This window comes from Pseudoalteromonas sp. Ld19, from assembly GCF_045064135.1.
Lineage (GTDB): Bacteria > Pseudomonadota > Gammaproteobacteria > Enterobacterales > Alteromonadaceae > Pseudoalteromonas > Pseudoalteromonas aliena.
Genome location: NZ_JBISHA010000018.1, coordinates 1 through 57,671, shown reverse-complemented (window position 1 = coordinate 57,671; position 57,671 = coordinate 1). Strand labels below are relative to the sequence as shown.

Annotated in this window: 45 protein-coding genes (1 of these 45 running past the window's edge); 29 read left to right on the top strand and 16 right to left on the bottom strand. The window is 38.4% G+C overall.

Going from position 1 to position 57,671, the window contains the following annotated elements; all coding sequences use genetic code 11:
- Positions 1–381, top strand: partial view of a bifunctional tRNA (5-methylaminomethyl-2-thiouridine)(34)-methyltransferase MnmD/FAD-dependent 5-carboxymethylaminomethyl-2-thiouridine(34) oxidoreductase MnmC gene (mnmC, locus tag ACJJVZ_RS08025; protein ID WP_405599629.1) — the 3' portion only. 1,629 nt of this gene lie to the left of the window's left edge; only the last 381 of its 2,010 coding nucleotides appear in the window; its start codon lies off the left edge, out of view; the stop codon is at positions 379–381.
- 121 nt (positions 382–502) lie between these two features.
- On the opposite strand, the gene ACJJVZ_RS08020 is transcribed toward mnmC, so the two are convergent.
- Together ACJJVZ_RS08020 and ACJJVZ_RS08015 are read right to left on the bottom strand one after the other, a co-directional pair.
- The gene (locus ACJJVZ_RS08020; RefSeq protein WP_405599627.1) at positions 503–649 is read right to left on the bottom strand and encodes a hypothetical protein; all 147 of its coding nucleotides are present in this window, start codon (positions 647–649) and stop codon (positions 503–505) included.
- A gap of 97 nt (positions 650–746) precedes the next feature.
- Positions 747–1,667, bottom strand: coding sequence for a 2-hydroxyacid dehydrogenase (locus ACJJVZ_RS08015; protein WP_405599625.1), 921 nt, complete (start codon positions 1,665–1,667; stop codon positions 747–749).
- 162 nt (positions 1,668–1,829) lie between these two features.
- Here ACJJVZ_RS08015 and ACJJVZ_RS08010 point away from each other — a divergent pair, with 162 nt between their 5' ends.
- The gene (locus ACJJVZ_RS08010; protein WP_405599623.1) at positions 1,830–3,542 is read left to right on the top strand and encodes a GNAT family N-acyltransferase; all 1,713 of its coding nucleotides are present in this window, start codon (positions 1,830–1,832) and stop codon (positions 3,540–3,542) included.
- 154 nt (positions 3,543–3,696) lie between these two features.
- Here the strand turns inward: ACJJVZ_RS08010 and dapE are convergent, their stop codons facing one another.
- Complete coding sequence (gene dapE / locus ACJJVZ_RS08005) at positions 3,697–4,887, bottom strand: succinyl-diaminopimelate desuccinylase (protein WP_405599621.1); 1,191 nt, start codon at positions 4,885–4,887, stop codon at positions 3,697–3,699.
- A gap of 262 nt (positions 4,888–5,149) precedes the next feature.
- On the opposite strand from dapE, the gene ACJJVZ_RS08000 reads away from it, so the two are divergent.
- On the top strand, positions 5,150–5,803 hold the full coding sequence (locus tag ACJJVZ_RS08000) for an OmpW family protein (RefSeq protein ID WP_273046307.1): 654 nt from the start codon (positions 5,150–5,152) through the stop codon (positions 5,801–5,803).
- A gap of 69 nt (positions 5,804–5,872) precedes the next feature.
- Here ACJJVZ_RS08000 and ACJJVZ_RS07995 read toward each other — a convergent pair whose 3' ends face one another.
- The 5 genes from ACJJVZ_RS07995 to bcsE form a co-directional block, all read right to left on the bottom strand.
- Entirely contained in the window at positions 5,873–6,409 is a 537-nt protein-coding gene (locus tag ACJJVZ_RS07995; protein WP_077537373.1) for a thioesterase family protein, read from the bottom strand.
- A 95-nt stretch (positions 6,410–6,504) separates the two neighbouring features.
- Complete coding sequence (gene tyrR / locus ACJJVZ_RS07990; protein WP_077537372.1) at positions 6,505–8,061, bottom strand: transcriptional regulator TyrR; 1,557 nt, start codon at positions 8,059–8,061, stop codon at positions 6,505–6,507.
- Between the two features lie 139 nt (positions 8,062–8,200).
- Positions 8,201–9,781 carry a cellulose biosynthesis protein BcsG gene (gene bcsG / locus ACJJVZ_RS07985; protein WP_405599617.1) on the bottom strand — a complete coding sequence of 527 codons (1,581 nt, stop codon included), beginning with the start codon at positions 9,779–9,781 and terminating at the stop codon, positions 8,201–8,203.
- On the bottom strand, positions 9,778–9,954 hold the full coding sequence (locus ACJJVZ_RS07980; RefSeq protein ID WP_171037458.1) for a hypothetical protein: 177 nt from the start codon (positions 9,952–9,954) through the stop codon (positions 9,778–9,780). The genes bcsG and ACJJVZ_RS07980 overlap by 4 nt, the downstream gene beginning before the upstream one ends.
- A gap of 1 nt (position 9,955) precedes the next feature.
- Positions 9,956–11,572, bottom strand: a complete 1,617-nt coding sequence (gene bcsE / locus ACJJVZ_RS07975; protein WP_405599614.1) for a cellulose biosynthesis protein BcsE — start codon at positions 11,570–11,572, stop codon at positions 9,956–9,958.
- A 103-nt stretch (positions 11,573–11,675) separates the two neighbouring features.
- Here bcsE and bcsR point away from each other — a divergent pair, with 103 nt between their 5' ends.
- From bcsR to ACJJVZ_RS07915, 12 genes are all read left to right on the top strand, one after another.
- On the top strand, positions 11,676–11,873 hold the full coding sequence (gene bcsR / locus ACJJVZ_RS07970; RefSeq protein WP_077537369.1) for a BcsR/BcsP family cellulose biosynthesis protein: 198 nt from the start codon (positions 11,676–11,678) through the stop codon (positions 11,871–11,873).
- A 13-nt stretch (positions 11,874–11,886) separates the two neighbouring features.
- Positions 11,887–12,600, top strand: coding sequence for a cellulose biosynthesis protein BcsQ (bcsQ, locus tag ACJJVZ_RS07965; protein WP_405599612.1), 714 nt, complete (start codon positions 11,887–11,889; stop codon positions 12,598–12,600).
- The gene (gene bcsA / locus ACJJVZ_RS07960) at positions 12,600–15,266 is read left to right on the top strand and encodes a UDP-forming cellulose synthase catalytic subunit (RefSeq protein ID WP_405599610.1); all 2,667 of its coding nucleotides are present in this window, start codon (positions 12,600–12,602) and stop codon (positions 15,264–15,266) included. The genes bcsQ and bcsA overlap by 1 nt, the downstream gene beginning before the upstream one ends.
- Positions 15,259–17,505, top strand: a complete 2,247-nt coding sequence (gene bcsB / locus ACJJVZ_RS07955) for a cellulose biosynthesis cyclic di-GMP-binding regulatory protein BcsB (RefSeq protein ID WP_405599609.1) — start codon at positions 15,259–15,261, stop codon at positions 17,503–17,505. Before bcsA ends, bcsB begins: the two co-directional genes overlap by 8 nt.
- Positions 17,505–18,635, top strand: a complete 1,131-nt coding sequence (gene bcsZ / locus ACJJVZ_RS07950) for a cellulose synthase complex periplasmic endoglucanase BcsZ (RefSeq protein ID WP_405599607.1) — start codon at positions 17,505–17,507, stop codon at positions 18,633–18,635. The genes bcsB and bcsZ overlap by 1 nt, the downstream gene beginning before the upstream one ends.
- Positions 18,626–22,444, top strand: a complete 3,819-nt coding sequence (locus tag ACJJVZ_RS07945) for a cellulose synthase subunit BcsC-related outer membrane protein (protein WP_405599605.1) — start codon at positions 18,626–18,628, stop codon at positions 22,442–22,444. Before bcsZ ends, ACJJVZ_RS07945 begins: the two co-directional genes overlap by 10 nt.
- Before the next feature lie 257 nt (positions 22,445–22,701).
- On the top strand, positions 22,702–24,132 hold the full coding sequence (locus ACJJVZ_RS07940) for a peptide MFS transporter (RefSeq protein ID WP_077537363.1): 1,431 nt from the start codon (positions 22,702–22,704) through the stop codon (positions 24,130–24,132).
- Between the two features lie 114 nt (positions 24,133–24,246).
- A complete protein-coding gene (locus tag ACJJVZ_RS07935) occupies positions 24,247–26,988 on the top strand; it encodes a metallophosphoesterase (RefSeq protein ID WP_405599603.1) in 2,742 nt (913 codons plus the stop codon).
- Between the two features lie 304 nt (positions 26,989–27,292).
- Positions 27,293–28,339: a 4-hydroxyphenylpyruvate dioxygenase gene (gene hppD, locus ACJJVZ_RS07930; protein WP_405599601.1), complete on the top strand. Its 1,047-nt coding sequence runs from the start codon at positions 27,293–27,295 to the stop codon at positions 28,337–28,339.
- 136 nt (positions 28,340–28,475) lie between these two features.
- Positions 28,476–29,789 (top strand): fumarylacetoacetase, encoded by a 1,314-nt coding sequence (gene fahA / locus ACJJVZ_RS07925; RefSeq protein ID WP_405599598.1) that lies wholly within the window; start codon positions 28,476–28,478, stop codon positions 29,787–29,789.
- Positions 29,790–30,006: 217 nt separating this feature from the next.
- On the top strand, positions 30,007–31,173 hold the full coding sequence (locus ACJJVZ_RS07920) for a M23 family metallopeptidase (RefSeq protein ID WP_193155975.1): 1,167 nt from the start codon (positions 30,007–30,009) through the stop codon (positions 31,171–31,173).
- Positions 31,163–31,645, top strand: coding sequence for a polymer-forming cytoskeletal protein (locus tag ACJJVZ_RS07915; RefSeq protein ID WP_077537359.1), 483 nt, complete (start codon positions 31,163–31,165; stop codon positions 31,643–31,645). The genes ACJJVZ_RS07920 and ACJJVZ_RS07915 overlap by 11 nt, the downstream gene beginning before the upstream one ends.
- Position 31,646: 1 nt before the next feature.
- Here ACJJVZ_RS07915 and ACJJVZ_RS07910 read toward each other — a convergent pair whose 3' ends face one another.
- Entirely contained in the window at positions 31,647–32,120 is a 474-nt protein-coding gene (locus tag ACJJVZ_RS07910) for a hotdog fold domain-containing protein (RefSeq protein ID WP_077537358.1), read from the bottom strand.
- A 182-nt stretch (positions 32,121–32,302) separates the two neighbouring features.
- On the opposite strand from ACJJVZ_RS07910, the gene ACJJVZ_RS07905 reads away from it, so the two are divergent.
- Genes ACJJVZ_RS07905 through ACJJVZ_RS07895 form a run of 3 tightly spaced genes read left to right on the top strand, consistent with a single transcriptional unit; the run spans position 32,303 to position 34,646 of the window.
- Positions 32,303–33,499, top strand: a complete 1,197-nt coding sequence (locus ACJJVZ_RS07905) for a multidrug effflux MFS transporter (RefSeq protein WP_405599595.1) — start codon at positions 32,303–32,305, stop codon at positions 33,497–33,499.
- The gene (locus ACJJVZ_RS07900; protein WP_405599890.1) at positions 33,499–34,143 is read left to right on the top strand and encodes a LysE family translocator; all 645 of its coding nucleotides are present in this window, start codon (positions 33,499–33,501) and stop codon (positions 34,141–34,143) included. Before ACJJVZ_RS07905 ends, ACJJVZ_RS07900 begins: the two co-directional genes overlap by 1 nt.
- Before the next feature lie 38 nt (positions 34,144–34,181).
- Entirely contained in the window at positions 34,182–34,646 is a 465-nt protein-coding gene (locus ACJJVZ_RS07895) for a methylglyoxal synthase (RefSeq protein WP_077537355.1), read from the top strand.
- 9 nt (positions 34,647–34,655) lie between these two features.
- Here the strand turns inward: ACJJVZ_RS07895 and yegD are convergent, their stop codons facing one another.
- The 6 genes from yegD to ACJJVZ_RS07865 form a co-directional block, all read right to left on the bottom strand.
- On the bottom strand, positions 34,656–36,020 hold the full coding sequence (gene yegD / locus ACJJVZ_RS07890) for a molecular chaperone (protein WP_405599593.1): 1,365 nt from the start codon (positions 36,018–36,020) through the stop codon (positions 34,656–34,658).
- 62 nt (positions 36,021–36,082) lie between these two features.
- The gene (locus ACJJVZ_RS07885) at positions 36,083–36,925 is read right to left on the bottom strand and encodes a DNA ligase (protein ID WP_193156149.1); all 843 of its coding nucleotides are present in this window, start codon (positions 36,923–36,925) and stop codon (positions 36,083–36,085) included.
- Positions 36,926–36,957: 32 nt separating this feature from the next.
- A complete protein-coding gene (locus ACJJVZ_RS07880; protein ID WP_273046301.1) occupies positions 36,958–37,614 on the bottom strand; it encodes an HAD family phosphatase in 657 nt (218 codons plus the stop codon).
- A gap of 434 nt (positions 37,615–38,048) precedes the next feature.
- A complete protein-coding gene (locus ACJJVZ_RS07875) occupies positions 38,049–38,348 on the bottom strand; it encodes a hypothetical protein (RefSeq protein WP_193155977.1) in 300 nt (99 codons plus the stop codon).
- Positions 38,349–38,453: 105 nt separating this feature from the next.
- Positions 38,454–40,736 carry a TonB-dependent receptor gene (locus tag ACJJVZ_RS07870; RefSeq protein ID WP_405599590.1) on the bottom strand — a complete coding sequence of 761 codons (2,283 nt, stop codon included), beginning with the start codon at positions 40,734–40,736 and terminating at the stop codon, positions 38,454–38,456.
- A gap of 564 nt (positions 40,737–41,300) precedes the next feature.
- Positions 41,301–42,161, bottom strand: a complete 861-nt coding sequence (locus ACJJVZ_RS07865) for a mechanosensitive ion channel family protein (protein ID WP_077537350.1) — start codon at positions 42,159–42,161, stop codon at positions 41,301–41,303.
- Between the two features lie 381 nt (positions 42,162–42,542).
- Between ACJJVZ_RS07865 and ACJJVZ_RS07860 the strand changes: the two genes are divergently transcribed.
- From ACJJVZ_RS07860 to ACJJVZ_RS07840, 5 genes are all read left to right on the top strand, one after another.
- A complete protein-coding gene (locus ACJJVZ_RS07860) occupies positions 42,543–44,678 on the top strand; it encodes a M3 family metallopeptidase (RefSeq protein WP_405599588.1) in 2,136 nt (711 codons plus the stop codon).
- A gap of 109 nt (positions 44,679–44,787) precedes the next feature.
- Entirely contained in the window at positions 44,788–45,633 is an 846-nt protein-coding gene (locus ACJJVZ_RS07855) for a carboxylate/amino acid/amine transporter (protein WP_405599586.1), read from the top strand.
- A gap of 317 nt (positions 45,634–45,950) precedes the next feature.
- The gene (locus ACJJVZ_RS07850; protein WP_405599584.1) at positions 45,951–46,988 is read left to right on the top strand and encodes an IS110 family transposase; all 1,038 of its coding nucleotides are present in this window, start codon (positions 45,951–45,953) and stop codon (positions 46,986–46,988) included.
- A 303-nt stretch (positions 46,989–47,291) separates the two neighbouring features.
- Positions 47,292–48,587, top strand: coding sequence for a glycerophosphodiester phosphodiesterase family protein (locus tag ACJJVZ_RS07845; RefSeq protein ID WP_193155982.1), 1,296 nt, complete (start codon positions 47,292–47,294; stop codon positions 48,585–48,587).
- Positions 48,588–48,659: 72 nt separating this feature from the next.
- Positions 48,660–49,394 carry a dienelactone hydrolase family protein gene (locus ACJJVZ_RS07840; protein ID WP_193155983.1) on the top strand — a complete coding sequence of 245 codons (735 nt, stop codon included), beginning with the start codon at positions 48,660–48,662 and terminating at the stop codon, positions 49,392–49,394.
- A 21-nt stretch (positions 49,395–49,415) separates the two neighbouring features.
- Here the strand turns inward: ACJJVZ_RS07840 and ACJJVZ_RS07835 are convergent, their stop codons facing one another.
- Complete coding sequence (locus ACJJVZ_RS07835; RefSeq protein WP_282131224.1) at positions 49,416–50,339, bottom strand: LysR family transcriptional regulator; 924 nt, start codon at positions 50,337–50,339, stop codon at positions 49,416–49,418.
- Positions 50,340–50,495: 156 nt separating this feature from the next.
- Here ACJJVZ_RS07835 and ACJJVZ_RS07830 point away from each other — a divergent pair, with 156 nt between their 5' ends.
- The 6 genes from ACJJVZ_RS07830 to ACJJVZ_RS07805 form a co-directional block, all read left to right on the top strand.
- Complete coding sequence (locus ACJJVZ_RS07830; RefSeq protein WP_405599582.1) at positions 50,496–51,179, top strand: type 1 glutamine amidotransferase domain-containing protein; 684 nt, start codon at positions 50,496–50,498, stop codon at positions 51,177–51,179.
- Between the two features lie 114 nt (positions 51,180–51,293).
- Positions 51,294–51,875, top strand: a complete 582-nt coding sequence (locus ACJJVZ_RS07825) for a rhomboid family intramembrane serine protease (RefSeq protein ID WP_405599579.1) — start codon at positions 51,294–51,296, stop codon at positions 51,873–51,875.
- Positions 51,876–51,923: 48 nt separating this feature from the next.
- The gene (gene yghU, locus ACJJVZ_RS07820; protein WP_405599577.1) at positions 51,924–52,766 is read left to right on the top strand and encodes a glutathione-dependent disulfide-bond oxidoreductase; all 843 of its coding nucleotides are present in this window, start codon (positions 51,924–51,926) and stop codon (positions 52,764–52,766) included.
- Between the two features lie 189 nt (positions 52,767–52,955).
- Positions 52,956–54,170, top strand: a complete 1,215-nt coding sequence (locus ACJJVZ_RS07815; protein WP_405599575.1) for an ABC transporter substrate-binding protein — start codon at positions 52,956–52,958, stop codon at positions 54,168–54,170.
- A gap of 20 nt (positions 54,171–54,190) precedes the next feature.
- A complete protein-coding gene (locus tag ACJJVZ_RS07810; RefSeq protein WP_405599573.1) occupies positions 54,191–57,490 on the top strand; it encodes a PAS domain S-box protein in 3,300 nt (1,099 codons plus the stop codon).
- Positions 57,491–57,545: 55 nt separating this feature from the next.
- A partial coding sequence (locus tag ACJJVZ_RS07805; protein ID WP_405621627.1) for a transposase occupies positions 57,546–57,671 on the top strand: 126 nt, incomplete at its 3' end.

Sequence of the window (57,671 nt, the reverse complement as noted above, 5' to 3'; positions counted from 1 at the left end):
GAGCAACTTCTTAATTTTTATAAGCAAAGTGAATTTGCAACAACACTCGGTAATATCACCTCAGCTAAAGCTGCCGTACGCTGCACATTTATCGACCACCTACCAATGGCAGGGCAATGGTGCGAGCAAAACGATTACACACAGGCTTTTGCTAATTTACGCTTGGGCAAACGTTATCAATATGAACCACTAAAAAAGCCACAGCAGGGTTTGCATATTTTTACAGGGTTTGGGGCACGTGCTTTATGCAGCGCACCGTTAAGTGCCGAACATCTTATCAGTTGCTTAAATAATGAGCCTCGCCCATTAAGCGAACGTGTCAGCCAGGCAATTCATCCAGCTCGGTTTATAGTACGTGATTTAATTCGTAATAAAATTTAATTATTGTATGCAAACAACAATACCCGCTTGCGCGTTATACTATTTTTACAGGTTTATATGATGAAGGTGGGTAAGAAGAATTACTTTAAAATAACTCTTCTGGCAACACATGTTTTGGGGATTAATTATACGCAGCTAATGCGATGCTATCATTTATATCTGCAGAAATTTCTTGTGCATTTGCCTGATTGAACCACGCTGAAACACCTAAAATAATGATAGAGATTATAATTAAGCTTAATTTAACACCGCTTTGTTTTGATTTCATAATACCCCATTTATAATTTTTATTAGTAAGAATAGCTTTCAACACTAATGAAAATTACATGTGTTAACAAGCTGTTTTTTAACTATTTGGTTATAACTTAATAACCCTTCTTTCTATTTACTTGGTTATTAAGCTTAGCTCCCTTTATGAATAGTTCAATATTATCGGCTATTTGCTCTGTAACACTGTTTAAATCTGACAATGCTGCACAATGTGGTGTTAACGTGATTTTAGGATGCTGCCAAAATGGATGCTCATCATTTAGCGGTTCTTGGTCAAAAACATCAAGCGTAGCCGCACGTAACATTTCATTATCTAATGCACTTAATAAGTCTTGTTCAACAACGTGTTGTCCTCGCGCTACATTTATTACAACAGCATGCGCTGGCAGCTTAGCTATTAATTCATGATTAATAATACCTGAGGTCATCTTTGTAAGTGGCAGTAAACATACTAGGTAATCGGTATTTTTAAGCATTTCATCAAGTCCGTGCTGGGTACAATGTATATTTACATCAGCATCCTCCTTGTGACTTTGTGCCCATGCACTTACATCAAACCCATTTTTAATTAGTTTTTTAGCGCATGCTTTGCCAAGCTCCCCGTAGCCGAGTATACCAACGTGTTTATAATTATAGGCACGCTTTGGTTTCCAACTTTGCTGGCTTTGCTTAATAAAATAGTCTTTTAAACGTAATTTTTGCGCTAGTACATGGGTAAGTACATATTCGGCCATATCCTCAGCGAGTTGTTCATCAACAATGCGTACAACATTAATATGCTCTGGCAACTGCGTTAAATCAATGCTATCAACTCCAGCACCAAATGATGAAACAACTTTTAAATTTGGTAATTGCGCCCACATTGTCTGAGGTGCTTTCCAAGCAAGTACAAAATCTACGTCATTCAAATTTTGGCATTCTGGCCATTGCTCAATACGCAATGTTGGTAAACAAGCTTGCAACTGCGCCATTAATTTTGTGTTATCCCGCCCTGTAATCGCAATTAATACCGACATGCATCCCCCAATAAAATTGTTGATCAAATGAATATGCGCCTAATTATGCCTTTGCTTTGTCTTATTCGCACTTCAAAAAGTCACACAATTGCAAAGTAATTGTCACACCCTTTTTTTACTCTATCTCAAAGGCAAATATACCAATGCGTTTTAGAGGTTAATATGATCAGTATTGATAAAGTAATAGCAGCAAATTTACCGCAACTAAAAAACTCACCAAAAGTAACCGGTTTAGTAAAAAAAGGACTTGGATACTTATTACACGAGCAAGAATTTGTTGCATTTGGTGATGCCTATCCCCACTTACAAGGATTAGAGTTTGTAGAGCAGGTCCTTGACGAACTTGATTTTGACACCCGCTACAAACCAAAACAGATTGAGCATATACCTAATGAGGGTAAATTGGTTATTGTTGCAAATCATCCAATTGGATCGCTAGATGCATTGGCGTTAATTAAGGTCCTTTCAACGGTGAGGCAAGACTTAAAGGTCGTAGCGAACCGTATGTTAATGTCAGTCACTCCCATGCATGAACTCTTATTACCCGTTGATAACTTATCCGGAATGAGTAAAAAAATTGAGCTGCATAATATTCATCAACACCTAAAGAGTGAAGGAGCATTATTAATATTCCCTGCAGGCGAAGTGTCGCGTTTGAGCCCGACCGGAATAAAAGACTGCAAATGGAACAGCGGCTTTTTACGTATGGCGAAAAAAGCTAACTGCCCTATTTTACCTGTATTTATTAAAGCTAAAAATAGCCCTCTATTTTATGGCACTTCAATGATCTACAAACCTCTAGCAAGCCTATTGTTAGTCAAAGAAATGTTTAAGCAACGTCAAAAATCTTTAGAGTTTGAAATTGGTGCTTCTATTCCTCCTGAGTCTTATTTAATAGAAAATCTAAAAGACAAAGAAGTAGTAAACCTTATCCGAAAACAACTTTACAGGCTTACCAGTAAAAAACCTCTGCCGCTAAAAACACAAATGCCCATTGCAGTTCCTGAGTGCAGAAAAGAGCTTAAAAAAGCGATTGATCAATGCCAACTACTTGGTAAAACACAAGACGGTATGCATATACACCTTTATCAATATACAGGTAGTTCGCCGGTTTTTAGAGAGTTGGGTCGCCTTAGAGAAATTGCGTTTAGAGCGGTAGGTGAAGGCAGCGGAAAGCGCCGTGATATAGATAAGTTTGATATGGACTATCAACACCTTGTTCTATGGGATCCTTCCCAGCTAGAGTTAGTCGGTGCCTACCGTTTAGCTTGCGCAGCAGACATAATCAAAAAGTACGGACGAGAAGGCCTCTATACCGCTAGCTTATTTACTTATACCGATGCAATGGCGCCCTATTTGCAACAAGGAATTGAATTAGGTCGCAGTTTTGTCCAACCTAAATATTGGGGACGTAAAAGCCTTGATTACTTATGGTATGGGATTGGTGCTTTTGTAAAAAACTACCCACAATACCGTTATTTATTTGGCGCGGTGACCGTCTCTAACGCCTTACCCGAACAAGCTAAAGCGATGTTGGTTTATTACTATCAGCATTATTATAAGAGTAACCAGATACTTGCTACGCCAAATAACGAATTTAAACTAAGTGATCAACAACTAACACAATGCCAAACCGTATTTACGGACAGCGATATAAAAGAAGACTTTGTAGAACTTAAACATGTACTTGCCAACATGGGCGCGCAAGTTCCTACGCTATTTAAACAATATACAGAGCTCTGTACGCCTGGCGGGGTGCAATTTTTAAGCTTTAGTATCGACCCTGATTTTAATAATTGCATTGATGGTTTAGTGTTAGTCGATCTTGAAAATGTAAAAGAAAATAAAGCAAAACGCTATCTCGGGAAAGAATAAACACTGGCGCCTTTAATATCAATTCGCTTAATTAAATACTCTATTTTGAGGGAATAAAACCATGTAGCTAACAAGAAAAAATTTGTTATTTAGTTATTCTCAGCAATTGCTCCAGCATTGCTCTGCAGACATTTTAACGCCGTTAGCATCCGGTTTAATCCCTCAAATTGATAAACATACTTTTAAGTAGCGAAGTATAAATAGCGTCTATCTTCAATAAATCCTCAATAGGCACGTTTTCATTTACTTGGTGAATTGTATGATTACGCACACCACACTCAATTACTTGAGTGTGGTTATTTGCAAAAAATCGGCCGTCAGAAGTCCCGCCACTTGTACTTAATAAAGGGTAACTTCCCGTTTGTTGATAAATAGTGTGTTCTATATGTGAGAGTAAACTCCAATCCTTAGCTGCACTGGTATAATAAGGTTCACAAGGGCGTTGCCACTCAATACTGTAATAAGCCGCAAACTTATTCAGAGCCTCAGTAACACGCGATTTAACTGCATCGCTATTGTAACCATGGCTATAACGCACGTTAAATGTAATTTCGCAGTTACTCGGCACTAAGTTATCAACCACATTTTTGATATTAATTCCGGTTACTTGCAAAGTCGTTTTTGAACTTGTCTCATCAAGATCCCACGTTTGTGTACTTAATAGATTAACTATTTTAGCCCCGATGTGCGCCGCATTAACTGTGTGTTCTGGATAGGCAACATGCCCTGCTTTACCATTAACAACAATACGCGCAGATAATGCTCCACGTCGACCATTTTTAATCGTATCACCCACATGCAAATGGCTTGTCGGCTCTCCAACTATACAACCATCCAAAATAACTCCTCGCTTAGTAAGCCTATAGGCTATTTCCTGAGAGCCAAATTCAGCCTCCCCCTCCTCATCAGAGGTAACAAGCCAATAAAGCGAACCGATTTTCTTTTTATTACTATTTATTAAGCTTTTTGTTGCACTGAGCATAGCGGCAACACCGCCTTTCATGTCCGCAGCGCCCCTACCATAAACGGCACCGTTTAAAATACGTCCTGCAAAAGGCGGACTTAACCAATTGCCCGTTGCAGCCGGTACTACATCAATATGCCCAGAAAATGCAACGCAAGGGCCAGGTGCGAAATCAATATGTGCAATCAAATTGGTCACGCCTTTTACTTTAAACTGCTCACAACTAAATCCTAGCTCAGCTAAGTGATCATTTAGCCAATCAATTGCACCAGCTTGGTTAGGTGTCACTGATTCGAACTGAATAAGTGTTTGTAAATACGCAACGACCTGTGCATGCAAGACATTGTTATTTTTTGTTTTTTCAATCGTGGCTAAAGACATATTAAACACTCTTAATAGCTTAAAGAGCCTTAATTAAAGCGCTAGATTATGACTAATCGATGTCAACACTGATACATTCTTGTGACCATTCACAATCTACCTATGTCAATCATTGCTTTAAAAAATTGACGCTAACATTAATCTAAATCAAGAAACCATTTCACAACATTCAAACATATTTGAAACTTTGATCTAGAACAATTTTTTATTTTTTTTGGCTGCAATAATAGCGTCAATCAAAAAGTAGTTCTTGGAGAACAACATGAAAACCACAATGAGCATTGCATTACTAACTTCTTTACTTGCACTATCTCCAGCTGCACACGCTAACTTTAGCGTAAATGTTGGCGCTATTAACGTAAACCCTGATAACAGTAGCTCTACAATCAATGAAGCGCCGACTCTAGGCCTAAAAGGTGATTCAGATACTCAGCTTGGTATTACTATAGATTACGCATTTAACGATCAGTGGGTATTAGAACTTATTGCAGCAACTCCTTTCTCACATGACGTAAATGGCACTGGCGGCTTAGCTGGCAATAAAATTGCCGATATAAAACAATTACCACCTTCACTTATCGCCCAGTACCATTTTTTAGATACAAGCTACGCGTTAAGACCGTTTGTAGGTGTTGGCATAAACTATACAATGTTTTTTGATGAGCAACCGTCACAAGCGCTTAAAACAACACTTGGTACTGACAACGTAGAAGTAAAACTAGATGATTCATTTGGTTTTGTAGCACAAATAGGTGCTAACTATAAAATTGACGAAAACTGGGGATTACATGCAATGGTGTCTATTATGGATATTGATACTGACGCGACGGTCTATGCTAATGGTGCTAAAGCATTAACCTCAACAGTAGAGCTTGACCCAGTTGTTGCTATGTTTGGTGTTAAATATAACTTTTAAAGTATATGGTATAGCTAAGCAATGCTTAGCTATACTTACTATGTGTGTTGAAGGCCGAAAGGCCTTTTTTTATTTAGGTAGGTTATTCACTTTTTTCTGTTCTAGCATTTCTTTCCAATGCATTACTTCTGTTGGTAAAATTGGAGTTTTACCTTCAAAGCCCGCCACTTCAAGCATTTCTTCTACACTTATAACGCCTTTTTTGCTTTTAAACACACCTCGTACATAGGCGATAGCATGTAAACCTCGTGCGGAATGAAACTTTTGCTCGATATAAAAGTATTTATGATCCCAGCCTACAAGCTTAGTGCTAATGGTGTATCGCTGCATTGGTTTAATATCACGGATATAAGTAATCGCCGTTGCGTTAACGATAGGGAACCAACGGCGCTTCAAAATTTGCTTTAGCAAACCAACACGCTCAGTCATCCACGTGCGTGATAAATCCATCATAGCTAAATAACGAGAGTTAGTTAGATGCAAATTTATATCGCAATCTGTTGGTAATGCTTTGTAATCAATATCTACTGTATCAAGTAAACCTTGATACTGATGATTACGCTTAATTTTAAAAAACAATAAAAGCAGTCGAATATATAAGTTCACAGGAGAGGTCTTACCAGTTTGTTGTTAATTTTGAGTGTATCACAAGTTTTTGAAAAAAATATCATTCATCATTATCAAGTGATACGTTAATTTTACTAAACTTTTACTGTTTTACGGTTAATACCGTAGTCACGTAATTTGTTTGCAACTGCGGTATGGCTAAGCCCTAAACGCTTTGCTAATTGGCGGGAGCTCGGATAAGCCGGATAGAGCTTGCGAAGCAATGTTGCCTCAAACCGTTTTACCGCTTGATCAAGCGAGCCCTCAAAATCTGACTCTAAATACCCTAACTCGTGCGTAAATGTAGGTAACTGTAAATGCTCTACACGTAACTCACTATCATCGAGTAATGACACAGCGCGGTAAATTGCGTTTTCTAATTGACGAACATTACCAGGCCACGGGTATTCTTGTAAAAAGCTTAAGCATTCTTGAGATAAAAGTGGTACGGGATGGCCATTTTGCTGTGCATATTTTTGTATAAAGTGCTCTGCAAGTGGCCCCACGTCAGCTTTGCGATCTCTAAGCGGAGCAATTTCTAACGTTAGAACATTTATTCTGTAATATAAATCTTCTCTAAATACACCCTCTTGTACCATTGCCGGTAAATCTTTTTGCGTAGCTGCAATAATGCGTACGTTTACTTTAACCTCGTTCTCATCTCCTACTTTTCTAAAGGTACCGTCTTGTAAAAAGCGCAGTAGCTTAGTTTGTAGTTGAGTTGACATTTCACCCACTTCATCCAAAAACACAGTGCCACCATCAGCCTGCTCTAAAACACCTCGTTTTGGTGCTGCGTTTTCTTCATAACCTGCATAACCAAATAATTCAGATTCAGCGACATCATCCGGTAACGATGCACACGACAAAGCAATAAAAGGTTTGACAGATCGGTTGGAAGCATAATGGCAAGCTCGAGCAAGCAGCTCTTTGCCTGTTCCTGTTTCACCTGTAATTAATATTGGGGCTTCTAATTGTGACATTTTGCGTGCTTCACGGACAACTCGACGCATAGCGGTACTAAAGTTATGAATAGTGGCGAAACTTTCTTGTCCATAACGTCGAAAGGCACTCACTTGCTGACCTAAACGGCTCTGTGATTTAATATTAATTACCGCACCAGCAAGCACATCACCTTCATTACCTTGAGGAACTGCAATTGGTAAAATATCAGCAATAAAATCTTCACCAGCCACTTCTACACGCGTAGTTTGGCCTAGTACTTCTTTACTCTCTAACCAACGAGTAAAATTAAACCCTTTGAGCAAATTATTAATATTTGCACCAATAACGTCTTTTTCATGCAACTGTAAATCTTTACACGCTGCATCGTTACACAAGCGTACCCACCCTTTGGCATCTATCGAAATAACTCCATCAGGCAATGCGCGCAGTAATGTATTTAGCTCATTATGTTCACGCTCAGAAGGTAAAAAAGCAGTTGTACGTACATCATGCACACCGTCGATTAAACGAATAGATGGCATGATTTTTTGAAATTGCTCAAATTCAATCTCGGGAAAACTTACATACATACGACAGTTAACTGAATCGACTTCAATACCTTTTAAATCAACACCATAGTTAACTAAAATATTAAGGATTTCTTGAGCAATACCAATTCTGTCAGCACAGTGAATATCTAGACGCATACATCCCCAAAGTAGGAAAAACCATATTGGCAGAATAATACGCTAAGTCGCTTTGAGAAGGTAGCTTATTGTAAACATTTTTGGACAAAGCTGAGCGTTAAAATACATAACCCGCTGCACTCAATATCCCTATAAAAAATCAATTACTTTGTGGGTATACTGACCAATCACCGCCATCTAACTGTATATAAGGTCGCTTGTTAACATACATCATAATAGTATCTGCGTTTTCAGCCACTTTTGGGGCTTTCGGCAGGTTCTCAACTAAGTTAGCGGTGCTATTATTTCCACCAAAAATGTCTGTTTGAAGCGTTTTGCTTACCAGCTCCGAAAGAGCAAAATAACTCGTTGAGTCATCGATTACTATCTGCGAGTAAGGTTGAACATTAGGGCCAATAAACTTAATGGCCACTGGTACAGACACAATGGCAGGGCTTGGTATTTCGCGCAAACCTGCAAACTGCACCTTATCACCTTTTAACGCAGCACCATGTTCAGGTACTACCATTAGCATTACATTTCGACCGCGCTTTTCTAAATTTTTAATAAAACTATTAATATCAGCAAATAAATTAGCGTGCCTCTGTGGGTAACTTTGCTGACTATTCATGCGAGCGCTATTAGCAAACTGATTCCCATCATGTAAGCTTGTTGTGTTGTAGTACATAGCACAAGGCTTGCAATCTTTTGCATCATTATCCAGCCAACCATTCAACACTGCCCCATCAGAATAAATAGGGCTATTATCAAAGCCATATTGAGCAATAGGCATAGCATCGATATTAAACGGTTTACTAGTCAAACCGCCGTATTTATTTATTAAACCTTTAAATTCATCAAAATGACCATCATGATTCATTACTACATTATGTTGGTAGCCAAGTTTTTCTAAGTTTTTAAATAAGTAGCATTGCTCAGGTGTGTCGTTAAATAAGGCTTCTTGACTTGTTTGCCCACAACTAGCCCTCAAAAGTCTTATCGCTGCAGGACCACTGTATGACGTTGCAGAATTAAAATCTGAAAAAACAATATCAAAATCTTTATACATAGTGGCTAAGCTAACATCGATTGTATTCAAATCATCGACAGCCATAGAGCAAATATTTAAAACAATAACATCAAATAAATCGCCTTCTACCTGTTGAGGAAACTGGCTCATGAGTAGACGTTGTTGTTGATAAAAATCACTTAATTGTTGATCGGGTGACTTTTTTTCTGTCGTTACAATTGCAGGGTCTGCGAGTATATTTTCACTCTTTTTTACAGCTAAACCCTGAGTTATTTCCGGTTGCTGAGCTGCTTTGTAATGACTCCACCCAATAAAGGTTAGACCAATAACCGTCACAGTCGTAAATCGGATCCATTGTGAGCTATACCAGAAAAAAACGATGATAATAAATAATCCTAGTAACATATCTACATTTATTACTCGCCCAACTAACTCTACAAAATAACTAGCATTAAAATCTTGGATGTTATCAGCCTGTTTAACAAGCCGATTTATTGGCGGTAGCCAAGAATCTTTATAAAGTAATATAACGCCGAGTATTACAGCGCTCAGATGCTTTAACTTTTCTATTCGTACATTTTTGAAATGTACTGCTAAAAAAGCAGCAAATGCAGTGTTACTTAAAAAATCAAAACTAATCGCCCCGTAATAAAACAATGCAAATTTTACTAAAAAATAAAGGTTCCACACCCCTAAGCCTGAGAGTTTCAATTGTTTTCCTTTTTATTTTTTGTTGGTGTATAGGGCTCTAAAACTTCGTGTTTAAATGTGACTTTATAAAAATATTTTTTTAATTTGTCTAAAACATAAGTGCTCATTAAGCATAATAAAACCCCCAGAATAAGCGCAATAAAACCGGTGATTAAAAATTGATTTAAGCTCACTTTATTGCTCCTTCATCTTCATAACAAAAGGTATTGCATCTGGGCGTGTTTCAGTCAGCAATTCAGGCGTTGAAATATCAATATTTAGGTTTTTTGTTACATCGGGCACAAATTTATAGTCTTCATTTTCTTTAAGCTGCTTTGTAAAATCATCTATCGGCTTATCTTTATAAAAACGACGTAACTGCTTACATTCTTGTTGTATATAAAAGTGATCTGAAATGATGTTTTGTCGAGAAAAAAAATCACTCGTTTGTAATTTAAATAAATGGTTAATTGCATTGGTTACATCATTTTCCCTACATGCATGCAAATAGAGATAAACCTTATTGTCTACTACGCTAAATACATCCCCTTCACGCTTAATATGAAATAAGTGAAGAGGATGAATAGGATCAATGCGAGGTAGTAACTCAAGTATGACTAACACACCACTAACACCTAAATTAACTGCAGAATCACTGTGTTTTTCTACCTGATTAGTAAAGTCGATAAACGGCAAGTAACCTTTCGAAAAGGTATTTTCTGTGTATTGCAAAACATCATCAACCGAAGGCGGCAATGGCCTTGAAAATTTAAAGCCTTGAATTGATTGAATTTGTGATAGCAACCGCGATGGTTCTGAAAAACTATATAAAATTAAGTTCACACCGAGTGTTAAAAATAAGCATTCATCTTGATGGCGAATAATTCCATCAACATTTTGGATAACAAGTTTCAACCAGCGACCACAGTTTTTTCTAAGCTCAAAACACTGCTTAGCCAATAATGCTAAATCTGTATATCGGGTTACAGAAAAAACTAATGTCGCCGCCTTAAGCCGAGGACCTCTATTAAATAAATCATTATTTTCTTTCACAGTACGATAATGAGCCGGCAATTTGGTGCCCTCAGGAACCGAGCTTTGGACTAGCCACACATCACTTTCATCATTAAAATGGTTGTTATTAAAGGTATTTTCTGCAATTTTATTTTCTTGCACAACATATTGATTATTTTGCAAAGTTAGCTGGTATTGCTTATCCGCAATTACGCCAGTGCTGTGGCTCCAATAATCGTATTCAAGTACACGCACTGCAGCATCATTATCAATAAAAACAATACCGCTAAATAACTTATTTAAACGTCGAACTAAAAACCTTAAGTTAACAACTTCTGGGCCAGATATTAAAAAGAGTAAACTCGTATTTACAGTGTTTAAAAATACATTGTATTTAGTAATGATCTGCGTCAGTTGGGCATCATCAAAGTCGCGTAATTGCTTTGTATTAAAATGAAGAAATACTAAGGCATTCTCTATGCTTTTATATGCGCCTAGCTCTTTAATTACTCCGCGACTGATACGCTTTATTCCCCAATCAGTCATTTCTTTAGTAAACGAAAAAGAATGCACCCGCCCTTGATCATAAACGTCAAAAAGTGCATCTGAAAAAGGCGATTCATAAAAGGACTCTATTTGAGAAGAAACAATAAACACATCATTTTTGCCACTAACATCAACAGACTGTAGCGCGAACTCTATTGCTAAGTTATCAAAGGGAGCCAAAATAGCATAACTGGCAGCTAATTTTATCTCACTAGCAGCAGCGTCCAACCCTGTTATGTTAAGTTTATGCACAGAAGACCTTTTATTTAAAATACTTTACTAGTTTAAGCAGCTATATTATATAGTACACATTGAAAACGTTAAAATCTCAAAATAAAACTAATGAATATAGGTAATGCGACATTTGTCTCTTAAGCCCCCAAAACTAACACCTAATGATATAGAAAATCTAGCTCGTCGCTTTGGTGGGAAAAAAGATGATTATATTGAAATTACAGATAAACAAAAAAACATTCACACTATTAATAAATATGCGCTTTTGAAAGAAATTAATGATGAACTTATGGCTACCACTAGCATACAAAAAGAATAGGTAAATTTATAACGTGCAAAGAGTTTTTTTAAAAGGGTTAAAAGGTGGCACCGGCTGCACTGCAATAGTGGCTAACCTTGCCTGCGTGTTAAAAAAATCAGCTGTTCACGTTATAGCTATAGATTTAGACTCAAAAAGTGACTTGTGTTTACATTTTGGTTTGCCTTGGAAAAATACCCAAGGGTGGAGTAACGCCAATAGTTTTGAAGACGTTCTTAAGCACTTTCATCAAGACAACGATGGTGTTATTTTTTTACCTCACGGAGACAACACGCCTTCTAATTTAGATCTAAATAAATTAGCTAATAATTGCAAAAAATTAGACACCCCAGATACAACATGGATGCTTTTTGATTGCCCAAGCCACGTAGGTATTAATAATTACACCTTAGATGAGGACGATATTGTCATTGAAATAGTGAACTGCGATTCAATATGTCATAGCCTTATCTACAAGCGTTTACAAAAATTGAAAAACACCACTAACGCATGGCATCACTTTTTTTTAGTCAACAAATACAACTCAGCGTCAGTGCTCGAATTTGATTTGTTCTCACTTTGGCAATCTACACTACCTCTAATGGCTCCTTTTTTTATAAACCATGATGAAGTAATTAAAGAATCGACAGCTTATCGTAACGTTGCACTAAATTGCGCACCGTATAGCGTTGCTAATGATGATTTTGAAACGCTAGCTGGATGGCTCGCTAGTAAAGCCGCACTCTAATGGCACAATTAATTTATAAACATTCTTTTGAAAAGGCTTTTCGCCTTTTACTTAGTCTGTTTTTTACGCAAAAATTAGTGCGTTTAATTATGTTTAAATTTTACGGTAATTTTAATCAGCATAAAATGAGCGCTATTGAGGCTATTTCAATGCCATTTATAGTCATTTTTTGTTCTCTTTTTTTTAAATTTGAGACCCGTAAAAAAAACATTAGTTATGTGTTAAAGCAGAACTATCCACATTTAAAGTCACCCTACAGAACTCACTTATACTCAAATACATTACGCTTTATTTTACAGAGTATTTTTCTTGTGTTTGTGAAAAATACAGCTAAAAAAAGTCGTGTTAAAGAAAAAGTTTCACATCACTTCTATCACTCTGTTAATTTCTTTTTCAGGCAACTTCGCTGGATTGATTTAAAATTAGGCAAGTTATTCAAACGTGTATTATCAAGAAATCAAAAAACGACTAGGCAAAGTGCTTTTCACTCTATAGCAGATGCGCGAGTATGGAAAAGCAAATCGGTCAGGTACGTCGTAATTACATTTGCACTATTTTTACTGGCGATTTTTGTAACTATTCCTTTTAGCTTAGAAGCACAAGCTATTTTTATAAGCTTTATTCTACTCGTAGCTTACTCTTTAAAAAAGATAAAAGGTCAAATGGCGACCATAGTGATGATCACTTTATCGGTAACAACATCTTCACGTTACTTATGGTGGCGCTACACCGAAACCTTAAATTGGGATGACCCTCTTGCGCTTGTTTTAGGCGCAGGCTTATTATTAGCAGAAACTTATGCGTGGCTTGTTCTAATACTTGGCTTTTTTCAAACGATTAATCCATTAGAGCGAAAACCAATTCCATTACCTAAAGACACCGATAAATGGCCCTCGGTCGATGTGTATATTCCAACTTATAACGAACCATTGAGTGTTGTAAAACCGACAACATTGGCAGCGCTAAGTATTGATTGGCCTATAGATAAACTTAACGTTTACATACTTGATGATGGCAAACGTCCTGAGTTTCGCGAGTTTGCCCAAGAAGTTGGAGTCGGTTATTTAACTCGTCCTGATAGTAAACACGCAAAAGCAGGCAATATGAATAGTGCAATGCGTTTTACTAACGGCGAATACATTGCAATTTTTGACTGCGATCATGTACCTGCCCGATCATTTTTACAAATGACTATGGGGCAATTTTTAAAAGACAGCAAAGTGTGTTTAGTACAAACCCCGCATCACTTTTTCTCTGCCGACCCGTTTGAGCGAAATTTAAATAACCATACCCAAATCCCCAACGAAAACATGCTGTTTTATGGCCTGATTCAAGATGGTAATGATATGTGGGATGCCACATTTTTCTGTGGTTCATGCGCGGTATTAAAACGTGAAGCACTTGATGATATTGGCGGTTTTGCATTTGAAACAGTAACCGAAGATGCTCATACTGCATTACGCATGCAACGTGCAGGTTATAAAACCGCGTATATTAATATTCCACAAGCAGCAGGTTTAGCAACCGACAGTTTGTCGGCCCATATTGGCCAACGAATTCGCTGGGCTCGCGGTATGGCACAAATTTTTAGACTCGATAACCCCCTACTTGGAAAGGGCCTCAGTCTTGCTCAACGTTTATGCTATATAAATGCGATGCTTCACTTTTTATCGGGCATCCCTCGAATCGTATTTTTAACCGCCCCCTTAGCACTTATATATTTTAACGCTTATATTATTTATGCGCCTTTTTTAGCTATCTTTATTTATGTAGTACCGACATTAATTCAAATAAAAGCGACTAACTCTCGTATCCAGGGTAAATATCGATATTCATTTTGGGGCGAAGTTTATGAATCAGTTTTGGCTTGGTATATATTAAAACCAACCACTGTTGCGCTATTTAATCCTAATAAAGGCAAGTTTAATGTAACAGAAAAAGGCGGGTTAAATGATGAAGAGCATTATGATTGGGGAATTTCTAAACCTTACCTTATACTCTTAGCTATTAATGTTGCAGGTATTATTTTTGGTATTTTACGCCTGATTTTTGGTGATCCTTCTCAAATAGGCGTATTAGTTATAAGTATGTGCTGGGCAATTTATAATATAATCATTTTAGGTGCTGCGGTTGCAGTTGCTGCTGAAGCTCGCCAAGTTAGGCAATCACATCGAATTAAAGCGCATTTTCCTGCTGGTATTCGCCTAGCGAATGGCCATACATTAAAGGTTAAAATTACCGATTACTCAGATAATGGTGTTGGTATTGAAATAGATCACGCGCACTCATGCCGAGTCAATGACAAGGTTGAGCTATTAATGAGCCGAGGAAATAAGCAGTTTTCATTTACAACTTATGTATGTAATACGCGTAAAATGCAAATTGGTTTAACACTTAAAGATTTATCATTAGAAAAACAAAAAGCATTTATACAATGTACTTTTTCAAGAGCTGATGCCTGGCTTGATTGGCAAAATAACTTTAAACATGATCGCCCATCATATAGCTTTAAAGAAGTGCAAAAAACAAGTTTAAGAGGCTTTAGTAATTTATTGTTTCATGCTCCTAGACCTTTACAGCCGACCATAAAACTATTAACTCGTTTGGTGGTTTATATACATTCATTTATTCCAAAAAAACCGGTAGTGCATAATAATTATGATTAAAAAGTTGCTCAATACATTTCTAACATTGTTGCTTATTAGCTGCGCGCAGCACGCACACGCTATTGAGCCAATGCAAAATAAATCTATGTTTATAAATGGCTACCCAGAAAGCGCTCAAATATCTAGCCTACGCTTGGATTTTGAAGCGCTGGGTTTCACAGGGTATAAGCTTGACGGAGTAAATAACAACTCTCGTGTCGATTTTACCAACCGAATTGATAAATTAAGTACAAACTTAAAACTTAACTTCTCATACACTAACTCACCGTCGTTAATCGCAAATGTGTCACATCTAAAAGTATATTTTAATGATAATTTAGTTACGGTGTTGCCCATTAATGAAAAATTAAGTGTGGTGAAAAATACGGTTAGTCACAATCTAGAACTAAATGCTAAATACATTCAGAATTACAATCAAATCCGCTTTGAATTGGTTGGTTACTACGATTTAAAGTGCCAAGACTATTTTAGCCGCTCTATTTGGACAGAAATAAACAAGTCGAGCAACATCACACTTGAGCAAAAGCAATTGGCAATCGACAGTCGCTTAGAATACCTACCCGAACCATTTTTTGACGCTAAAGACTACAACAAACTTAACCTCCCTTTTGTATTTTCAAAAGTACCAAACACACAAGCTATAGAAGCAGCCGCCACATTATCGAGTTGGTTTGGATCTCAAGCTGATTGGCGTGGGGCTAATTTCCCCGTAATAATAAATAAAGCACCTAAGCAACATAGCGTTGTATTTATTACTAATGACTCAAAACCTGATTTTTTAAAGGATTATCCAGATGTTGAAAAGCCAACAGTTGAGCTAATCTCAAGCCCTATTCACAGATATAATAAAATGCTGTTAATTATTGGCCGCGACGAAAAAGATTTAAAAACAGCGGTAACAGGGCTGGTATTTGGTCATAAAATTATGACTGGCAGAACAGCAAGCATTGAAGCGATTAACCAACTCCCCCTTCGAAAGGCTTACGACGCTCCTCGTTGGCTCAGAAGTGACCGCCCTGTTCATTTTGATGAGCTCATTGATTACCCAACGCAATTACAAACTCAAGGTCTTAATAATGGCCCTGTAAAGCTAAATATTCGCTTTGCACCTGATTTGTTCACATGGCGCGAAAAAGGCATCCCTATTACTCTGCAATACCGTAATACGCCAGAAAGCGAAACCTTAGATTCACGTTTAAATATGCTAATTAACCAAGAATTTATTAGCGGTTTTTTATTAGATAAAAAAGACACCCTGCTAAAAACCACACAAACATTACTGCCATTGATAGCGAATACTGATACGACTCAAAGTACTGAGGGATTTTCTCTAAATGGCATTAATTTAGCCAACCGCAATGAGCTAAATTTTGATTTTAGATTCGCTGTACTTAAAAAAGGCGAATGCAGTGTTGCTCCTGCTGGCGGAGAATATGGGGTGATTGATGGAAATTCGCATATTGATGTCAGTGGGTTTGATCACTATATGGCTTTACCCGATTTAAATGTATTTGCTAATAGCGGATTTCCATTTACAAAATATGCTGACTTACAGCAAACGTTAGTGTTAATAGATGAAACCCCATCAGCTAAAGCACTGTCTGTTTTATTTAATTTAACAGGCCACTTTGGGGCAATAACGGGTTATCCGGCACATAGAATAAGTGTTGCCCATTTAAACGAAGACGCTAACCTAAACGACAAAGATGTGTTAGTTATCGCAAAACCCAATAGCCTTGCTAACAACTTAGATGAAGGTTCACACACAAATGTTTTACTCAGCAACAATCAACGCGCTATAAAACAAGCTTTATACAATGGCGCGTATGATGAGAAAACAACACAAAAAGTACACGTTAGTATTAAAAGTAGTGGTGACATAGCCGTTATTACAGGTTTTCAATCACCGCTTGATTCTGAGCGCTCTATTGTATCATTAAGTGCAACATCTCAAAATGCATATACATTGCTCAATAATGCATTAATGAACTCAGCTCAACTTGCTCAAATTAAAGGCAGTGCCGCCGTTATAAACTCCCAAGGTATTAAAACAATCAAAACGGATGAGCAGTACTTTGTTGGTCATATTCCTGTACATACTTTAATTTGGTTCCATTTATCAGATCACCCATTTGTGCTGGCACTGCTGTCTGTTTTAATACTGCTACTCATCTCATTTATTCTGTGGCGATTACTCCAAGCACTCACTTACAAACGCTTAGCGGAAGGAGATAAGTAATGAAATCAATCATTAATGTATTTTTTGCTGTGATTGCACTATTTACTTTTAACGCAAAAGCGCAAGTAGAGCAGTGCCAACCTTGGCACGAATGGCAAGTCTTTAAAAATAGCTTTATAAGCCAAGATGGCCGTGTTATTGACTTAGGCAGCGAGCAAAACATTACAACCTCTGAAGGCCAATCTTATGCATTATTTTTTGCTGTAGTCGCAAACGACAGAGCAATGTTTGACTTAGTATTAGATTGGACACAAGAGCACTTATCTGAGGGTGACTTAAGTACTCGTTTACCTGCATGGCAATGGGGGGTTAATAAACAAAATGTGGGGGGAATATTAGACTCAAACCCTGCATCAGATTCTGATTTATGGATTGCCTATAGCTTGTCTCAAGCTGCCAGGCTTTGGAGCGATCGTCGCTACAGCATTTTAGCTGCCGTACTTGCACAGCGCATAATGCGAGAAGAAACGGCTTATATTTCTGGCCTAGGTTTGTCCTTGCTACCAGCACCCGCTGGCTTTGAGTTTGAAAACGCGCGCGTTAAACTCAACCCCAGCTATTCACCGTTGTTTATATACCAGCAATTTAAAAAGCTCTACCCACATTCACCTTGGCATCAGTTACACGAAGGCTCCGCAAAGCTTATTTTAGACACAGCTACTGAAGGTGTTAGCCCTGATTGGGTTATGTACGATGCTAATAACGGTTTTTACTATAATAGAAAAACCAGTGATATAGGCAGCTATAATGCTATTAGAGTATATTTATGGGCTAGCATGATGGCAAATGATGCACCGTATAAAAAAGAGCTACTAGCGCAATTTAATCCATTTATAAAAACGATTAATGAGCGTGGGTATGTACCTTTAAATACATTTGCTAAATCAGGTAAATCCGAAAAAACAGGTCCTTTGGGCTTCAACTCAGCGCTACTACCTCTATTGGCAGATCAGGGCAATGAATCATTAATTATGGCAATTAAACAAAAATTAATGGTCGATAAGTCATTCACCCAAACACGTTATTACGACAGTGTACTTAATTTATTTGGCACAAGTACGTTAAATAAGCGTTTTTCAATTACAGCAGACGGGACGCTACAACCAATGTGGAGCATTGAATGCCCTTAAGGTTTGTCCTCGTTTTCACTTTGGCACTTAGCTTTGGGGTAAGTGCCAAAACAGTCAATGATATAGATACACAATCTGTTGATTGGTTACTAAGTCAAATAAGTATTGGCGAAGCGCAGCAAAATAAAAAGCTGATTGAAAGCAGCTTACAAAAACTCGTAGCCATCGCACCTACTCGTATAGAAACGCAGTGCGCTCTAGTTCATTATGATTTTGCCAATGGCGCATCCGACAAAGCAAACCTGTTATTAAGTAAAATAGATAACGGCCTAATAAACCAAGCTCCCTGTATTGAAAAGCTACGAGTTATGTCTCGAATTCAGGGTAAAGATAAGTCTGCGATTCAAGATGCTAAATTACTAGCACGCGCTGGCAGATATGAACAAGCTCGGCAAATTTATAATAAGATATTTAATAACGTTTATCCCACACTCAATTATGAACTAGAACATTTAAGCTGGTACGCGCAAGACGCTTCCCAATGGCAAAACGTTACGCGCGGATATAATAAACTATTAAGAAGCTATTCTAATATAGGCCAAGTCGAAATAGCCTACGCAAGGCATTTACTGAGACGCGATTCGAGTGATAAAAAAGCAATTAGTATTTTGGGCAAGTACGGCTCAACCTCAAGTTTTAGTAATGAAGTAGAGGAGATTTGGCTCGGTTCACTAGCAAACATGCCAATTAATAGCGCTACCGATCGACAGTTCCAATATTACTTCACGCTTTACCCATTTAGCAGTAAAGGTGAGTTGCAATATCAAGATTTTAAAAAAAGCCTAAAAACACGCCAAACTTTACTTGCCGACCCTGCTTATCAATTGTGGGTTAAAGGTGATAAGTTACTTGAAAAAAATAATTTAAAAGCCGCTGAACCTCTACTTTTAAAGGCTGTAAATGGTCGCCCGCAAGACGGTGCAATAATGCGAAGCCTAGGCATACTTTATTTGCGTTTAGGTGATAATAAAAAATCATACAAGTATTTTACGCAAGCACAAAAATATACGGCAGACTTTGCACAAAGGGAAACGTTAAAGGACTTAGCTAAAACAGCCCAGTTTTGGCTTTATATCCGCCAAGCCAAAGATGCAATTAATAGCAGCGAATTCAAAGTCGCAAAGCTTAAATTAGATTTAGCTAATACATTAGAGCAAGACCCTAACGCTGTTTTATATAACAGCGGTTTATTACAATTTGCGCAAGGACAATACTCTCAAGCAGCACTTACATATAAATTTGTTTTAAAAAATGATCTACTCAATATCGGCGCTTTATCGGGCTTACTTGAAATAGCTGAACTTGAACAAAATGAACTCGCATTAAGCTCTTTTTACAACAGCTTAACCTATACTCAAAAAGAGCTAATTAAACAACCTTACTCACAGTATCTAAGTAGCCAACTTCGTAACAAAGCGAGTAAATTTGTACAATTGGGAAATTTGGAACTAGCCGAAAAAACGCTAGAGAACGCAATAAGCTTAGCACCAGATCAACCATGGTTATATTACGACTTAGCCTTTATATACCAGCAAAAAGGCTTAACAAAGGAAGCGCGAACACTATTTAATAATGTACTGTGGCAATTTCCGTTAAACCCTCAACTTCGTTACAGTCACGCACTTTTTCTGCGCGCTATTGATGACTATCAAGGTGCTATTGCGTCTTTACAATATGTTCCTTTTAGCGCCAAGAGTGCAGATATTATTGCACTTGAGCAACAGCTTCAGCTTAACGAGTCGCTTGCTCAAAGTGAACGCTACCTTGATGCTAAAAATAAAGCCACGGCTATCTATCATTTAAGTGCACTAGAAGCACAAAATTTAACCCCCGTAATGCAAGCTGAGTTATCTCGCAATTGGTATAGAATAGATGAGAAAATACATGCTCTGAAGCTTATTAATGATGCATTAATTGCTCAGCCAACGATTTCCCCCTATTGGCATTTACTTTATGGTGAATGGCTATTAGAGCAAAAAAATGAGCTAAATATAAAGCAGTGGTTTACACGTTATAAACTGCCTGAAAATGCATCTGAAAACGACGTTAATCAGTATCTGCAATTACAAAGTAATTATATTAATCAGTTCTACAATGGCAGTGATTTAATTGCTAAGTTAAATCAACTTGACCAAAAGTATAAAAACAACCCTGTGATCACGACTGCATTAATTAATGCAAACTTATCACTTGAACAACGTGAAGCCGCGCTGATTATTTATCAGCAAAAGGTGAAAAATAATCAAGCCATTGAACCCCAAGCGTTAATGTCTATCGCAAAAGCGTATAGAGAACTAGGTGACGACTTTCGGGCCAAAGAGGTAACGCAGGAAGCCATAACGCAAACTACATCGCAAGAAAGTTATTTGCAGCGCCAAATTATGGGCTCTCTTAATGACTTTAATTACTCAGGAGATGCACTCTATCTAGCAAAGAAACTCATTGAAAAATCGCCGAACGATCCAGAGTTACGTTATTTAGGAGCTCAAGTAGCCAATAATTTTAATGAAACAGCGCAAGCTCAAATTTGGTATGCACAAACCCTGTCTCCTAATCGCACATTAAGCGAAAAAGAACTTTATACCTCGCTCTCACAAATCGATGAAGCCGATGATTGGTATGTAAATGGCGCTAAGCGCGAATTAATTGATGAGCAAAACAAAGATCAAGCTTATATTGCTATGGGTGTTAATTTTAGCGGCCAAATAAGTACACAAAGCGAAGCAACACTTGGCGCTGGTTTAGTGCCGATTGAAGCTTATTTTCCACTTTGGCAAGGCCAAGGATTTGTAAAAATAGACCCCACAACAATTAGTGCGCAAACAACACGTTTTGATGAGCAATTTGCGGGCAGCCGTTATGGACAAGGTGCTTTATGTATTTTTACGTGTGCTATTGAAGAAATAAGCCCAAAAGAAAGTGGTGTAGATATCGGGCTAGGCTGGCAAAATAAAAATTGGCGTTTAGATATAGGTACTACCCCACTGGGCTTTTTAATTGAAGATATAGTATGGGGCGTTAACTATGCAGACGATTTAGGCGACTTTGGCTACAGCCTTGAACTAGAGAAACGTCCAGTAACAAGTTCAGTGCTTTCTTATGCGGGTCTTGAGGATGCAAATACAAAAGAAGCTTGGGGTGGCGTACGCTCTACAGGCCTTACTGCAAATATTTCACATGATTTAGGTGGTGATTGGGGCTTTTGGTCAAGTGCCGACTTCACTTTGTATAAAGGTAAAAATGTAAAAGATAATCAGCGCTATCGTGCTATGGCAGGTACTTACTACCGTGTTATTAGTAATCAAAAACGTGAATTTACGGTGGGTGCTAGCTTATTACATTGGGCATACAAATATAATTTAAGTGAAGAAACATGGGGCCATGGCGGCTACTACAGTCCGCAAAATTACTTAGGCGTGTCTGTACCATTTAGTTATGACGCACGTTGGGGAAATGATTTTGTATACCGTTTTAAAACTGGCGTATCGTATTCACAAACAAAAACTCAGGCAATTGACTTTTTCCCTAATGATCCAAACTTGCAAGAAGAGGCGTTTGTTCGTCAACTTGAGACAGGCGTAAACCCTGCGTTTGAGGGGGATACAAGTTCTGGTGTATCGTACAACCTTGAAGGAAGCTTTGAATATAGAATAACACCACACTGGTTTTTTGGCGGTTATGTAGCAATAGATCGTTCAGATTTTTACGAGCCTAACTTTGGCCAACTCTACATACGATATTACTTTAACCCTGTCTATGGAACACTTGAATTTCCTGGCACACCAATAACCCCTTACGCCAACTTTTAAAACAATTGTATACAGTTTATACGAACCACCCGCGCAATGCTTCCCCTAGCACAAAGGTCTATGTATACTAATGCGCAATTGTAGCTAGGATAAGGGTGTGACTCTTACCTTATAGCGGTATTACCGTTCAGCAAACCATTACCTTAGCTGCAAATAATATACTGATGGTCGAGCATTCTAGTAAGTCTAAATACTAAAATAGCTAAAGCAAAAAATTATAAGGCCATTACAACAATTCTTAAAGTTAGGAAGTAAATATGAGTTCATTACCTAAATCAGGTGATTTCTTAGGTCATCCTAAGGGATTATTCCTGTTGTTCGGTACAGAAATGTGGGAACGCTTTGGCTACTATGGCATGCGTGCTATTTTGGTTCTTTATCTTGTAGCCATTACTCAAGAAGGCGGTTTTGGTTGGAGTAATGCAGACGCATTAAGCCTTTATGGTACGTTTACCATGGCTGTGTACATTACACCGTTATTTGGTGGCTGGTTAGCTGATAACGTGTTAGGCCAACGTAAAGCCATTATCATTGGTGGTTTGTTAATGGCCGCCGGTCATTTTACTATGGGTATTCCACATAGTTACTTAGCAGGCCAAGAAGAAAACATATTTTATATTGGCTTAGCACTACTGTGTTTGGGTAATGGTTTATTTAAACCAAATATCTCAACAATGGTTGGCGACTTATACAACGAAGGCGATCAACGCCGTGATGGTGCATTCACTATATTCTACATGGGTATTAACCTAGGTGGTGCATTTGGTCCTTTGGTTGCTGGTTTTGTAGCCGCATCTATGGGATGGCAGTTTGGCTTTATCGCAGCAGGTATTGGTATGTTGGTCTCTGTTGCTATGCAAGTCGCACTAAGTAAAAAATACCTAGGTGATATCGGGGTTGTACCTGCAGCAAAGCTTGCTCGAGAGCAATCAACTTCAAATACTAAAGTTCCGCTTACTAAAGTTGAAACCGACCGTATTAAAGTTATTTTTACTATGAGTGTATTTAGTATCATTTTCTGGATGGGTTTTGAACAGGCTGGTGGCTTAATGAACCTTTTTGCGAATGACTACACTGATCGTATGCTATTTAATTTTGAAATTCCGGCATCATGGTTTCAATCTCTAAATTCAATTTTTATCATTGTTTTTGCGCCATTGGTTGCAATTATCTGGCTAAAACTTGATAAAAAAGAGCCTAATTCACCGGTTAAATTTGCTATTGCCCTAATCTTTTTAGCGCTAGGCTTTTTAACTATGATCCTTGCGCTTATGACTCAAGGTCAAGGTGACACGCTTCAAATTAGCATGATGTGGTTAGTTCTTTTTTACTTATTCCATACGTTAGGTGAGCTATGCTTGTCTCCAATTGGTTTATCAATGGTAAGTAAACTAGCACCACTACGCTTAGCATCGATGCTTATGGGTATTTGGTTCTTATGCACTGCTGTAGCAAACAAAATTGCTGGCTTTGTAGGTTCATACTTAGGTGAAGGTGAAGAAGCGCTAGACAATGCACTTGGTATCTTTATTGGCCTAGGTGCTACAGCCGTTATATCGGCTGTGATTATGTATTTACTAAGTGATAAATTAGTTAAATGGATGCATGGTGCAGAGGGTCAACACGAACCTCATACACATGAACATATTTTAGCTGAAGAACTAGAAGTTACAGCTAACAAACAGTAACAATTAACCTCCTCTGTACTTTTACAGGGGAGGTTCTCTTATCACTTTATAGGTTTTCTGTTAGCTGATACAATGTTTAGATAAACATTACACTGGCATTAGGAACAGCAAACCATGCAAACGTCTACTTTTTTTCGTGCAAAATGCTTGGCCTTTTTAGTTCTACTTTTAAGCGCTTGCGGTGGTTCTGGTGACGCTGTTACTCAAAATCCAAACGATCCGCCAAAGCCTAGCCAACTTAATGTTACTGTCTCCTCCGGTTTATCAGCCACGCTCGATGACGAAAACTTTACGGTTACGATTCCCGCTAACGCAGTTGCTAATAATACTGATATTACTTACACAAACATTGTAGCTGATGAAACAACAACAGCCCAAAATATCATCTCAGATATTCACTCCCTGACACCAAACACACTCACATTTACAAGTTCAGCGACTATTGGTATCAAAATACCTCAAGCATACGCGCTGGGTGGCCAATTATTTATTGCACGATTAACTGGCGACACATGGGTCAATATAAATAATTCAGTCGTTACTGAAGGTTTAGTCAGCGCACAAGTGGATCAACTTGGTACCTATGCAATACAAATGCAGCGCAATGAAGCTTTCGCAAATATCGGCCCAACTTGCGACGCTAACGCAACAGAGCAGTCAGTAAGGTTTGTCCACGTTGCAGATTTACATGCTCGTTTTGGCTATCAAGAACAATACTTCAGCCGAATAAAAGCCTATTACAATCAGGCAGCAAGTCAAACACCTCATACTTTATTTACAAACGGTGGTGATGACTATGAAAAAGGCACTGTTGCTGAACAGCTATCGCAAGGCATCGCAACCGAAGAAGCAATTAAAGCGATGCAATTTGATGTCCGCGTTGTTGGAAATCATGATTACGCATGGGGCCCAGAAAAATTATTAAGTTATTCACAAGACGAGAATGCCATCGTACTGGCAAGTAATACGCGTTACGAAGGTCAGCAGCTCCAAGATTTTGCAGCTGTGGGGTTTGCAAAAGTACAAGCGGGTTGTATTACACTTGGCGTATTTGGGATGACTTCTGTGCCATGGAATGAACTTGATGAACCAATTCAAGATGAACCAATCCCTGATTTTATAAAACAATTTAAAATGAGTTGGCAGTGGCAGCAGATTGCACAAAGTATTGTAAGCCAATATCGCGGCGACGTAGATTATATTGTCATGCTCAGTCATTTAGGTGTAGGCCTTGATACCGAAATGGCAACCAATGTAGCGGGTATCGACTTAGTGCTTGGCGGTCATACCCACGGCGGTGAAAGCTACGAGACGTTAGATAACGGCGCTATTATTGTTCAGCCCGATTTCTATGCTAAAGGTATTACCGATTTAACACTTAAGTTTAACTTAGCTGATAAGTCTGCGCCTATTGTTGATTATAAAACAGTTGAAACCGAGAGTATCAGCGAGCTCGATGAAACAACTCAACAAGCAATTAATGCGATTATGGGTCGCTACGCTCCTGATGCACAAACAGAAATCGCTATTTCAGAAAATTACCCTAGTCCCTTGCAATTAGCTGAAATAACCGCCTTAGCCACACTGCATTCGAGCTCAATTAGCGCAGCACTTTTGAACCCTGAACTTGTACAAAAGCGTTGGACACCGGGTACCCTCACGCAAGAAGATTTCCACAAAGCCTTTTACGTAGAGAGGCAGCCATCAAATACACCAGGATTTAATTCTATTTATAAAGTCACCGTATCAGGCAGTGATTTAACCGCTATGTTTGCCAGTCAACCTAACTGGTTTTTACTAAAGCCCGAAGATATAAAAGCGACAGGAAATTACGACGTAGCTTTATTTAAAGGTGCGGCTTTAAATGCTGATTTATTTTTTAACGGTGTGACTTTCTCAAATGTAGAGCCAATTGCTGAAGCGTGGTGGTTGCTCGATCAGTATGCACGCTTTAGAACCAGCCAATGTTTATACCTTGATACAAACAATCAACTATTTTCATGTGATAATAAAACAGATATTACGGTATGGAATTTTAATAATGACGCAAGCCCGCTAACGCCAGACTTCGGTCCTTCGGTACTAAGTTATTTCGACCCACAAACAACAGATTGGGGCCCTGAAGAGACTCAATATAAAACCACAACCGAGCTAAACATATCAGATTTGAGAGATGGCCCCTCTGGTGTAATGGCTTTTTCAAGGCACTCTCCGACTGAAGGGTTATTGATTGACCTCAATACAGCTGCAAACGGTGATTTTGCAAATGAAGGAATGGTCTCTGATTATACACTTGTAATGGACTTGTATTGGCCTTCAGAAGGCAGCGATATTTACCGCGCGGTAATACAAGCAGAAACCAGTAATTACCTTGAGGACGATGCAGATATCTTTATCGACCCAAGTGGCGGCTACGGAAAGTCAACAAGCGACAGTGGCTACTTTGGCAATACTCAACCAGATACATGGCACCGCGTTGCATTTGTTTTCTACGCAGCACCTACAAATGGCGTATTTGAAGTATATATTGACGGTGAACTCGTAGGCGTAAAAGAAGATGGCGAAATTAATCGCCGTTGGGCACTCAATAAATCAGTGCTTTTATTTACCGATAACAATTTTGAAACAGTACCTGGTTATTTAAATGCGCTGCTTTATGCTGGCCATGCTATGACCCGCGATGAAATAAAAAGTATGGGCACTGCACAGCAAAAACTAACCTTTGAGCAATCAACACGTGTTCTGAATCAAGCAATTGAACGCCATTATCAAACCGCACCTGTTATAAAACCTAACCTTTGGTTAGAGCAACGTAACAAGTTCTTTGGTAACGCGTCTCTAACTGTAAACAATTAAGTACAAGTAAACTTTTAATCACTCACTAAAAAAGGGGCTTTTGCGCAGCACAATAGCAATTTATATTATTTAAAAACAATACGTTGAGGTCTTTTTATTGCAATATAAGTTATTGCCATAGTACCTCAATTCATTTAACTGTATTGCAAACACATTACTTAGTAATAACCGTCCTATAAAATTTACACATCGACTGCATATTAAATAGTGCCGCCCTCTTCCCCTAAGCAAAATTCTGGTTGATTATCTACTGCAATATGACAACAACACATAATCGCAGTGCTTAATTGCGGGAGTAATGATAATGAGTGAAGTAAATAATTATTTAGGTTTAGTGGGTATCGAATTTACTGAATACGCCACACCTGATGCAGATTATATGGATAAAGTATTTACTGATTTTGGCTTCTCTAAGCTTAAAAAATTCAAAGGTAGAGACATTGTTTATTATAACCAAAACGATATTCATTTTTTATTAAATAACGAGCGCGAAGGTTTTTCTGCCGAATTTGCTAAAAGTCACGGACCTGCTATTTGTTCTATGGGTTGGCGTGTTGAAAATGCACAAAAAGCATTTGATACAGCAGTAGAGCGTGGTGCAAAACCCGCAACTGATTCAACCCATAAAAACCTGCCATACCCTGCAATCTATGGCATTGGCGACAGCCTAATTTATTTTATTGAACAATTTGGCGACAAAGGCACTATTTACGAAAGTGATTTTGAAGACCTTGAAACGCAAAATGTTGTAGAAGATAAAGGCTTTATCCGAATCGATCATTTAACCAATAACGTTTATAAAGGCACTATGGAAAAGTGGGCTAACTTTTATAAAGATGTGTTTGGTTTTACAGAAGTACGCTACTTTGACATTAAAGGTCAAAAAACAGCGCTTATTTCGTATGCACTTAAATCTCCTTGTGGCACCTTCTCCATTCCGATAAATGAAGGTAAAGGTGATAATAACAACCAAATTGACGAATACCTTGGCCAGTACAATGGCCCAGGCGTTCAACATTTAGCGTTTTTAACCGATGACTTAGTAAGCTCTCTTGATAAACTGGATAAATCAACAATTGCTACTTTGGATATTATCCCAGAGTACTACGATACTATTTTTGACCGTGTACCTTGGGTTGCTGAAGATAAAGAAAAGATTCGTCAGCATCAAATACTCGTTGATAGCCAAAGTGAAAATTGTTACTTATTGCAAATCTTCTCTAAAAACTTATTTGGCCCAATCTTTATAGAAATGATCCAACGCGTTGATGATGGTGGTTTTGGTGAAGGTAACTTCCAAGCATTATTTGAATCAATCGAACGCGACCAAGAGCGTCGCGGCGTTTTATAAAACATTTGAGTAAATTAAAAGCAGCGAATTTCGCTGCTTTTTGTCGTTTTAATATTTAAAAAGTATTGCGCTGAGTACAAGTATGATTAAATAAACTGTACTTTATCGCTATACCGTAAAATCCAAAGGAAATGTAATGAGCCTAATTAACGAAACCCACGATATTAATTTAATCAGCTGGGTAGAATCAGCTAATGTTGATAACTGCGACTTCCCTATTCAAAACTTACCGTTTGCAGAGTTTCGTCGTAAAGGCGCTGATGAAGCCTTTCGTGGTGGTGTTGCTATTGGCGACCAAGTAATTGATTTAGCAAAACTGAGCAAATTAAACGTTTTAACAGGTGATGCTAAAACAGCCGCTGATGCAGCAAGTGAAGCCACCCTAAATACGTTTATGGGTTTGGGTCAACAATACTGGTCAGCACTGCGTTTAGCGCTTTCAAAAGCACTACGAGTAGGCTCTGAGCATCAACAAATGCTGAGCGATGCGCTTGTCTCACAAGCTGATATTGAGTTTTCACTCCCTTGTCGTATCGGAGATTACACCGATTTTTACACGTCAATCTACCACGCAACTGCTGTGGGCAGCTTATTTCGCCCAGATAACCCATTACTACCAAATTACAAATGGGTACCTATTGGTTATCACGGACGTTCTTCGTCTATTGATGTATCGGGTCAAACATTTCACCGCCCTAAAGGTCAAACTAAGGCACCCGATGCAGAAGTACCGTCATTTGGTCCATGTAAGCGCCTTGATTACGAACTAGAACTGGGTATTTATTTGGGTAAAGGTAACGCACTGGGCGATGCAATCGCTATTGAGAATGCTGAAAACCATGTGTTTGGTTTTTGTGTATTTAACGATTGGTCTGCGCGCGATTTACAAGCATGGGAATACCAACCGCTTGGCCCATTTTTAGCTAAAAACTTCGCATCGACTGTCTCTCCGTGGATTGTAACAACTGAGGCTTTAGCTCCTTATAGAACAAGCTGGACGCGTGATGAAAGCGATCCGCAACCTATGGATTACTTAGAATCAAAAGCGAACCGTGAGCAAGGTGCTTTTGATATACAAATGGATGTTAAAATCCAAACGCAAAAAATGCGCAATGAGGGTCACACGCCAACGCGTGTATCAACATCTAGCTTTAAACACTCGTATTGGACTGTAGCGCAAATGGTTACTCACCACACGGTAAATGGCTGTAACTTCATGCCTGGTGACATGCTGGGCTCAGGTACGCAATCAGGCCCTACCCATGAAGAGGCGGGCTCTTTGCTTGAACTATCTCGTGGTGGAAAAGAAAAAATCACGCTTAGTAATGGTGAGCAACGTAGCTTTTTAGAAGATGGCGATAACGTTATTATGCGTGGTTGGTGTGAAAAAGAAGGCTATGTACGTATTGGCTTTGGTTCAGTAGAGAGTACGGTACTGCCAACTAAATAACCTGAATTCTGGATAATAAATCTATCTCGAGCAGCTATTTTCAGCGCTAACTGCGTTGAATTCAGGTTAAATAGTATAAAAAACACAATGAGTTATAAATGGGTTGCGGAATAAAAGCAGCCCTTTTTTATTAATTTTTGAGTGGTTACAATTTATTTCTGGCTTTTTAGGCTCAGATTGATATCTTAATTCGGTTAATAGCCAGTGTTTATATGCCATGTTAGTATTTATAAAATCTTTTTATCATAAATTTTTCCCAGCTCGTCAGCTGCTTATTCGTCAAAATGGCGAAGTTAAGCATGTTCTTTTAGCACCTTGGCTTCAATTTTTTGCTGTATTGCTTATTTTAGGAACTGTCACATGGATGAGTATTTCTAGTTTTCGTGTTTATTCGCAAACAAATCAGATCTCACATATTGAGCAAAGCCAACAAGATAAGCAAACTCTTTGGAAGAAAAAAACGAGTGATCAACACGCACTTTACATAAAGCAACTAGAACAACTTGAAGTGCTAGAGCAAAAACAAGCGCTGCTACAAAATATGATCGAATCGTTGCCGGCCTCTATTAGTAAAGAGTCCATAAAACTTGATACCGATCTAAAATTACCAATCAACGAAAATGAAAACGAATTTCATGAGCCGTTAATAGATGATAACGCACAAGAAAACGCTGCGCTTACGTTAAATACAACGGTTGACTTTGCACAGCGAACAGCACATTTAAACCTGCAATACGAAAATAGCTTTAGTCAACTCGATGAGCAAATAAGCACTCGACGTAAAGCTATTGTAGCAATGTTAAAAGGCGCTGGTCTTGAATCAGTGCTTGAAAAGCGTTTAGCGTTAGGCGATCAAACAGTTGCACAAGGTGGTCCTTTTGACACATTTGACGAAACTAAAATACCTAAGCACTTTCTAGCGGTTGTAGACAAATTATTATTATTAAATAACTTAGAAAGCTTTTTAACTGAGTTGCCAAACACACTTCCATTACCTGCTAAAAAGTATTATATCTCAAGCGGTTTTGGTCTTCGTAACGATCCTATGAACAGTCGTCATGCGTTTCACAAAGGGGTCGATTTTGCCGGTTGGCACAAAACAGAAATATTTGCTCCAGCAGACGCCGTCGTACTTAGAGCTGGCCGTAATGGCGGTTATGGTAACTTTATAGAGCTTAAACATAAAAACGGCTTAGTAACACGTTTTGGCCACTTAAATAAAATTAATGTGAAAAAAGATCAAACAATTTATAAAAATGATGTTATTGGTTTAATGGGCAGTACAGGACGAAGTACTGGCACTCATTTACACTACGAAGTGTTACTTAATGGCAAACAAGTCAATCCTCTAAAAATAACAAAGGCGTTTTCTAGTGTTCAGTAAAAAAAAGCAGAAAGTAGATAATTCATCTTTAAAAAGAGTATCTCATACACCTTCAATTATCTCTGAAGATGTACGTATGACGGGCACATTAATCAGCCAAGGCGAAGTACAGTTAGATGGCCGCATTGATGGCGATATTAAAGCTGAGCATTTAGTTATAGGCTCTACCGGTATTGTCGAAGGTGTAGTTGAAGCTAAAAGTGTTGTCGTTAAAGGTAAAATTATTGGCACTCTCAATGCGAGTGAGGTGAAAATTCAAGAAAGTGCACATGTGCATGGCGATGTATTTCACGATACGTTGAGTATTGATGCTGGGGCTATTATTGAAGGCAGTTTAAAACAACGCTTCGAAAAAGAAGAGGTTGAGCTTATTAGTGATAAGCTAAAACCAGCAAGTGAAGCCAAAATATTATTAGAGGAAGATAGCAGCAGCTTGTCATTTGTAAATAAACAAGCTACTGATAAAATTTAAGTTACTTTTTCTCAGTAATGTACATTGTAATATCTGCAGTGAAAACAAGCTCATTGCGGGTATTATAAAGTTTTACAGGCACCACCAAGTCTTCTTTATCAACCCATTTATGCGGTAAATCAATTTCAGCAATTGCTGTCACATCTGTATCCACTTTAGCTAAATACTGAACCGTCATACCTTTAGGGATCCAGCGATGTGTTTTAACTGGCACAGTGGCATCCACCATAACGCCAGCACACAACTCAGCTAAGTTACACTGGGCAATAGCATGAATAGTTCCAATGTGATTATGAACACTACGACGGTTTTTAACCACTGCGCTACAATGCCCTTCTCGCAAATCGAGTACATAAGGTTTCATAGAGCCAAAGTAAGGCGCTTTAAAGCAAACAGCTTTAGTAAAAAGCCAATTACCAAAAGGTAAACGCTTAAACCTAAGCCACGTTTTTACAAGTGCGGATTTATTACTCATTATTATTTTCCATCAACGGTTACTTTTTTCAAATTAACACATCAGACCAGTTTAAAAAAGTGCATTTACTTTGCCTTTTAGCTTAATGTAAATAAAAAATAGAGCGGATAGCATCCACAGGGGTCATAAGCCCTTTCTTTTTTATGGGCGCCCACCTAAAATACTCGGCAAAAGGAGATTCAATGCAAACACAGCCCGCAAAACCAAATACGACTTTGTTACTTATCTTAGCGTTACTCGTTATATTTTGCCCTATGGCAATCGATATTTACTTACCCGCCTTTCCTACTATTGCAGAGCAATTTGCAGTTACAGAGCAACAAGTACAACAAACCGTTGCTATTTTTATGTTAACTGTTGGTTTAGGTCAATTAATTGCGGGACCGCTGGCGGATAGATTTGGTCGAAAACCGGTGGCTATTGTTGGAGTTAGTTTATACGCAAGTTCGGCATTGCTCGCTTACTACTCGCCTTCTTTTGATGTATTGATGATTGCACGCGCCTTTCAAGGTTTAGGAGCGTGTGCCACCTTTGTTGTCGCATTTGCGATAGTACGCGATAAATATGGTCCAGAACGCAGCGGGCAGATGATCACCTATCTAAATGGGATTGTGTGTTTTATTCCTGCAATGGCGCCTATTTTAGGTGCATGGCTGACCGTACAGTTTGGCTGGCGTATGAATTTTATGTTTTTAACCGTTTTTGCTATTGTCGGCCTTATTGTCACGCTATTCTTTTTTAGAGAAACACGCCCAGCCGATAGCCATTATCAAGGCCATATTTTAGATTTACGTCGCTTTACCCCGATTATTAAAACACCGGTATTTTTCTTTAATAGTCTAATTTGTATGGTCGCGATGTCGGCTATTTTGGTTTATGTAACACTCGCGCCTGGCTGGATCATTACACATTTAGGTGGCACGGTAGCTGATTTTACCTTTTGGTTTACGTTAAATGCTGTAATAAGTATTGTCGCGAGCTTTATATTACCAACGTACATTAAACGAAATAGCCAGCAAGCTTTGCGACTCGGTGTAAGTTTGTTGGTTTTTTCAGGTTTATTAATGCTTGCTCTTAGCAGTATAGAAACGGCGTTTGCACTTATGTTACCTATTTTAATTGCAGCATTAGGGTTTGCGTTAAGTTTAGGCTCTGCAGCAGGTATGGCTCTATCTAGCTTTCCTAAACAAGCAGGTACAGCCTCAGCATTACTGGGGGCAATGCAAATGAGCGGGGCCAGTATACTTGTCGTTTTAACTCAATTTTTAGGGCTAAGTACACCTTGGTTAATTGCTTTTCACCTTTTATTATTGGTGCCACTTTGGTTTATTTTAATGACTAAAAAAGCCCATACTTTACATCCGGCTAAAAGCGCATGATGATCAACCCTGACTTTTTACTCTCGTTTTTACTGGCTAGCTTTTTAATGGCGGTTGCACCGGGTCCATCCAATGCTTTTTTAATGGCGCAAACATTTGCTAACGGGCGCAGTGCAGGCATGCAAAGTGCCTTCGGTTTTGCTTTAGGCGGCGTAGTACATACTTTTTTAGCGGTAGTTGGTTTAAGCGCACTACTAAAAGCATCCGCTACAGCGTATGCAACAGTACAATATACAGGAGCTGCATATCTGTGCTATTTAGGGCTTATGATGATTAAAGGCACATTGCGCAAGCGTCAGCCTGCAGCTCATAATGAGCAATGTGATAAACCTCACGTGAGTACCAGCAAAAAAAGTAATGTGATGTTCCAAGCCATGATGACTGAAGTATTAAACCCTAAAGTTGCATTGTTTTTTATTGCGTTTATTCCTCAATTTGTAGATCCCACACTTTCATCTGCTACTTTACAACTGGCTTTTTTTGGCTTGCTCTACCCTATTTTTGCTTTTCCGATTGACTGCACGTATATTTATTTTGGCGATAAAATAGCACAATTTTTTAGAAGTAATCCCAATAGCCAACTTTGGATTGATAGGATCACCGGCTTAGTGTTCATCGCCCTTGCTATCAATCTATTATTTTAACTAACCTGCACTTTGGTTAACTAAAAAAAAGAATCAACATGGAACAAAAAAGACAGTCTCTTCCCGCGCAAAAAAATATCGCATTAGTTGCCCACGACGGTAAAAAAGCAGCATTAAAAGTATGGTGTGAAAAACACAAAAGCATACTAAGCAAGCACACTTTGTATGGCACCGGTACGACGGGGCATTTAATCCAAAAAACCACTGGTCTTGATGTAATTCAACTTTTAAGTGGCCCAATGGGTGGCGATCAACAATTAGGAGCAAAAATAGCAGAACATGAAATACATGTTTTGATATTTTTTTGGGATCCGTTGGCATCGCAACCTCACGATCCTGATGTTAAGGCATTGCTTCGTTTAGCGGCTGTTTGGAATATACCCGTGGCGTGTAATGAGGTCAGTGCTGATATGCTATTAAGCTCACCGCTTATGGACGTTGAGCTTGAACGTACTTTGCCAGATTACGAAAAATACCTCGCAACCCGACAAATAGATATTTAAATTTTTAAGCTACTTATAAAGCATGCTGGCCCATTTAGTTAGGCCAGCAGTTACACTACCAAAGTGATCTCCATTAACCATTTTTATATCACCTAAATGCTCGCTCAACGCGGCTTTAATTAAAGGTGACTGTGCACTACCACCTGTTAAATAAATAACGTCTGGGATAGTTGCAGCGTCACTGATGGCTTGTTTAGCAAGCGTCACAATTTGACTAATACTACTCTCTACCGCAACAGATAGATCGTGCACTGATAGACTTTTATAAAGATCTTTATCTAAAAAACTTAAATCACAGTTAAATTCGCTTGCTGATGAAAGGGCTATTTTTGCAGCCTCACCTTGCTGTACTAGCTGATGACCTTGTTTATTTTGCTGTAAATGCATTAAACGTTTATAAAGCTCTGGTGCACTTACGTCACGTAATTGTGCATTTAACTCACGGGTATGGCTTTCGCTATAGAATTGGCTTTGTAGGTTTACGTCATTAATTTTACACGCTTGCCAAAATGCCTGATTTGGTAATGGTAATCCCGATTTAAACGTACTACCTAACCCCAGCAATGGCATTAAGCCGTGGTAACTCAATGCAATATCTAAATCATTTCCACCAACACGTTTACCACTGTGCGCTAAAAAATCAGCATCACGTTCACTGTTGCCCCTAAAGCTTGGCCCCATTTGTACAAATGAACAGTCACTTGTGCCCCCGCCAATATCTATAACAAGTACCTTTTGATCGTGTGTCAAATCACTTTCGTAATCGATACCTGCGGCAAGTGGCTCATATAAAAAGGCAACATCTTTAAAACCAGCACGTTTGGCCGCACGCTCTAAAATACCCACGGCTTGTTGATTTGATTGCTCACCACCAACGGCCTGAAAATTTACCGGGCGACCAATCACTGTTTGTGTCAGCATTTTGCCTAAAGAGTGCTCAGCGCGCTGCTTAATTTTTAAGATCATTGCCGTAGCAATGTCTTCAAAAAAGTTAATTTGACCTTGTTTTAAACCTGTTGCACCAAAAAATGATTTAGGGGATTTAACAAAATAGCCTTCTTCAGGAAACTGCACGTACTCGCTGATCGCTTCACGACCAATAAATAGGGTGTCATCTGAAGGATGTAAATCAAGATCTGACTTAATACGGGGTAAGGTATTTAAAAGGGCTTGGCGTTGCGATATAAAGTCGTGTTCATGAGCCGTGCCATGTAAATGCTTAGCAACAAAGTCAACCACCAGCGCACTGTGATGAGTGTAAAGTGTAGACGGTAAGTAATGCTTCCCTTGCTCTAGCGGTACCAATTGAACATTACCTTCGTTCATTACACCCATAGCACAATTAGAACTACCGTAATCAAAACCTACAAACATACTTCACCACACATTACCAAAAAGGCCGCGCAATTTAGCACACTTTGTGAAAATTATAAACGCTATAAACTATCTCTTACTCGTAAAAAACTGGCAAACCGCGGCAAACCATTTTTTGTTAAGCCATGAAACCGATACGTTACAGTGCTGCCAATCTCGGGCGGAATGGAGCGCTCAGCATTACTAAACCCAGTACCTATAGAAAACACCTGCCCTTGTGCTGTTTTTACCCTTAATGCACCTAGCATGCCTTGATACTTACCTTTGCCTGGTAGATGTGCAATCACCACCGCTTCAGCATCCAAATAAGGCTTTAACTTTAATAATGTATTACTGCGCCCTGAACTATGTTTAGCAGAGGCTAAATGAAGCATTACACCCTCGCCGCCTTGTTGAGTGGTTTGTTTGAAGTACTTGGTGAGCTGCTCATTATTAGCAAAGCGGAATTGCTCTACTGCATCAATATGAGGGGCGTTTAAACGAGTAATAAGCTTACTATAATTTTGGTAGCGAATACTAAAAGGCAAAGCTGCATCAGGCATATCAAATACTTTATAAGTAATTGTTTGCCAATCATGGTTATTAGGTTTTTTTGTTCTTACGATGCCGCTCACCAGTGCGAAGTTTTCGCGCTCTACCCAAAGCTCCCCATCAAGCCATATATTTGGTAAAGGGGCTGTAAACCAACTCGGCGCATTTATAATATTACCTTTGCGAGTAACAAACTCAGTGCCAGTCCATATGGCTCTTACGCCATCAAACTTTTCACTGACTAAATACTGACTGACCTCGTAATGCTTAGTTTCGTCGTATACTTTAGCTAATAAAACAGACGGTTGTGCTGCACTTATACATTGCGTAAAAAGTACAGCTATAATTAAAAGCATGTATTTAATCGTCATTATTGGCGCATCCAAGCTAGAAAAGTTGGCTTAAACTATAGTTGAGATTGCACCCATTGCCAAAACTCACCTAAGTTATTCATACAGTATGTAGCATGACTAAAGTCATGGCTTTGAGTATGTTTATTAGCAATAGCGACGACACGTAAAGAGGCATTGTTGGCCGCCGTAACGCCGGTGAATGTATCCTCAACAGCAATTGCATTGCCTGCCTGTATATTTATCTGCTTAAGCGCCAGTAAATATGGATCTCCAGCTGGTTTAGGATTAGTTACATCATCTTTTGTCACAACGGTGTCAAATAGCTCATAAAAGCCTAAACCTTTGAGTATTGGTAAGGCCTCACTTTTAGCACTGCCTGTCACTAAGGCCATTTTAAGTCCACTATTTTTTACCGCCCTTAATGTTTGCTCAGTAAATGGCATAAGCGCTGGTAAATGTGTTATTACATACTTACCAAACAAGCGATATTTTTCATCCGCTAAAAACTGTGCGGTTACTGATAAATTATGCTCTTGTTTAATTTCGATTGCGGCCTCTAAAGTCGGACGACCTGAAAAACGCTGACAAAAATCATCTTCTGCATAACTAACGCCATAAGGCTTAAGTAATTTACTCCAACATACAAAGTGCATACTTTCTGAATCGACTAATGTGCCGTCCATATCAAATAATATTGCTTTTAAAGTCATCCTTATTCCTTATTTAACCTGAACTCTGGTTAAGATATTTACTAACATATTGAATTATATTGATATTTAAATTTATTTTCTCTATCCAGAGATTTTCAGTGAAAGCAAGGCGAATTTACGCGTCAATAGCGGGCCTATTGCAAGTAAATTCAACGCAGTTAGCGCTGAAAATAGCTGCTTGAGATAGATTTATTGTCCAGAGTTCAGGTTATTTAACTTGATCTAAATTTTGACAATAAAAAAGGCGCTTTAAGCACCTCTATCATTAAAATTATACCAATTGCATTAAATTAGTGTTCTATTATAGCGATAAGAAAATAGCGCAATAACAAGGCTAAAATTATGATACATAGTTGTTTTATATAAATAATTTTTAACGTAGTTAGTGAGTTATTTAATACGCTAGAATGATCATGTTTTTTATAAAATTGGTATTATTCAGTTAAACCAGCTGGCGGCTCACCGATAGCTTCTTCACCCGTTTCAATATCAACAAGTTCATAACCACGTGCTTTTCGCACGACTTTAAGCACCGGTTTTTCAAATGCTGTTTTTAAGCGCTCCGAGTCATCTTTTAATTCATCAAGCGTTGTTCCAAAAGGCGCAGCCCCCGTTTCAGACCAATTAGTTACTTTACCATTTAGGTTATATTCTACTTCGTGTATTTGGTACTGCGCTGCTTCATCTTTAGTCGCTTCACAAAAAATCACACGGTAATTCCAAAATCCAGCCATTGTTTTATCCCATTAAATTAATTAGCGCTACTTTACCAGCTTTATAAAAACATAAAAGCCTGCACAAGGCAGGCTTTTAAAAATTAATATAATTTAGGGTTATCTTTAGAAAAAGTTAACTTTAAACTCAGCGCCAACATAGCGTTCTTCATTAACCATTGCTGTGTTGTTATTAAAGTCGATTGCACCAATAGCAACTTGCTCATCAAACAAGTTACGAGCAAAAACAGCGACTTCGTATTCATTATCGTCTTGGGCCCAAGTATAACCGGCACGAACACCCACTTCAGTTAATGGTTTACCTTCAAACTCAACCGCTTCATATAAGAAGAAGTTAACTTTACTGCGGTACGATACATCGGTATAAGCGTAAAAATTACCATCGGCTAGTTCTTTTGAATAACGAAGTGTTATGTTAGAAATAAACTCAGGTGCATTAGGTAAGCTATTACCATCAATAATGGCTCTATTATTAACTACTGTATCGGTAACATGCAGCGTACTACGTGTAGGTACAGGGATTGTAATGCTATCGTCTTTTAGCTCAGTTTTGTTATAGCTGAAGTTAAATGTTGCATTAAGCTCATCAGTTAAAACCCACTCGGTATCAAGTTCAAAACCATAACCCGTTGTTTTATCTGCATTAAGCAAACTTGTTGTATTCGCAGTTCCACCTACGGCAGTTAATTGCTGATCATCCATTGTGAAGTAGTAAACACTTGCATTTACACGCCCGCGACCATCAAGTACGTCTGATTTGAAACCTGTCTCATATGAAGTAACTGTTTCAGAGTCTGCTGTAGTAACTTTGTCAGAAAACGTAATACGACCTTGAATACTCGGTGCGCGGAATGTATTTGCAACTCGTGCATATAAATTAACGTCATCATTCAATTTATAAGATGCCGAAATATCCCAACTTACATGATCATCACTTACATTAGTTGTACGAGTGATATCATTTGTACATTGCATCAAGTTATTTAGGCAGTCATCGCTAACTATTTTACGCACTGCTTCAAAATCTTTTTCATCGTCAGAATAACGCAGGCCAGCCGTTAGTTTTAAATCATCTGAAACAGTGTAATCTACAGAACCAAATGCAGCCCAAGCTTTAGTATCTTGCTGTTGATTAACGTAACCGTTTAACACACCACCAGCTAACGTATTGTAACCGAAGTTTTCAATCGTTACTGATTCATCAAAATAAAATAAACCGGTTTGAAAATTAACATCGCCGTCAAAGTTACTCGCTAAACGTAATTCTTGCGTGTATTGGTCGTGATCTGGTAAACCACTTTCACTTTCTGATGGGAATGGAATTGAACCTGGACCATGGAAGTCACCTAAAAAGTCAGCACCATAACCACCATCGATATCGCCACGCGAGTTTACTTCTGCGCTTTCCCAACCTGAAATTGAGGTAATTGTGTAATCATTAAAATCATACTCTAGCTTTAAACTCATTCCTTGTGCATCAACTACTTGCTTTTCACGTGCTGCTGCATCGTGGTAAACAACTTTATAATCAAAGTCATCAACTAGATCGTTAGTACCACTTTTAATTGCATTCGCACGAAATGGAATAGGTGTGCCATCCATATTACGTACGTGATAATTAAGTAAGGCTGAAAAATCATCTTTTTCATATAAAAATTGGATACGTGCCGCTCTGTCGGTGTAACCTCCTAGTACATCATCCTGCTCGAAACCTGGCGCTTGGTTATCAATAAAGTTATCTTTGTCTTGCCAAAGAACAGAAACACGTGCTGAAAGATTATCAGTTAAACCACCGCCCACCGCGCCTCTAAAATCAACGGCACTGTCTGTGCCATATGATACTGAGCTAAAACCTTCAAATTCTTGACTAGGTTTAACCGAATCAAATTTTACAAGACCAGCCGGTGTATTACGGCCAAATAATGTACCTTGTGGACCACGTAAAACCTCTACGCGTTCAACATCAAATACAGGGAAGCCTTTTAAAATAGCATTTTCTTGAACAATATCATCAACAACTAATGATACTGGCTGAGATGCATTCAAATCGAAATCGGTGTTACCTAAGCCACGAACATAAAAACGTGGGAAAGTACGGCCATAAGAAGATTCAATTGCCAAGCTTGGAATTTTCGCATTCATAAAACGAATATCCATACCAGCTGAGCTGTAGGCGTCAAGATTATCACCTTGCAGTGCAGATACTGCGACAGGAACTTCTTGTGCGTTTTCTACACGTTTACGAGCTGTGACTTGAATAACTTCTAATTGGTTACTTTTTTTAGCTGTTTCTTGCGCAGCTAAAGAAGAAAATGAAGTACCTGCTACTGCAGAGAACAACGTTGCATTGATTAGGGTCGCTAACGTAGATCTTTTCATTGCTTTCATGTTGGGTTTAACCTTTTGTGTGCACTCTTATTCAACGGTTTATGTGTTGCGCAATTTATACCATGGAGGTAAGTTGCGGGCTCGGCCAATTTTTCGCGTCTTGCTATATGCTGCGCGGACCTTATTATCGAGAGTACAAAAACGATGTGATAAGGCTGAACGAACGCTGGAGATTATACCACTGCCAAATAATTTTACTGCATAAAATTGTAAACTTTTTTGTAACATTTAACTACAATTCACGCCATTTTCATACACTTTAGCGTCTAAAAGCACAAAAAAGAGGACATATGTCCTTCCCTGCAAAACAGCCATTAAAGTAGTGAGTTTCGTTTTTATAATGAAAATTAAAAACAAAAAAGCCGCACGAGCGGCTTTGTTATTTTTAATGATGAAATGCTTTTATACCAATCTGCTTATATATGAGGTCTATTTAACGTTAAAAAATTACGCTAGAACTAGGCAAAAATTTTTTGTATCTAGTTGTTCTAAATAAAAAATTTTTAACGACGTTATAGTGCAATTTAATTCGTTAAATTGAGCAAAGATTTATGCAGTTTGGTATTAGCTCCGCTTAAATGCAATCTCACCGTCTATATGAATATCTCTTTGAGGAAAAGCGATGACAACATCATGCTCTTCAAATACGGCATAAATACTAAAGCGAATATCACTGCGTACTTTTCTGAGCATAGTTTCAGACTCTGCACACACCCAAAAAATAGCATTAAACACCAGTGAGCTATCGGCAAAGTCATCAAATAATACCGTCGACTTTGGATCACCTAATATAGCTTCGTGATCATCGAGCACTTGCTGAATTAATTTTTTAACCAGCAACACATCTGATCCATAAGCAACCCCCACACTTACGGCTGAACGTGCATTACCATCAATTAATGTCCAGTTAGTCACTGTGTTTTCTAATAGCTGACTATTGGGAATAAGCATATGCACACCATCGTTTCGGCGAATACGTGTTGAGCGCGTATTTATTGTCTCTACGACTCCTTTTGCATTACCGACTTCTAAAAAGTCACCAATACGAATTGGGCGCTCCCACATAAGTATCCAACCACTTATAAAGTTGTTGATAATATTTTGCGCACCAAAACCAACACCAATAGCAATAGCACCCGATACAAATGCAAATGCAGTAACAGGAATGCTAAGCACTTCTAAAGATGTAAAAACCAAAATAGCGATACTGATAATAAAGTAGATACGTGTAAATAAATGCACTGCGTCTGGACTTAATTTTTTTGCCAATAAGGTTTTTTTTATTAACTTACCAATACGCGTAACAATAAACCAAATAGCAAAGAGTATTAAAGGCACTTTAATTATCTTGGCTACGGTAATGTGTACATCGCTGTAACTAAATACAACAAAGGCGAGAATTTGGTTTATGTATTCTAACGTCATTTATTTTCCAAATAAGCAGGAGCGCTTTAAATTAAGTCGCTTTAAAGTAATATTTTAGCATTAAGTTAGCACGCCATAATATAACTAAAACGTGCAGTTAATAAGTTCAATATATGCTTTATGTATAATTTATTAACTCTTTATGACTTTAGCCGCAGTTAACTCCTAATACGTAAACAACCTCCTTTTTTATATTCTAAAGTAGCTCAAATAATATTATTTAGGGCTGCTTTACCTTCTAAATGCTCATAATTAGTTAATTTGCGCCCAAATAGCGCTTAATACCGATAAACTTTATTGTATATAAATCAAAATTTGATAAGTTAGCTGTGTTTTTCAACTCGCAAAGCCTATTCCGGCTAATCTTTCTATGGAGTTATTATGCGTAAGACACTGATCGCCACTACTATTGCTAGTACCCTATTACTATCTGCCTGTTCATCAGATGAAACAAAAAACACGGCAAAAGAAGACACTGCACAAGTGCAAGATATTAACGCAAACAATGTTTTATTTAAACCAAGCCCATTACAGTACATGGCCCCTGAGTTTAATAAGTTTGGCACTAAAGATTACGAAGCTGCATTCGATGCAGGCATTGCACAACACACAGCGCAAATTCAAGCTATCGCTAATAACTCAGCTCCAGCAACATTTGAAAACACATTAGTTGAAATGGAGCTGTCAGGCGAGTTATTGAATCGTGTATCAGCCGCATTTTATAACTTATCTGGCTTGATCTCAGATGATGAGTACCAACGCATTGATGAAAAAATGGCGCCTGTATTATCGGCTCACTCAGATGATATCTACTTAAATGGTGCATTATTTAAACGCGTACAAACAATTTACGACAATCAAGATAAATTGAACGCAGAAGATCAACGCTTAGTTGATTTTTACTACAAGCAGTTTGTAAAAGCAGGTGCTAAATTAAACGATGCTGAAAAAGCTAAAATGCGTGAAATTAACTCAGAGCTAGCTCAGCTATCGACTGCGTTTTCACAGAACATTTTAAAATCGTACAAAGAAGACGTTATTGTCGTTACTGATAAGAGCAAATTAGCGGGTCTTTCTGAAGGTGAAATTGCCGGTCTTGCAGCTTCTGCTAAAAAAGCGGGCAAAGACGGCTACATGATCACGCTAGTAAATACAACGCAACAGCCAATTTTAAGCAGCCTTGAAAACCGCGATTTACGTGAGCAAGTTTTTAAAGCTTCTGCAAACCGTGCTGCAAAAACTAACGGCCCTATCATTATCAAAGAAACCAACCTACGCGCTCAAAAAGCTGAGCTTTTAGGCTATAAAGATTGGGCTTCTTATGTAATGACATCACGTATGGCGCAAACCACTGATAACGTATATGGCATTTTAGATGATCTTGCACCGAAAGCAGTTGAAAAAGCGAAAATAGAAGCTGCCGCTATTCAAAAAGTGATTAACGATTCAGGCGAAAGCTTTGAGCTTAAACCATGGGATTGGACTTTTTATGCTGAAAAAGTACGTGCAGAAAAATACAACTTAGACCCAGCACTTGTTAAGCCATACTTTGAGATGCAGTCGGTAATTCACGACGGTTTATTCTTCGCGATGAATAAACTATATGGCATTACGTTTAAAGAACGTAAAGACCTACCTGTTTATCATGAAGACGTAACTGTGTATGAAGTATTTAACGCTGATAACAGTGCCATTGGCTTATTTTACTTAGACCCATATGCACGTGAAGGTAAGCGTGGCGGTGCATGGATGAGTGCATACGTAAGCGAAAGTGGCTTAAAAGGCACTAAACCAGTTATTTACAATGCGCAGAACATTCCAAAACCTGCTGCAGGCGAACCTACGCTAATGACGTTTGACGAAGTGTCTACTATGTTCCATGAATTTGGTCATGCTGCACACGGTTTATTCTCAGATGTTAAATACCCAAGCTTAGCGGGTACTGCAACGGCGCGTGACTTTGTTGAATTTCCGTCGCAAGCAAACGAAGATTGGATGATTGAACCAACGGTACTTGCTAACTACGCTAAGCATTACAAAACAGGTGAGCCAATTCCACAAGCCCTACTTGATAAAGTACTTGAATCGCAAAAATTCAACCAAGGCTATGGCACTACCGAGTATTTAGCCGCTGCACTACTTGATATGGAATGGCATTCATTTGGTTCTGATGAAAAAATTACTGATGTTCAAACCTTTGAGCAAGATGCATTAGAAAAACACGGTATTGCTTACTACCCTGTACCACCGCGTTATAAGTCAAACTTCTTTAGCCATACATTCGCAGGCGGTTATTCAGCTGGTTACTATGCGTATCTTTGGACTGAAGTATTTGCAGCAGATGCTTTTGCACATATGGAAAATAACGGCGGCTTAACACGTAAAAATGGTGATAAGTTCCGTAAAGAAATCCTATCAAAAGGTAATAGCCGCGACTTAATGCAAAGCTATATTGAGTTTAGAGGTCAAAAACCAACAACCGACGCACTACTTAAGCGCCGTGGTTTAGTTGAATAATTAATAATTTAGTTATTCTTTTATAAAAGCCCGCTTGCGGGCTTTTATTGTTTATAGATCAATATATAACAGATAAACTGCTGTCATTAATTATTTAAAGATGATGACTATGCGGTACTTATTTGCAGTAACTTTACTTTGGGCATTTTCGTTTAGTTTAATTGGCGTGTATTTAGCAGGTCAGGTTGATGCATGGTTTAGCGTATTAATACGCATCGCACTGGCAACATTAATCTTTTTGCCTTTTTTAAAGTTTAAGCAAACTCCTAGGCCGCAAGCGTTAAAGCTCATGCTGATTGGCGCCATACAACTTGGTGTTATGTATAGCTTTTACTATCACTCCTTTTTATTTTTAAGCGTTCCCGAAGTACTGCTATTTACAGTAATGACTCCTTTGTACATTACTCTGCTAAATGATGCATTAAACAAACATTTTAACCCGCGCTTTTTTATAGTCGCACTTATTGCTGTAATCGGTGCAATTACCATTCGTTACGAAAATCTAAATAGCAATTTCATAATCGGCTTATTATTAGTTCAAGGTGCGAATATAAGTTTTGCTGTAGGCCAAGTAACCTACAAACGCTTAATGCAAAACAAACAGCTTGACGATAAAACTGTATTTGGCTGGTTTTTTATCGGCGCATTAATTGTCGCCAGTGTGTGTTATGCCTTATTTGGCAACGCAAATAAGCTGCCAAGCACATCAACACAATGGGGCATACTTGTTTATTTAGGCGTTGTAGCATCTGGCCTTGGTTACTTTATGTGGAATAAAGGCGCAACGCTTGTCAATATGGGTGCACTGGCTGTTATGAATAATTTACTCATTCCGGCTGGTATTATAGTTAATGTGCTTATTTGGAACCGAGACGCTGATATCCTCCGGCTAAGCATTGGAGCAGCTATAATGTTAGGCGCATTATTAGTGAATAAAATTTTTAGGGCCTGTTGACCTTTCAGGATTAAAATTTGTTCAATCTAGGGGCGATTTAATCGCGGCGTGAGGTTTGTAACCTAGTGGGCTAAGTAAAAACCGAGCAACAAAGAGTAAATTGCCCCTAGGCAGAACCCAAGGGCAGCGCATGTTTGGCATTTATGCTGCGTTATCGCCTATTTATGGGGAATAACCACACACCATAGGCTCTGCCTTGCCTAAATACCAAACACACTGCTGCAAATTTAACCTCGAAAGATAAACAGATGTATGGACTCCCACTTCCCTCAGGAGTAACGTAATAAGCGATAAAACTTTTACCAAGGAGCCCATACATGTTTGATTGTAATGTAATCGCAATTGATTTAGCAAAAAATTTATTTCAGGTTTGTAAAACAGATAAGAATGGACATGTTATTTATAACAAAGCAATCACGAGAGCTAAACTTAAAGAATTGTTAATTAAAGAGAAGCAATCTTTAGTTGCTATGGAATCGTGTGGCGGAACACATTATTGGGCACGCTTTGCGAAACAGGCTGGTCATCAAGTAAAAGCGATTAATGCACGACAGGTAAAAGCATTCCGTCAAGGGCAAAAAACAGATGCTAATGACGCGCTGGCTATTTCTGTTGCGGCTCGCCAGCCTCATATTAAAGGAAGTCGTTTACTTTCAGCCCATGAGCAATGCCTGCAAGGCATTGAATGTATGCGTGATTTATTGGTCAAACAAAAAGTAAGTTTAAGTAATCAACTCAGAGGCTTACTTTTGGAGTTAGGGTATCCAATAGCTCAAGGCGATACCCCGTTAATTCACGCTATACCAGAGATACTAGAAGAGGCAGAAAATAGTTTAACAGCCTCATTTCGTTTTTCAATTCACCTCCTTTTTAAACGCTTTAAGGGGACAATTGAAGAAGCAAAGCTGATTGAAAAGCAATTGCATGAAATAATTAAAGAAGATAAAACCTGTAATCGCTTACAAGCCTTAGAGGGAGTCGGTCCAGTCTGTGCAATTTTGATAAAAATAGCGCTAGGTAATGCAACACATTTCAAAAGTGGTCGAGAAGCCGCCGCATGCTTTGGTCTAACACCAGTACAACATAGCAGTGGGGGTAAAGAAAAAATAGGCGCGATATCTAAAGTGATAGGAAATAAGAAGCTGCGAAGTGCTTTGTTTAAAGGTGCATTAGCGGTTGTTTCCCAACTAGAAAAAAGAGAAAGTCGCAGTGAAAAAGATGTATGGTTGAAAGCATTGACCGCGCGTCGAGGAAAGAAAGTAGCAGCCATTGCTTTAGCGAATAAAACGATAAGAACGGCTTTTGCAATGCAAAAGCATGATAAAGAATACCAGCCACGATTACTTGCGGCTTAAAATTTGTCAATAAGAGCGCTTAAAATAGGTAAGACCAACCTTCAATAGACTGTTAGGGCCTGAAGTTTCATAAACTGCTCAACAGAAAAGTCATGAAGGTGCGAATAGATAAGAGGCCAGAGGTAGCCCCTCAATTTGAGCCCGTATATAAGCTAGCATCTAAATTTATTTTAACTTTTTCTTTTTGACATTTACGGGGAGTCCATATAAGGCCCTAATAAAAACGTAAATTAATAAGCTTGTAGCTAAGTTGTCATTAATAACCATTAAAATAATAAAAATTTTACTTTTTAAGGATAAACAATGAAGTGCATTACCTTGCTTGCGAGTTGCCTGTTTTTGAGTACACTTGCTGGCTGCAATAACAATGAAAAAATAATAGAAAAACAAGTTACTGTTACCAATGATCAAGTTGAAGAAGTCGCTAATAAAGGAAAAATTCAACTCGGTACTCGCCCTGACTATTTAATTAATGATATGGCACCCAGTGCACTAAAAACAAAATTAGCATCATGTAATGAAGGGCCTTTTTATCGTACCGACTTTTCAATAGGTCATCGTGGTGCGCCAATGCAATACCCTGAACATACTAAGGAGGCGTACGTTGCCGCCGCTAGAATGGGCGCTGGCATTATTGAATGTGATGTCACATTTACAAACGATAAAGAGCTTGTGTGTCGCCATTCTCAATGCGACTTACACACCACAACTAATATTTTAGCCATTCCTGAACTAGCAGCTAAATGCAGTGTGCCATTTACACCAGCCGACCCTGCTAATAGTATTGCCGCTTCTGCTAAATGTTGTACCAGCGACATAAGCTTAGCGGAGTTTTTAACCCTTGAAGGTAAAATGGATGGCGCTAACACCAGTGCGACAACGGTTGCCGATTACATGGATGGCACGCCAAGTTGGCGCACCGACTTATACGCCACCAGCGGTACACTATTAACTCATAAGCAAAGTATTACGCTATTTAAAGAGTTGGGTGTAAAAATGACCCCAGAGCTTAAATCGCCACAAGTTAGCATGCCTTTTGATGGGATGACGCAAACACAGTACGCGCAAAAAATGATCGATGAATATACACAAATGGATGTCCCTGCTAATCGTGTTTATCCGCAATCATTTAATCTAGCCGATGTGAAATATTGGATTAATTCAAACCCTGAATTTGCGGCGCAAAGTGTTTACTTAGATGGTCGTGATAGCGATGCTGGTTTCGACCCAAATAATGCAGATACATGGCAGCCAAGCATGGAACAACTTTTTGCTGATGGCGTTAAAATTATAGCGCCGCCTATGTGGATGCTTTTAACAATTGATAACGATAACAACATTACACCTTCGCAATACGCAATTGACGCTAAAGCGGCGGGTCTTAATATTATTGCATGGAGCCTTGAGCGCTCAGGCCCACTAAATGAAGGTGGCGGTTATTACTATCAGTCAATTGCTGACGTTATAAATAACGATGGCGACATGATGACCGTTGTTGATGTACTGGCACAAGATGTAGGCGTAATGGGAATATTCTCAGACTGGCCCGCAACAGTAAGCTACTACGCAAGCTGCACTAAAATGCCTGTTAGTATTTAAATACTCGACAACAAAAGTCGTTTATTTTATCGCGCTCGGTTACCATATACTTTTATATAACTGAGCGCTTTTATGATTGTTCAACACCATACCGCAGACTTGCCAACGCCAACAGGCCTGATGCGCACCACTGTTTACCGTCCTCAGACGCAAGGACAGTTCCCTGCACTTATTTTTTATTCTGAAATTTTTCAACAAACGGCCCCTATTGCACGCAGCGCAGCTATTTTAGCAAGCCATGGCTTTGTAGTCTTAGTACCTGAAGTGTTTCATGAGTTAAATCCTATAGGTACCGTGCTCGCTTACGATGATGCAGGTAAGGATAAAGGCAACGCTGATAAATGGGCAAAGCCACTTGAGCATCACGATAGCGACACACAAACCCTAATCGACTTTATTAGATTACAAAGCTATTGCACAGGAACCGTCGGCACTATGGGCGTATGTATTGGCGGACATTTAGCTTATAGAGCGGCGCTAAATCCTGAAATTAAAGCGGCATTTTGTTTATACGCAACCGATATTCACAGCGATATATTACCTGCACAGCCTGGAAATAACTCATTAGAGCGTATGGCTGATATACAAGGTGAAATTCACTTTATATGGGGTAAACAAGACCCACATGTACCGCAAGAAGGTCGTACAAAAATTTATCAGCAATGTGTAACTACAGCTATTAATTACCAATGGCAAGAAGTTAATGCGCAACATGCCTTTATGCGTGATGAAGGCGAGCGATACGACGCTGCCCTTGCAATTAATATGTATCAACAAGCGGTGGCATTATTTAACCGTACTTTATAAATGTTTTAAAAACGAAAATAATTAAACGCTTTTCAGCATACCTAAAGCGGTATGCTGTTTTACAAAATAGGCTTTTAAGTAATCAATAAATAACCGTAGCTTTTTAGAGCCTGCTGCTCCTGGCGGAAATACCCCGTACAGTTCAATATCTTTGCTTTTATAATCACCTAATACAATTTCAAGCAACCCTGCTTGTACTTTTGGCCAGGCATCATAAAGCGGTATACGGCCAATGCCATGCCCGGCTTCGACAAAAGCGGTACGCGCAGCGGCGTTATTAGTACTTAAACCACCTTGCATTATGATGTCGTGTTTTTTTCCATCTTTTTGAAGTGTTAATGTTTTACTACCCAATTGATAAACCACCCATTGATGCTCTGCCAATTCTAAAGGCGTTTTAGGTTTACCAAAATGAGCAAAATAATCTGGCGCACCACAAATGCACGTACTCATTGTCGTCAGCTTAGTCGCTTGTAAATTAGAGTCACTCAGCGCCACCCCTCTAATAGCAAAATCAAAGCCATTTTTAATAATATCAATAACGTCGTCGGTAAGTTGTAAATCAATTTGAATTTTAGGGTATTGGCGCTTAAAGGTATTTATTGCTGGCACAATTAATTGCATCCCTACATTCACAGGGCAACTAATTTTAAGCAAACCTTGTGGCTCACTTTTTATATTCTCTATTTGCTGATTAGCTGCGTTAGCCTGTTCGGTAATGATTCTACAGCGCTCATAATAAGCAATACCCGCCTCAGTAAGCGCCATAGTACGAGTTGAGCGATTTAATAAAGTAACCTCAAGCTGGGTTTCAAGTTTTTTTAAGTGATAACTTGCCACGGCTCGCGTAAGCCCTAATTGCTTTGCAGCAGCGGTTAAGCTGCCCTGCTCTACAATTTGCGCAAATACAACCATGCTTTTTAATTGCTCAAACGAGACTTTCATAAACGCTCCGTAGCGTATTTAAAATTCAACCTTTTTATTGTATCAATTATTAAACCAATAAAGTTAAATTTATCATCGTTGTTTAAAGCGGTGTTAGTGCATATAGTAGTTGGTAAGCAAGATTAACTAATTCAAATTATCAGAAGGATACATTTAATGTCTAAAAAAATACTTATGATTCTTACATCTCACGCAGAGCTTGGTAACACTGGCGAAAAAACTGGTTTTTGGGTAGAAGAATTTGCAGCCCCGTACTACGCATTCATTGATGCAGGTGTTGAAGTAACCTTAGCGTCTCCAGCTGGTGGCCAACCACCCATTGATCCGACAAGTACGCTTGCTGATTTCCAAACAGATGCAACTAAACGTTACGACGCAGATAGCGCAGCTCAAACATTAATGGCAAACACTAAAGTGTTGAGTGAAGTAAACTCAAGCGACTTTGATGCTGTATTTTACCCAGGTGGCCACGGCCCATTATGGGATTTGGTTGATAACACTGATTCAATTTCACTTATCGAAAGCTTTATAAAAGAGCAAAAACCAGTGGCTGCGGTATGCCATGCAAGTGCGGCATTTTTAAATGTTAAAGATATTGATGGTAATGCATTAGTTGCGGGTAAAAAAGTAACTGGTTTTACTAACTCTGAAGAAGCAGCAGTGCAACTTACCGACATAGTGCCATTTTTAGTTGAAGACGAGCTCATTAAAAAAGGTGGCGATTACCAAAAAACTGAAGACTGGGGCGTACTTGCACTAGAAGATGGTTTAGTAATCACAGGCCAAAACCCTGCAAGTTCTGAACTCGCCGCTAAAAAGCTACTAACCAAACTTGGTTAATAACCAGTAGTAATTAAAAAAGCACAGCATTTTTATGCTGTGCTTTTTTAATTGCTTTTAATTACTAAATACAATTCCTATACTGGCAACTCTTAAGTTAACTAGAGCAATTATATGCAAACCAAGCCAACCACACTGTCGTTGCTAACCAGTACGCGTTTCGCAATTTTTAGCGTCGTTACTATTTGCTTTGTATTACAAGTGATCAATAGTCTACCCGGAATTAACTTAAATGGGCTAGGTATATATCCACGCAGTATCCAAGGTTTAATTGGCATACTGTGCGCCCCCTTTTTACATGGTAGCTGGTGGCACTTCGCTAGCAACATGGTCCCATTTGTAGTGTTAAGTTGGCTAATTTGCCAATACAGCGTTAAGCGTTTTTACAATGTATTTATTTTTACAGCGTGTGTAGGCGGGTTGTTAGTGTGGATATTTGGCCGCAGTAATATTCATGTTGGTTTAAGCGGCGTTATATATGGCCTGTGGGGCTTTATACTTTGCTACGGCGTTATCAGGCGCTCACTAAAATCAATCATTATTGCCGTTGTAGTTGCCGTACTTTATAGCGGTTTTATATGGGGCGTTTTACCACAACGTTTTCATGTATCGTTCGAAAGTCATTTATTTGGAGCGTTAAGCGGAATCCTTTTAGGTATTAAATTAGCAAAAGCCGATAAATTTAAAGATCGATAAATTAAACAGACCACCTTTAAACAATTTTATCTAACAGAGAGGTTATTTATGAGTGAGCAAAATGATTATATACCACCAAAAGTATGGACGTGGGACAGCGAAAGTAGCGGTAAATTTGCCAGTATTAACCGCCCAATTGCGGGCGCGACTCATGATAAAACCTTACCTATTGGCGAGCACGTATTTCAGCTTTATTCCCTTGCGACACCTAATGGTCAAAAAGCCACTATTATGTTTGAAGAGCTTTTAGAGCTTGGTTTAACGAATGCCGAGTACGACGCATACCTCATTAACATCGGTGATGGCGATCAATTCGGATCTGACTTTGTTGATATTAATCCAAATTCAAAAATTCCAGCGCTTATGGATCACTCGACCACGCCACCGACTCGCATTTTTGAATCAGGTTCTATTTTACAGTACCTTAGCGAAAAATTTGATGTGCTTACCCCTAAAGATTTGAAAGCCAAAACTGAGTGTCGTAACTGGCTATTTTGGCAAATGGGCTCTGCGCCTTATTTAGGTGGCGGGTTTGGTCACTTTTACAGTTATGCACCAAGCAAAATGCAATATCCCATTGACCGCTTTACTATGGAAACGAAACGCCAACTTGATGTATTAAATCGTCACTTAGGTGACAATGATTATATGGCGGGTGATGAGTACTCTATTGCTGATATCGCAATTTGGCCGTGGTACGGCTCATTAGTGCTTGGCGATTTGTACGATGCAGCTGAATTCTTAGATGTATCAGCATACACTCACGTTATTCGCTGGGCTAAACAAATATCAGAGCGCCCCGCTGTAAAACGAGGGCGTCGTGTTAATCGCACATGGGGTCCTGAAGAAGAACAAATGGTAGAGCGCCACAACCCAAGCGACTTTAAATAAGCTTAGCATTTCAAAAGGAACCCGTTTTAATACGGGTTCTTTTTATTCACATAAGCATTAAATAAATGCGCCTATTACTCAATACTAATTTATCGTTTTTCATTTATACCAAAATCATTTCTTTTAAAACGGGAAAATAATCAAAAAATACGCTAACTTTACAACAAATTACTAACATAAAGTTTCTCTATGCGTATCACCACTTTACTTGCCTTATTAAGCCTTTTATTTACCTTGCCATTTGAACTAAGCGCAAATACGCAAAGTGTTAAAACACTCACCATTTATCATGACTCTGACTATTCAAACCATAACGAATCTGCTTATGCGATGAAAATAGGGGCACTTACTGCGCTTGCTGAAGTTGATTATAGTGCCCAAAACTACCAAATAAATATTGTCGAAAAAGATAACAGAGGTAACTCTAATCGCAGCTTATTACATATGCGACAATTTTTAAAAGACCCAAATGCGCTGGTTTTTTTAGGCGGATTGCATTCACCACCTTATATTAAAAATAGAGATTTTATAAATAAAAACGAACTGTTACTTTTAGTGCCATGGGCAGCAGGTGGTCCTATTACACGCTACCCAAGCGATAAAAACTGGGTATTTAGACTCTCTGTTGACGATACAAAAGCAGGATACAGAATGGTCCAATATGCAACCGACACCTTAAACTGCAAAAACCCACAACTATTATTAGAAAATACGCCATGGGGGAAATCTAACTACAACTCAATAATAAAAGCAATTGGAGACAAAGACACTAAAGTAGATTGGTTTAACTGGAACACTAAAATAAACAGTGCAAAAATAATTTTACGCAAAATAATAAATGATCAAGCAGATTGTATTTTGTTTGTTGGCAATGCAATTGAAGGCGCTGAAATAATTCGTGCTATGGAGAGCTTTGAAGCAAGTGAACGCCTACCCATTGTCAGCCACTGGGGGATTACGGGTGGGGATTTTTTTAGTAAAGTAAAAACAGCCTTGCAGTCAAATCTAAACTTACACTTTATTCAAAGCTGCTTTTCTTTTTTAAAAAAACCGCAAGCAACGCTTACAAAACATGTACAAGAGCAAGCAACGCTTTTATCTGTTTCTTTAGAAGAACTAGCTGCACCCGCTGGGTTTATACATGCATATGATTTAACAAAAATACTTCTTCAAGCTATTTCGCAAATCACTCTTACGGATAATGTCAGTAATAATAGAGCAAACATAAAAGTAGCATTAGAGAATATAAACAAACCTGTAAATGGTTTAATTAAAGAATATAAACAGCCTTTTAGTACTTGGACTACAAGCAATACTGATGCCCATGAGGCGCTAGGAGTTGATGATTTATGTATGGCCAATTATAAAACCGATGGCAGCATATATGTGATAAAAAATAACTAAAGGAAGAGGTATAACGACATATGCTTAGCAAATTTAGTAAAAAAATTAAGCTTAATACTAATTATGCTTTTTATACTTTTTTGGCTTTAAGTCTTTTATTTTCAATAGGTATAAGCCTTGTACTTGTTGGTAGCCGCGCTGAGGATACAATTCGAAACTTACAAAGTGAAAGTATTGAAATGGAGTCAGAGCTTACAACGAGCTACTTAACACTCTTTATTGAAACAAGAGAGCAAATTCTTAAAGATCTGGCCAAGCAACCAATACTTACAACGTCAACTATGGGCTCAGAGACATCAAAAGCGATCATGCTGGATTATTTATTTGAGTATAAAATTTTAGGTAAAATAGAAAGCATTGCTATTGTTAATATACTTCAGGAGGTTGTTTACAGCAATGACAACTCGCTAGCGAAAATAATTTCATTAGCGCCCAATTGGTTATCGGGTATTCTCGAAGGCAAACTAGACACGGCCATAATCCTGAATCAAACGAGTAAAAATGATTTATTTATCATGGCAGTACCTATTAAATATAACGGCCTAAGTGAAGGTGCGTTAATTATTCAATTTAATACCCCATTGGTAGAGCTATTACCTGCAAAGTTTAAAGTTGATAGCCATAGTTTTACCTTACAGGGGCCGTGGGTGTCCTTTTCAAACTTACGAGAAAATGAAGACTATATAAATATTAATCATAAGCAGATTGGCTCAACAGATATTGAACTTGAGTATTTTACAACAAGTACGTTACTAACAAATAAAGTAGCCAGCTTTATGAGAGATATTGCTGTAGCCCTTGTTTTTAGCCTGTTAATTTCTTCAACCATATTGTTAATGTTTGGGCGACACTTACTACTCAATCCTTTTAAACTCTTAAAATCATCTCGAAAGGCAATTAAATTAAGCGAAGCCCGTTATGAACTGGCAGTAAAAGGCAGTAATGATGGTATATGGGATTGGGATATTGTATCAACGAAGATGTATTTTTCTCCACGTATTAAAGCGCTCCTTGGTTATCAAGATAGTGATGAATTACCAAACAAGGCAGACTCTTTTTTTGAACTTGTACATCCTGACGATATTTATGAGCACAATAAACGCCTAACAGCTCACTTAAAAAATAGTACACCTTATGATATTGAATACCGGTTAAAAACAAAATCGGGGCTATACCGCTATTATCGAGTAAAAGGAATGGCACTCAGAGATAAAAATAATTTTGCAATAAGAATGGCGGGTTCAATTACGGATGTTACCGACCAAAAAGCATCTCAAGAAGCGTTAAAAAAAGCGAAAGAGCAAAATGATTTACTCGCTCATGCTATAGAGTCATGTAATGTAGGTATTTCAATTGCCGACGCTAAAGTGCAAGGGCTTCCTTTAGTATTTGTTAATGCTGCTTTTGAAAATATAACCGGCTATAAAAAGCACGAAATGCTTGGAGTCAATTGCAAAATATTGCAAGGACCTGAAACAAGTAAAAAATCAATTTCTACTCTTAAACATGCAATACAAGCACTCAAAACGCAAAGGATAGAAATACTAAACTATAAAAAAGATGGCACTGCATTTTGGAATAGTTTGCAAATATCTCCCGTATTTGATGAGTATTCCAACCTCACAGCATTTGTAGGGATACAACAAGATATAACAAAACGTATTGCTGCTAACGATTCATTAATTGAAGCAAAAGCGCTGGCTGAACAAGCAAGTATCGTTAAAAGTGAGTTTTTAGCTTCAATGAGCCATGAAATACGTACCCCTATAAATGGGGTTTTGGGGATGTTAAATTTTCTACTAGATAGCCCATTAAAGCCGACTCAGCAAGAACATGCACGTATTGCGGTTAACAGCGCGAATTTTTTATTAAATATAATTAACGATATTTTAGATTTTTCAAAAGTGGATGCCGGTAAGCTTGAACTGGAAGAGCTCGAATTTAACGTGCGCGACGTACTTGACGATTTTATTGAAACATCAGCAATACAAGCCTATCAAAAAAACATTGAACTGGTTTTAGATACGACTAACATTGAGACCCGCTATGTAATTGGCGACTCTGGACGCCTTAAGCAAATACTCGTCAACCTTGTTAATAACGCGCTTAAATTTACCGAGAAAGGCGAAGTAACAATAATAGCTAAACTATTGCCAATTAATACAACTGAAATGCGCTTTTACTGCCAAGTAAAAGACACCGGCATTGGTATAACGGCTGATCAACAAACAAAGCTTTTTAAATCATTCTCTCAGGTTGATTCATCCACCACACGTAAATACGGTGGAACGGGTTTAGGATTAGCAATTGTAAAAAAACTATGCCTTTTAATGAAAGGTGATATCAACGTTGAATCACAAGAGCATGTAGGAAGTAAATTTAGCTTTGATGTAACATTTAAAAAAAGCACTAAACCAGAAAAAATCAGCCAACCGGTTAACATAACCAATAAAAACATACATATTGTGTGCAGTAATCGCAGCCTCTCTACTATGCTTGAAAGACAACTTTCACATTGGGGAGCAAATGTAACAACAAGTTCATCGACCAAGTCTGCACTTGTCAGTTACGAGCAATGTTATACCCAACCTGCTTGCCCTTTTGATATTGTTATAATTGACAAAAAATTAAATGACGGCAATGGATTGGCCCTTGGTGAAAAAATAAATGCTTTAGATCATCCTCATATTTCTAAACTCGCATTAATCACAACTATAAATGAACCTGAAAGTAACGAAGTGCTAAATCAAAGTCATTTTGCTACGCAATTTCCTAAACCAATAACAACAAAAGGCCTTATTAGCATGCTTGAAGCGTGCTTACCTAAAAAAATAGATTCAGAAGGTACACGTTCACACACGCCCACCATAGGTAAAAAAGCATTACTTCCAGATGATATTATATGGGCCGAGAATATTAGAATTTTATTAACAGAAGATAATCAGGTCAATCAGATGGTTGCTTCAATCACTTTGAAAAAAATGGGCATTACTTTTGTTGATATTGCAGCCAATGGCCAAGAAGCCCTTGAATATTTAGCCCAAGCAAACACATCAAATCCATATTCACTTATTTTAATGGACTGCCAAATGCCAGTTATGGATGGTTATCAAGCCACAATATCAATAAGAAACAATGAAATACAAAGTAAAGCAGCGCCAATTACCATTATAGCAATGACTGCAAATGCAATGACCGGCGATAAAGAAAAGTGTTTAGAGTCAGGCATGAATGATTATATTTCCAAACCTATTTCCCAAGATATGCTGTTTAGCAAACTATTGAAGTGGCTACCCTATTCCCTTGGTAATCCTCCCTAAAAATAATAGATGCCAAATGTAGAATTTTCTCTTATTGTAAACACAGGAGAAAATTATGAAAAAAGCACATTTTACAGACAGTCAGATCCTTGCCATTTTAAAACAAGCAGAAAGTGGCGTACCTATTCCTGAGCTATGCCGTGAACATGGCATGGGCAACTCAACCTTTTATAAATGGCGC

Bases quoted from the DNA above. Each gene is read 5' to 3' on its own strand.
- bcsA (WP_405599610.1), top strand. From the start codon at position 12,600: ATGGCACAATTAATTTATAAACATTCTTTTGAAAAGGCTTTTCGCCTT.
- ACJJVZ_RS07810 (WP_405599573.1), top strand. From the start codon at position 54,191: ATGCTTAGCAAATTTAGTAAAAAAATTAAGCTTAATACTAATTATGCT.
- tyrR (WP_077537372.1), bottom strand. From the start codon at position 8,061: ATGCGTCTAGATATTCACTGTGCTGACAGAATTGGTATTGCTCAAGAA.
- hppD (WP_405599601.1), top strand. From the start codon at position 27,293: ATGAGTGAAGTAAATAATTATTTAGGTTTAGTGGGTATCGAATTTACT.
- yghU (WP_405599577.1), top strand. From the start codon at position 51,924: ATGAGTGAGCAAAATGATTATATACCACCAAAAGTATGGACGTGGGAC.
- ACJJVZ_RS07845 (WP_193155982.1), top strand. From the start codon at position 47,292: ATGAAGTGCATTACCTTGCTTGCGAGTTGCCTGTTTTTGAGTACACTT.
- ACJJVZ_RS07920 (WP_193155975.1), top strand. From the start codon at position 30,007: ATGTTAGTATTTATAAAATCTTTTTATCATAAATTTTTCCCAGCTCGT.
- dapE (WP_405599621.1), bottom strand. From the start codon at position 4,887: ATGTCTTTAGCCACGATTGAAAAAACAAAAAATAACAATGTCTTGCAT.
- bcsZ (WP_405599607.1), top strand. From the start codon at position 17,505: ATGAAATCAATCATTAATGTATTTTTTGCTGTGATTGCACTATTTACT.
- ACJJVZ_RS07860 (WP_405599588.1), top strand. From the start codon at position 42,543: ATGCGTAAGACACTGATCGCCACTACTATTGCTAGTACCCTATTACTA.
- ACJJVZ_RS07855 (WP_405599586.1), top strand. From the start codon at position 44,788: ATGCGGTACTTATTTGCAGTAACTTTACTTTGGGCATTTTCGTTTAGT.
- ACJJVZ_RS07830 (WP_405599582.1), top strand. From the start codon at position 50,496: ATGTCTAAAAAAATACTTATGATTCTTACATCTCACGCAGAGCTTGGT.
- ACJJVZ_RS07865 (WP_077537350.1), bottom strand. From the start codon at position 42,161: ATGACGTTAGAATACATAAACCAAATTCTCGCCTTTGTTGTATTTAGT.
- ACJJVZ_RS07840 (WP_193155983.1), top strand. From the start codon at position 48,660: ATGATTGTTCAACACCATACCGCAGACTTGCCAACGCCAACAGGCCTG.
- ACJJVZ_RS07905 (WP_405599595.1), top strand. From the start codon at position 32,303: ATGCAAACACAGCCCGCAAAACCAAATACGACTTTGTTACTTATCTTA.
- yegD (WP_405599593.1), bottom strand. From the start codon at position 36,020: ATGTTTGTAGGTTTTGATTACGGTAGTTCTAATTGTGCTATGGGTGTA.
- ACJJVZ_RS07880 (WP_273046301.1), bottom strand. From the start codon at position 37,614: ATGACTTTAAAAGCAATATTATTTGATATGGACGGCACATTAGTCGAT.
- ACJJVZ_RS07815 (WP_405599575.1), top strand. From the start codon at position 52,956: ATGCGTATCACCACTTTACTTGCCTTATTAAGCCTTTTATTTACCTTG.
- ACJJVZ_RS08000 (WP_273046307.1), top strand. From the start codon at position 5,150: ATGAAAACCACAATGAGCATTGCATTACTAACTTCTTTACTTGCACTA.
- ACJJVZ_RS07940 (WP_077537363.1), top strand. From the start codon at position 22,702: ATGAGTTCATTACCTAAATCAGGTGATTTCTTAGGTCATCCTAAGGGA.
- ACJJVZ_RS07935 (WP_405599603.1), top strand. From the start codon at position 24,247: ATGCAAACGTCTACTTTTTTTCGTGCAAAATGCTTGGCCTTTTTAGTT.
- fahA (WP_405599598.1), top strand. From the start codon at position 28,476: ATGAGCCTAATTAACGAAACCCACGATATTAATTTAATCAGCTGGGTA.
- ACJJVZ_RS07835 (WP_282131224.1), bottom strand. From the start codon at position 50,339: ATGAAAGTCTCGTTTGAGCAATTAAAAAGCATGGTTGTATTTGCGCAA.
- ACJJVZ_RS07910 (WP_077537358.1), bottom strand. From the start codon at position 32,120: ATGAGTAATAAATCCGCACTTGTAAAAACGTGGCTTAGGTTTAAGCGT.
- ACJJVZ_RS08015 (WP_405599625.1), bottom strand. From the start codon at position 1,667: ATGTCGGTATTAATTGCGATTACAGGGCGGGATAACACAAAATTAATG.
- ACJJVZ_RS07945 (WP_405599605.1), top strand. From the start codon at position 18,626: ATGCCCTTAAGGTTTGTCCTCGTTTTCACTTTGGCACTTAGCTTTGGG.
- ACJJVZ_RS07895 (WP_077537355.1), top strand. From the start codon at position 34,182: ATGGAACAAAAAAGACAGTCTCTTCCCGCGCAAAAAAATATCGCATTA.
- ACJJVZ_RS08010 (WP_405599623.1), top strand. From the start codon at position 1,830: ATGATCAGTATTGATAAAGTAATAGCAGCAAATTTACCGCAACTAAAA.
- ACJJVZ_RS07875 (WP_193155977.1), bottom strand. From the start codon at position 38,348: ATGGCTGGATTTTGGAATTACCGTGTGATTTTTTGTGAAGCGACTAAA.
- bcsR (WP_077537369.1), top strand. From the start codon at position 11,676: ATGCGACATTTGTCTCTTAAGCCCCCAAAACTAACACCTAATGATATA.
- ACJJVZ_RS07870 (WP_405599590.1), bottom strand. From the start codon at position 40,736: ATGAAAGCAATGAAAAGATCTACGTTAGCGACCCTAATCAATGCAACG.
- ACJJVZ_RS07900 (WP_405599890.1), top strand. From the start codon at position 33,499: ATGATCAACCCTGACTTTTTACTCTCGTTTTTACTGGCTAGCTTTTTA.
- ACJJVZ_RS08020 (WP_405599627.1), bottom strand. From the start codon at position 649: ATGAAATCAAAACAAAGCGGTGTTAAATTAAGCTTAATTATAATCTCT.
- ACJJVZ_RS07850 (WP_405599584.1), top strand. From the start codon at position 45,951: ATGTTTGATTGTAATGTAATCGCAATTGATTTAGCAAAAAATTTATTT.
- bcsB (WP_405599609.1), top strand. From the start codon at position 15,259: ATGATTAAAAAGTTGCTCAATACATTTCTAACATTGTTGCTTATTAGC.
- ACJJVZ_RS07825 (WP_405599579.1), top strand. From the start codon at position 51,294: ATGCAAACCAAGCCAACCACACTGTCGTTGCTAACCAGTACGCGTTTC.